Source organism: uncultured Kriegella sp., from assembly GCF_963975415.1.
Taxonomy (GTDB): domain Bacteria; phylum Bacteroidota; class Bacteroidia; order Flavobacteriales; family Flavobacteriaceae; genus Kriegella.
On the sequence record NZ_CAXBGN010000010.1, the window covers coordinates 1 to 57,671 of the forward strand.

Consider the following 57,671-nt stretch of genomic DNA (forward strand, 5'->3'; position numbering starts at 1 on the left):
GGATTTTGAATCCGGCGCGTCTACCAATTCCGCCACCGAGGCATTAAATTTCAAAGCTGGATTTTGAATCCAGCGCGTCTACCAGTTCCGCCACTCGAGCATCATTAAAAATAGGACTGCAAAATTAAAAAAAATGTTGGGATAAACACAAAAAATAAAAACATTTATCCTTTAGCAACACAAATAAATTTTTAAATTTGCACCTCCCTATGAAAAAGGGTCGCCAAATAAGTGTAAAACAATACGTTACCCATGCCCTACCAAGTACCTGAACCCAAAATTTTTGCCTGCACCCAAAGTGCTGAATTGGCAAAAAAAATATCGAAATCTTATGGTACCGATTTGGGCAATGTACTCTTTTCGCGCTATAGTGATGGTGAATTTCAGCCATCTTTTGAAGAATCTGTTCGGGGCACCCGTGTTTTTATAATAGGGTCTACACACCCCAGTTCAGAAAATCTCATGGAAATGTTATTGATGCTCGATGCCGCCAAACGGGCTTCAGCAAGGCACATAACAGCGGTCATGCCTTATTTTGGCTGGGCCCGACAAGATAGAAAAGATAAGCCAAGGGTCCCCATTGCTGCTAAACTTGTAGCTAAAATGTTAGAGGCCGCCGGTGCAACGCGCATTATCACCATGGACTTGCATGCCGATCAAATACAGGGCTTTTTTGAAAAACCTGTCGACCACCTATTTGCTTCTACTTTATTTCTTCCTTATTTAAAAAAATTGAACCTTGACAACCTTACCATTGCATCACCAGATATGGGAGGCTCTAAAAGAGCCTACGCTTATTCTAGGGCATTGCAGTGCGATGTGGTCATCTGTTATAAACAACGGGCAAAGGCCAATGTGATTTCCCATATGGAGCTTATAGGCGATGTTAATGGCAAAAACGTGGTGTTGGTTGACGATATGGTAGATACGGCAGGCACTTTGACCAGGGCAGCAGATTTAATGATGGAACGTGGAGCCAAAAGTGTTCGCGCTATTACAACACATGGGTTGCTTTCGGGGGACGCCTATGATAAAATAGAAAAATCACAATTATTGGAATTGATCATTACAGACTCAATCCCCATAAAAAAAGAAAGTGGCAAAGTTAGGGTGCTAAGTTGTGCAGATCTCTTTGCCGATGTAATGCATAGGGTACACCACAACACTTCGATCGCTTCGAAGTTTTTGATGTAACCAACAACGTCTTCAAAAAGATTGTTCTTATGGAGACCAGATCAACGAATTATTAATTTTTAATATATATAATGAAGTCAATTACAATTAAAGGATCAGAAAGAGAAAGCGTGGGCAAGAAGGCAACGAAAGCCCTACGTAATGCTGGAAAGGTTCCTTGCGTAGTGTACGGAGGGGAAAAACCATTGCATTTCACAGCAGACGAACTAGAGTTCAGAGATTTGGTATACACCCCCAATGCGCACACAGTAGTGATTGAGTTGGATAACGGTGGAACCGTAGACGCCATCATGCAAGACATTCAATTCCACCCCGTAACGGATAGAATTCTACATGTTGATTTCTACCAGTTATTCAAAGACAAGGAGATTACCATGAACATACCTGTCAGATTAGAGGGTAACTCGCCTGGGGTACGTAATGGTGGTCGATTATTGTTTAGAAAGAGAAAGCTTGCCCTTAAGGCTTTACCGGCAAACCTACCCGATTTCTTCGATGTTGATATTTCAAAATTGAAAATCGGCGACAACATTCTTGTTGAATCTTTATTAAATGACGATTTTACCATTCTTCACCCAGATTCAACTGTGGTGGTACAGGTCAAAACACAACGTTCGGCCGTAGCTGTTGACGAAGATGAAGATGAAGAAGGTGCAGAAGGAGAAGAAGCAACTGCCGAAGGAGCAGAAGCAACTGCCGAAGGCGCTGAAAGCTAGTAACAAATTAGTATAGTTTAATACGAAAGCATCCTGATGAATCAACTATCCGGATGCTTTTGTATTTTTACCCTCTTCATACCACTATGCTACACTTCTTAAAATCAATATTCACTATCAACAATGCATTCTTAGCAGAAACAGAAGCTATGAAAAAATTTTTGATCATCGGTCTCGGAAATATTGGCACTGAATATTCGGAAACCCGTCATAACATTGGATTCAAGATTTTAGATGCCTTGGCCAACAAAGAACAATTTTCATTCGAAATTGCCAAGCTTGGTGCCGTGGGCTCATATAAAATAAAAGGACGCAGTGTGCTTTGCTTAAAACCTTCCACCTACATGAACCTCAGTGGAAAAGCCATAAAATATTGGATGGACAAAGAGAAAATTCCTTTGGAAAATATTCTAGTGGTGACCGATGATATTAATTTATCTTTTGGAACGCTTCGCGTAAAAACCAAAGGAAGTGATGGTGGACATAACGGATTAAAAGATACCCAACTATTTTTACAAACGACTTCTTATAATAGGTTCCGTTTCGGGGTAGGCTCTGATTTTGGCAAGGGAAGACAGGTCGATTATGTATTGGGCGAATGGAATGAAGAAGAAAAGGAAAAGTTAGGGGAGCGCCTTTCAAAATCTGCCGAACTTATTAATTCCTTTGTTTTGGGTGGAATCAAAAATACCATGAATGCCTTTAACGGAACATGAGTTTACCCCTTAAAATACTTTAAAGCTAAAAATTCCTGAATCGGAACTATTACCATTTTCGTCTTTAGTGACCACCTTCCAATAATATACGGTCTTTGACGAAACACTTACCTTTTTAGACGAACTTCCAGATGCGAATGTACCGATTAGCGTGGCTGGGGGCGTTTCGGTAGAAAAATATAAATCATAATCTACGATATCACTATCAAGATCAAAGCCCGACCATTCTAGGGTTATCTCATTATTGATATCCTTAAAAACAGATTCGCTTAACTTCGGCGATACTATCTCGGCAGGAAAGGGGGCATATGAAGTTTGTGTGCCGGGGTTGTAAAACATCCATTGTTCACTCGTAGCCGTTTCTTCTACTTTGGTATTTTTCGAAACAACGACCCAAGAGAAGGGCGTTCCCCTTTGTAACGGAAGTGTTTCGGTAAGCAAATGGGTACTCTTGGTCTGTGTTGTTCCGGTACTTAAATTAGTTACGCGAAGTTCGTAGGTTTCCGCATGATCAGCCGCTAACCATGTAAATCGAACGACATTGGCCGATTCACTGGAGGTTTGTACAGGGGCACACTCTGTATTTTTTGCAGGCAAGGACAAAAATACCGCTTCCGGAGACTTCGGAGCATCCTTTTTACAACTAAACAACAGCAAACCGACCAAAATTACCAATAATACCCTCATTGCTTAATAACTTTTAGTGTTCCTTGCACATTCTCCCCCTTAAACTTTATAAAATACATGCCCGCAGGCAAAGCATCGCAATCAAGTGTCATTTCAGCACTATTGACTATATAATCTCCACTTTTTACCAATTGGCCACTGGCTGAATAAATGGCTATTTCTACTTTTTCGACTACCTTACCTAAAAAGATATTCGCAGAAGCTCTAAATGGATTCGGATAAACAAAAGGTTGATCTGAGGTAATAAATCTTTCTTCATAAACACCCTGACATGGCAAATCGCCCGAAACCTTAAGACTATTGGAGCCATTTTGTAAAGGCAAGAATAATTCGCTAGCCCCAGTCTGCATCACTTCTCCATTCAAGTTAATAGTATAGATATCCGCACCTTGTAAATTCAATTGCACGTATTTTCCATCTTGGCTTGTTTTTGAAGTAACTTCCAAAGATTCGGGCTGTGTAACCACAACCTCAAAACAATGTTCAAGATACTTCAAACTACCATCAGTACCATTGATACATGCCATATAGGTACCCGCAGACAAGTTCTCCAGCCTGTAGGCTCGTGAAAAGTCATCTGAAATATTGACCCCATTTCCTGTAACAGTAACCGAATATTCCAAGTCTATTTGAGGAATAATACTCAGCTGACCATCATTGTTGTCCCGGCACGATTCGCTCTGTACGGCAATGGAAAAATTAGTGCTGGGAAACCTGTAAACCGCACATCCGTTGGCATCGACTTCTTGTCCTTCGGCAGTTCCCAAACACGCATCATCACCATCGTCATAAATACCATCTTTATCATCATCAGGCCTAAACTCTCCTTCTACGCAAATATCTAAAGAGAAAGCCGTCAGTGCACCGCCATCGGATTGAACATTATCAGAAACCTCCAAAATCCATTTACCTAAAATCGATTCCCCCTTAAAAGCATCTAATGCCCCCAATGGTTTAACTGTGCCTGTAATTGCCGGATTTCCATCGCATATAAAGTTGTCAGCATCATCATCAAAGGTCGCGTCTATATTTTCTAGGTCTCCACAGCTGCTGGAAACAAGTACCACAGTGGTACCCGACGGTGATGTCAAACTAATGGCGAGATCAGACAGAAAAGTATGATCAACAGCAAGATTCACATTAATATCCGCCAAAGGCAGGTCTTCTAAAAAAGTAATACTAGAAGTTATGGTCGGTTTTCCGATGGGCGTTATCTCGATTGGCAACCCATCACTCTCCTTATTTTTGCAACTAAACTGAACTGTGGTAAAACCAAATGGGGAACCAAAGCTTCCTTCACCACATGCATTTCTTGGTTTTACCCTCCAAAAATATGTGGTTGCATTTTCTAGTTCTGTCGGTCTGTATAAATTTGAAAATACGGTCGCAGATTCGACAATCGTGTTGAATGAGGTGTCCGTAGATATTTCTAAGTCATAAGAGGTATACGAACTATCACTTTCCCATTCCAAGGGCATTCCGGTAGAAGTATCTTCGAGACCGTTAGCTGGGGAAAGTAGCGCTATATTCGGAAAATCGTCATCATAAATACTAACCTCCAAAGCTACTTTTTTAGTTTCACTTGCAGAAGTGGCAAGCACTTCGATAGTATAGTTATTTTCTGACACCGGACCGGTATTGCCGAGAATCAGATCCACCGAGGTATCATTACTTGTAGCAGTTTCAGGGAAAAAAGTAATATCGAGTCCGGGAGGTGGAGAAACAACACTAAAGGTGGCCTCTTCATTAAAGCCCAAAACGGTTTCATAGTTGAACGTGATCACCAAATCATCGGGTTGACATACCTCGTATTCCAGCATGGGGAAATCGAGTAAAATTTCTGATGCGGTAATCGAAAAATTGGCGGCGTTAACCGCAAAAAAGATATTTTCATGTGCCTTGACCATGATACGTGCCTTGGTCGTAGGGTTGTTCGGAACGATTATTTTATGGTCGCCATCATTTGGTACGTCTTCGGCTAAAACAATGGGAAACGTAAGTCCGTCGTCAGTAGAAAGTAATATGTCGACCGTTTGCGCAAGAACCGGTGCTTTATGGGTTTCAGCTACATCCCAAACAATATGTTGTACATCTCCAGCGGTATACGTTTCACTTTCAGCTTGGGAAGTAACGGAAAAAGGACCGGCCCCACCCACCACGACAATGTTCACCACATCTGACACCACTTGTCCGCCTCCGACAGCATTGTCTCGAACGGTTAAAGCAAAGTTCATTTCCCTTCCCACATCCGAAACGGTTTCCCAGTTAGAATTTACAAGTGGCATAGTTTGCGTAAGATTGCCCGACAGTATGCTCGACAGCTTAGGAAAGTATCTTTTTGGGGATAGTGAAGGAGGCAACGATCGAAAGTTCGCCCCACTCGGGTTTGTTGACCCAAAAGTAGCCTGGGTTACCACCCCGTCGTCGATTTGTTCCCATGTATAACTAATGACATCGCCAGAATCGGGGTCTGACGCGCTCCCCTCGAGTACAAACGCAGTAGACCTAGGAATTACAAAATTCCCGATAGGAATTATTGTTGGCGGATTGTTGTCTAAACTCATTATTTCAGCACAACCACTACTTGCCAAATAACTCGAAATCTGCACAATACTATTATGATGAAAATAATCACTACCGTTCGAAGCAACGTTATTCACTCCCGTTATTCCGGCATAACCCATAATCGTAGTACCACTGGCCGGTTCAGCTTGTACCTGCGTGCCTTCTGATTCAAAAGACCACGTATGGTTCGCACCTAACTGATGTCCCATTTCGTGGGCAACAAAATCAAGATCAAAAAGGTCTCCCTCGGGACTGGGACTCGAAGCATAGGCACTACCCTTTTTATCGTCTACACACACAGAACCAACATAACCCGCATTGCCCCCAGGGTCGTCATCATGAAATAAGTGGCCAATATCATAATTCTCTTCCCCAATAATATTTCTGAGTGTATTTTGAACCTCAGAATTGAGGTTGCCATCATAGGGGTCTTTTTCTTCATCGGTAAAGATCACTTCATCAGTGTTGGCCACAAGCTGAAGGGTTACGGCCAAATCTCGTTCAAATACCTGATTTATTCGCGTTACGGTCGCATTAATAGCTGCCAAGGCATCGACAACCTCTCCCCCATGGAACTGTGTATATTCTGCCGAAGCAGACACTGCTAGCCTGAACTTTCTAAGAATCTTGTCATTGACCAACTTTTGTGAGGTGCTTTGCAACTGCTTTGCTGCAATAGACTTTGTATCACAAATAAAATCAATATCTTCAGTGATATTGGCATCTCTATTATATGCTATATATGCATTTTCATCAATTTTTTGCAAAAAAGTGCTAGGCTGCCCATCACCATGCACGACAGTGCTCTGTATTCCCTTGTGTGAAACGCTGAAGCGTATTATGTCATTTTCATTCTTCAGACTACGGCCTTTATATGACTTTATGGATGGATATTTTGCAGCGAGTTCAGGTGCCAACACCTGGGCTTCAGAAACCAAAAAAGGAACAAGTTCTCCCTTTTCATCAGGAAAATAAACCGTTTTAAAAGAATTTTTGGCAGCCGGAAAAGATTCCAGTCCCTTTTTAAATGCACTTTCGTCTAAAGTAAATGCTTTCCCCTTTTTAAGCTCAAAGCGCTTCATCATTTTTCCCTTCACATCATTTTGCAAAGCTTCCTGTTTCCAAAAATTACGCTGTGCTGAGCCGTAAAAGGAAAGAAATAGTATGGTAATTGAAAAAACTAGACGTAGTTTTGTAATCATCAAGGGGTTTTTCACTCAGAATCAAATATAAGTCTTTTTATTATTTTTAGTACGTGGTAACAGTCCAAAGCATTTCCAAATACGACAAAAAACATTCCACGGCCATTACCATTGGCACTTTTGACGGCGTGCATATCGGACATCGAAAAATCTTAGATCGTCTAATCAAAAGCTGTGCCCAAACGGAGCTTAAGCCAACAGTACTTACTTTTTTTCCGCATCCGAGAATGGTGCTGCAAAAAGACACCAACATAAAACTGCTGAATACGGTATCCGAAAAAACCAACATTCTTAAAGAATTTGGTGTCGAACAATTAATCATACACCCCTTCACCCAAGAGTTTTCGCGATTATCGGCAACCGAATTTGTAAGGGATATTCTTGTAAACAGCCTTAAGACAAAGAAAATAATTATTGGCTACGACCATCGTTTTGGCAGAAATCGAACAGCCAACATTAACGACTTAAGGGCTTTTGGAAGCGCGTTGGATTTCGAGGTAGAGGAAATACCTGCTCAAGAAATAAATGATGTTTCGGTAAGTTCCACCAAAATACGTAAAGCACTTGAAACAGGTGATATACTAACCGCCAATAAGTATTTGGGCTATGAATATATGCTCACAGGTATTGTAAAAAAGGGCAAGGGCCTAGGCAAGCAACTCGGGTTCCCTACAGCGAATATTCTCATTGAAGAATCATATAAATTGATTCCGAAAAATGGCGTATATGTCGTAAAGAGCACTCTTAAAAATAACGTGGTCTACGGAATGATGAATATTGGCTTTAACCCTACAATAGCCGGAACCGGAACAGAGAAGAGTATTGAAGTCCATTTTTTGAATTTTGATGAAAATCTCTACGAGACAACCCTAAAGATTGATATTTTGAAGCGTATTCGTGACGAACACAAGTTCGATTCTATCGACGCCCTCAAAATGCAGCTTCAAAAAGATAAAAAAACTTCGCTCGCTTTTATAGGACAATAAATGCTAGACCGGTGGCTTTTTTCGAAAATCGATAATTCCTCCTTGATCATTTTCCGAATATTATTTGGGATTTTAGTGGCATTGGAATGCTATGGGGCTATGCTCACCGGCTGGATTCAACGCACCCTTATCGAACCACGTTTCACCTTTAACTTTATCGGCTTTGAATGGTTACAACCACTACCTGGCAACGGTATGTATATCTACTTTTTTGTTATGGGAACCTTGGGCACCTGCATTGCCTTGGGATACAAGTACCGATTTAGCATCATTGCATTCACCTTGCTGTGGACAGGAGTCTATTTAATGCAAAAAACATCATACAACAATCATTATTACCTGCTAATATTAATTTCGTTTTTTATGTGTTTTTTTCCGGCGAACCGAAGCTGTTCGCTGGATGCAAAAAAAAACACAGCCTTGAAAACCAATACGATGTATGCCTACGTTAAATGGATAATAGTACTTCAACTATTCATCATTTATACCTATGCGGCCATAGCCAAGATGTACGGAGATTGGGTCGATTTCAGAATTATTAAAATACTAATGCAAAGCAAGGCAGATTATTACCTTATCGGTGAAATACTTCAACAGCCTTGGATACATCAAATTATTGGGGCAACGGGTATTTTGTTCGACCTACTAATTATACCTGCCCTTTTATGGCGACCGACACGACGAATTGCCTTTTTCGCATCCATATTTTTCCACGTATTTAATTCCATTGTTTTTCAAATTGGAATTTTCCCCTATTTATCCCTAGCTTTTAGCGTATTCTTTTTTGAAGCTGCAACCATAAGACAGCTTTTCTTTAAAGAAAAGAAATACCACACAGACCAAGAGTTCGACCCACCATCCTATAAAAACATGGTAATCATCTGGGGAGGTATCTATTTTTTGGTTCAGATGGCATTGCCCTTACGCCACTATTTTATTCAAGATGATGTACTATGGACGGAAGAAGGCCACCGCATGAGCTGGCGTATGATGCTGCGTAGTCGAAGTGGTAAAATACAATTCAAGGTCGTAAACCGAAAAAACAATGAATCGACAATTATTGACCTCAATGATTACCTGACCTCAAAACAGAAACGAAAGGTTGGAGCCTACCCCGATTTTATATGGCAATTTGCCCAACAATTAAAAAAAGAATACGCAAAAAAAGACGAAGACATTTCGGTATTCGCCCTAAACGCTAAAGTAAGCATTAACGGTAAACCCTATAGAGCCTTTATCGACCCAAAGGTCGATTTGGCAAACGAAAATTGGCATCATTTCAAACACCATGATTGGATCTTGCCATCTGCCCAACAAAATAAATAGAGCCATGGGCGCAAAGAAATTGACCAACTCACTTTTATATCTAATGGCCATTGGGGCAGGTCTCGTAGTGGCGAACAACTATTACAATCAACCTTTATTAAACCAAATTGCCCATACATTTGAAGTTTCAGAATCAAAAGTAAGTAACATCCCCTTATTTACACAATTAGGTTATGCTTTTGGCTTGTTATTCATCATCCCCTTGGGAGACAAAATCTCGTATAAGAGAATAATAATGATCGATTTTTTGGCCATTGTGCTCTCGCTACTTCTTGCCGCAACCGCTCAATCACTATTAATGCTTACTATAGCAAGTTTTTTCATCGGCTCGTCATCGGTAATACCACAGCTATTTGTTCCTATGGCGGCCTTACTCGCCGATAACAAAAGTGTTGGCCGCGCTATCGGCATTGTCATGAGCGGGCTCTTGATCGGTATTCTTGGCAGTAGGTTTATAAGTGGGTTCATCGGTGAGAATTATGGCTGGCGAAGTATGTATTACCTAGCTTCTGGCCTGATGATCATCTATTGGGCATTGCTAAAAATACAACTGCCCGAGCTCCACCCAGATTTTAAAGGAACGTATGCACAACTCATGAAGTCGATACTTCACTACTTTAAAAAAGAAAGTTCGGTACGATTGGCCGCTTTGAGAGGAGGATTAGGTTTCGCCGGATTTAGCGCATTTTGGACTACCTTGGTCTTCTTGATGGAAGATTCTTTTAACTATGGTAGCACCGTAACCGGATCTTTCGGTATTTTGGGAATCTTCGGCGCTCTGGCCGCTTCAAAAGTCGGAAAAATGAGTGACCACCTGAACAAAAATTTGCTTATTACTATAGCCGCCCTGGTTATGATTCTATCATGGATTATATTTCTATTTTCCGGAAAATCGATTTTTGGGTTGGTCGTAGGGGTACTCTTAGTCGATATGGCGTTACAATCGCTTCATATCACTAATCAGAATATCATTTTCTCCAAAAATCCTGAAGCTCGAAATCGTGTAAATACCATCTACATGGTTGGTTACTTTATCGGCGGAGCCATAGGAACCATTACAGGGGCATTGGCTTGGGAAACCTATAAATGGACGGGGGTTGCCGCCTTGGGGCTTATCTATTCCATATTGGTATTGGCTTTTCATTTACTTTTCAGAAAGCCCGTCGAATAACCCAGGTTGCCATTCAACGACATTCCCGGAGGGTCTAAAATAGATAAAATTCGTACAAATGCACTTATTTTACCATAACAGTACACGAAGTATCCGTTTATAATCGGAAGATTAGTATAAATTTGCACCGTAAAATCAGGAACGCATGTTGCAGCTTCAAACTTTAAGAGATAAAAAAGATACAATTATAACCGCTTTAAAAAAACGGAACATCGATGCCGCCCCAATGGTCGACGAGGTGCTGCTATTGGATGAAAAGCGACGATCTACTCAAACTGAACTAGACAATACCTTGGCTGAAAGCAATAAGCTGTCTAAAGAAATTGGTATGCTCTACAAAACGGGAAAAGCGCAAGAGGCCAATGTTTTAAAGGAAAAAACGAGTACCCTTAAAGAAGAATCCAAACGATTAGGAGATGAATTAAGCGCAGTCGCCGAGCAATTGCAGCAACTGCTCTTTCAAATCCCAAATGTGCCACACAACTCCGTTCCCGCCGGAAATTCCGAAGAAGATAATGAAGAAGTCTTCAAAGAGGGAGATATTCCCGCCTTAACAGAAGGCGCTTTACCGCACTGGGAACTGGCAAAAAAGTACGACATCATCGATTTCGAACTCGGTGTGAAAATTGCGGGAGCAGGTTTTCCTGTTTACAAAGGAAAAGGAGCTAGACTCCAACGCGCCTTAATTTCCTATTTCTTGGATAAAAATACGGAAGCCGGCTATACCGAAATGCAGGTACCCCATATGGTCAACGAAACATCTGGGTATGGCACCGGACAATTACCCGATAAAGAAGGACAAATGTATCATGTAGGTGCAGACGACCTCTATTTAATACCTACGGCAGAAGTGCCCGTTACCAATATTTTTCGAGACGAAATTGTCAATGACCAAGATTTTCCTATTTGCCTGACGGCTTATACACCTTGCTTTAGAAGGGAGGCAGGAAGCTATGGTGCGCATGTACGCGGTTTGAATCGACTACATCAATTTGACAAAGTAGAAATCGTACGTGTCGAACATCCTGAGAAATCGTACGATGCACTTGATGGCATGGTCGAGCACGTCAAAACTATTTTAAAGGAGCTAAAACTTCCGTATCGAATTTTACGCCTTTGCGGTGGAGATCTTGGTTTTACTGCCGCACTAACTTTCGATTTCGAAGTCTTTTCAACGGCCCAAGACCGATGGTTGGAAATAAGTTCGGTTTCCAATTTCGAAGCTTATCAAGCCAATCGCCTTAAACTCCGGTACAAAGATGAAAACGGGAAGTCACAATTAGCCCATACATTAAACGGAAGCTCTTTGGCACTACCTCGGGTTTTAGCCGGAATTTTAGAGAACTACCAAACTGCTGAAGGAATACGAATTCCTGAAGTTCTAGTGCCTTATTGCGGGTTCGACATGATAAAGTAGAAGCAAATTCGTTGAGTAATGCAAATCGACACCATACGCATGGAATTTGACTATTACATTTCCCCTTCGCCAACTTGCTCCGCCGAGGTATATACCACATAGTTTTTGCCCGTGGTGTTAAAAGTGACGGTGATGGGTTTTTCATTTCTTACCAAATCGACATAGTCACTAAATCGATCTATGGGTTGATAACCAACACCTGTATTGATGCTTTCGTTGTAGGTATTCGCAGGTAAAGCACCATCTCTAAAAATAAGATAAAGCCTATAACCATCTGCGCAATACAAATTAATCCTTCCAGAATTTTCTCCGTTTGGGTACAAGAACGCTATGTAGCGCTCACAGTTTTTTCTGAATACCGCCATTTTATTTGAATTTAAGATTATTATTATATAACTAACTTTATAAAAATAATGCTAGCCACTTCACCGTTAATAACCCATTGTATGGCTGGCCAATAATTTTGTATGTATGGAACAAAAAGAGATTTATACCTTTAACCGCTTGTACTACCAAAGCGCTGACCATAATTAATCTACGTATCTTTACAAAAAACTTGATTTGAAGCAACTTCTGTTCATTTTGGTTTTCTGCTCCGTGCAATTGGCATTGGCCCAAGATGATTTCTTGGCCAAACAATATTTTAATGATGGCGACTTTGAAAAAGCAGTGGTTTTTTATGAAAAATTGGTAGAGACAAATCAGCGAAGAAACGATTATGTCGAAGGGCTCATCGCCTGTTATCAACAACTCGAGCGCTATAAAGAAGCCGAAGCTTTTTTATTAGAAGCTATCAAAGGCGATTATGCATACCCTACCCTGCTTATAGAACTGGGCTATAATTTCACTTTGCAAGACCTTCCTGACGAAGCCGAAAAATATTACGATAAAGCAATAGCGAAAATCGATGAAAATCCTAATTTTGGATATGGCGTTGGGTATCGTTTTCAAAAATATGCCTTGCTTGACCAAGCACTAAGCGCATATTCCCGAGCTATGGAACTAAACCCCAAATTAGATTACAATTATCATATGGCCCGTATTTATGGGGAACAGGGCAATATCGATAAAATGTACGAATCGTACCTCAGGTTGATCAGTGAAGGAAAAACATCAAAATCGAATGTATTACGAAATATAGACGCCTTTATTACCGCTGACCCCGAAAACGAAAACAATATCAAATTAAAAAGGGTACTCTTACAACATGCACAGAAAGACCCTAATTTATTATGGAACGAACTTTTAAGTTGGCTCTTCGTACAACAGAAACAATATTCAAGTGCTTTTAGACAAGAAAAAGCGATTTATAAGCGATTGGAAGGCAGTTCAATGCAGCGTATGGAAAGTCTTGGTGATATAGCCTTGAAAGATGGAGAGGTAACGGTCGCAAAATCTATTTTTGAATATATTATAGAAAACACGAACGATGAAGTCACTCAACTAAATGCAGAACTGAACCTTATCGATATCCAAATTTTAGATGCCGACGAGAAGAGTCTCTCTGAGATTCAAAAAAGGTACGACGAATTGATAGACATTCATCGATATAAAGGCAAAACACTACAGCTTCAAATCGCCTATGCCAATTTTCTTACCTTCAAAAGAGATACCCCGAAGGCTGCCATCGATATCTTAAAAAAAAGTCTTGAATTACCACTGAACGAGCGCGGAAAGGCCTTTGTAAAGTTAGCCTTGGGTGATATTCTGGTGTATGACCAAAAATTCAACGAAGCGCTAATCTATTTTTCCCAAGTGCAACAGAAACTAAAAAACGATGTGCTTGGACAAAATGCGCGCTATAAAGTTGCGCAAACAAGTTTTTATAAGGGTGATTTTGATTGGGCACTAACCCAACTCAAAGTACTTCGGAGTTCAACGTCTCAGCTCATCGCAAACGATGCCATGCAACTAAGCCTTTTAATATCGGATAATTCACTAGAAGATTCGACCCAAACTGCCTTAAAAAAATATGCCCGCGCCGACCTTTTGGGCTATCAAAACAAAACCAAGGAGGCCATTGATGTTTTAAACGACATCTTGCAAAACCATAAAGGGGAAAAAATCGAAGACGAAGCCTTGCTAAAGCAAGGTGAGCTTCTGGAGGAAGAGAAAGATTACACCGCTGCCGAATTTAGCTATATCAAGATTACGGAATTTTACAGCAATGGAATTTTGGCGGATGACGCCCATTTTGCATTGGCGGAACTCTACCGTAATATCTTACACGAACCCGAAAAGGCAAAGGCCCAATATGAAAAAATAATTTACAACTATCAAGATAGTTACTATTTTCCTCAGGCCCGAAAAAATTTCAGGATACTGAGAGGAGACAGTATTAATTGACTTTTTAAGAACAAGACTGGCCACGATCAAGTCAAATCAACGCTTTAATTTGAATAAATGTACATCTACAACGTAACCACCAATATTGAAAATGCAGTTCACGACCAATGGCTGCAATGGATGAAGAAAACGCATATACCGGATATGCTGGCCACTGGAAAGTTTCTATCGGCAAAAATGTGTAGGGTTTTGGTAGAAGAAGAAATGGGAGGCATGACCTATTCCGTACAATTTACCACAGCCAATAAAGAAACCTTGCAGAAATATTATGAGCAAGATGCATCGCGGTTGCGTGAAGATGCCCTCAAACATTTCCCTAACCAATTCGTATCGTTTCGTACCGAATTGGAAGTTGTAAGCGAACATTGACCCGTGTGATCTATATTTTTACTTACGGCTCTTTACAAGAGGAAGAAATTCAATCGGCATTGTACGGCCGTAACCTAAAAGGCAAAAGCGATTGTTTATTGGGCTATGCGTTGCTAGAGCAGAAAGTATTCGACCAGTATCCCGTAATCCACCCTTCTTTATCAAAAACTGACATTATTTGCGGTATGGTATACGAAATATCGGAAAAGGAATTACTAATAACAGACGTTTATGAAGGAGACTCCTATAAGCGAATAGAAGTAGCGTTGCAATCCGGCAAAATAGCCTGGGTATATACAAGAACACTACCAATTAATTGATAAAATGTCAGGGCATGTCTAAAAACAAAAGAAAGAAAGGTAAATCGCACTATTTTGAAAAAGGAAACAATTCTAAGAGTAACAGCCCAGTAAAAGCAAAAAAACACTTAGGACAGCATTTTTTAAAAGATCAGGATATCGCGCTTCAAATCGCTGAAACACTTTCGATGGACAACTACGAAAAAGTTATTGAAATCGGCCCTGGTACCGGGGTGCTCACCAAATATCTACTGGCCCGTGATATCGATTTGATTGCTATGGACCTTGATGAGGAATCTATCATTTACTTAAACCATAGTTTCCCGATAGAACATTCTGAAATTCTAAACGGTAAAGGTTCGTTGAAGGTTATCGAAGGAGACTTTCTAAAGTTTGATATCAAAAACCTTCTCGGAGAAGACCAATTTGCCATTACGGGCAACTTTCCGTATAATATATCGACCCAAATCGTTTTTAAAATGTTGGAATACCGCGACCAAATACCCGAATTCTCCGGAATGTTTCAAAAAGAGGTCGCCCAACGCATTTGTGAAAAGGGCAACAATAAAACCTTTGGTATTCTTTCCGTTCTCGTGCAGGCTTTCTACGATGCAACATACCTTTTTACGGTACCTCCAGAAGTTTTTGACCCGCCACCCAAGGTAGAGTCGGGGGTTATACGTTTGGTTCGAAAGAAAAATTTTAAGTTAGATTGCGACGAAAAGCTATTCTTCAGAGTAGTGAAAGCGGCTTTTAATCATCGTAGAAAAACCATTCGTAACAGTTTAAAAACATTTGAGCTTTCAGATAATCTAAAAGAAGATGCTATCTTTGATCTTCGTCCGGAGCAATTGGCGGTAGCCGATTTTACCGAGCTTACGAAGAAAATAGCAAATGACACCATTTAAACTCACAGATGAGCTTTTAGCTGAAATCGAGCAGCTGATCGAAAATCAAAAGAATGCCGATCTCCAGGCTCTTTTGAAAGAGGTGCATTATGCCGATATTGCAGAGATTGCCAACGAACTCGATGAAGAGGAAGCCACTTATCTGATCAAGCTTTTAGATAGCGACAAGACATCTGATATTCTTACCGAAGTCGATGAAGATGTTCGTGAAGCCATTTTAGGCAACCTTTCCTCCAAAGAGATTGCTGAAGAACTGGGCGAACTGGATACCGATGACGCCGCAGATATCATTGGCGAGCTGCCCAAAGAAATCGTTCAAGAGGTCATCTCGGAAATAGAGGACCGGGAACACGCCAAAGATATTGTAGACCTGTTGCGGTATGATGAAAATTCAGCAGGTGGACTCATGGCGAAAGAACTTGTAAAAGTCAATGAGAATTGGAATGTATTGACCTGTGTAAAAGAAATGCGCACACAGGCCGAAAACGTCACCCGAGTGCACTCCATCTATGTAGTCGACAATGAAGAAAGATTGAAAGGTCGATTATCGCTAAAAGATTTGTTGACGACCAGCACAACGACACATATCAAAGATGTCTACATTTCGAATGTAGACTCGGTAAACGTAAACGAAAAGCCCGAAGAAGTTGCCCGTATCATGTCTAAATACGATTTGGAAGCTATCCCTGTCGTCGATGAAATCGGCAGGCTAGTGGGTCGTATCACGATTGACGATATTGTAGATGTTATTCGCGAAGAGGCCGAGAAAGATTATCAGATGGCGGCAGGTATCTCACAAGACGTAGAAGCCGATGATAGTATTTGGGATCTTACCCGTGCCCGTTTGCCTTGGCTATTTTTGGGGCTTGTAGGTGGTGTGGGTGCAGCGGCCATTATGGGCGGTTTTGAAGAAATGATCAGCGAACACGCCATTTTATTTTTCTTTACCCCTTTGATTGCGGCAATGGCCGGTAATGTGGGGGTGCAATCAAGTGCGATTATCGTACAAGGTCTCGCCAACGATGACCTTAAAGGCAGTGTAGGCAATCGATTGATTAAAGAAATGCTCTTGGCCCTGTTGAACGGCGTAATTTTGGCGGCTATTTTACTTTTGTTCACTTGGCTCTGGAAAGGCGAATTCTTAGTCGCATTGGCCATTTCTATTTCATTGATTGCTGTTATTTTAGTAGCTGGCTTTATCGGTACATTTATCCCCTTATTTCTACATAAAAGGGGTATTGACCCTGCAATAGCCACAGGCCCCTTCATTACTACAAGCAATGATATTTTCGGTATCTTGATTTATTTTTGGATTGCCAAAATTGTTTTGGGAATCTAATTTCTCTCTACCATCGATAGAAATTATTCGCTATATTTATCATACTACGTTTCCCCTCAACCTAAAAACCAAGTTATGAAACACATGGGCATTTCGGGAGGTGGAACAAAAATTGCGGGACTATTCGGCGTTGCGGAATCTATCATCTATGATCATGGCTATATTCCCGATGTAATTTCGGGAATTTCGGCTGGGGCTATTTTGGCATTGCCATTGGCCTTAGGTAAACGCCAAGAAATAAAAGACCAGGTACTCAATCTTGAAATGAGGGATTTCTTCAGTACCTCTCCCATCAAGAAAAACGGAAAACTCAATACTTGGAATGCAATTTTTAAGATAATTGGCGGGAAACATTATCTGGGCAAACAGAACAACCTCGAAAAAACAATTGCCAAAGTAATTTCAAGAAGCGAGTTCGAAGCTTATAAATTAGACGCGACCAAAGCAACCTGTATTGTCGGCTCGGTTGATTTCTATACTGGCAAACGCTTTTATATCAACCTTAAGACCGTCTCTTACGAGAATTTCCTAAAGTTCGTCAACGCATCGGCATCCATTCCCATTTTTACCTCCGGGGTTGCCATGAACGGGCCCATTTATGATTTTGAGGGAGAAACCATAGACTTCCCAAAACTGCTTTTATTCGACGGTGGAGTACGCGACCATAGTCCTTCCAACAAAATATTATCGAGCAAGAAAAGTGAATTTCAAATTTCAGAAACTACAAGCATTTTCTCCCGACCTGATAACATCAGAGATGTTTTGACACCTAAAAATTTCGCGCCTCGAAACTTGCTCAATATACTTGAACGATATGTAGAGATTACGAATGCCGAAGTTTCTAAGAATGATGAAGAGCAAGAGCGAAACACCATCAAAAACAAAGCTATTTTCGACCACGGTACTTTTTACTTGCCCCGCATCATGCAAGGCGTCTATGACGTGGATAAGACAAGGCTAAAAACATTATACGAGGAATCAAAAAAGTTGGTTGACGGCACTTGGAATACCAATCACCCAATTGTGTAACTAAAATCAAGGGTCTTTTGGCAATTACACCCATTTCTTAACGCAGCCTTAAAACCGAATGGTATATTTCAAATATGGAGTTGTTTTGCCATGAATCATCTATTCAACATTACTATTCCATCACTACTGAATAAAACATTTCGAACGGGAAAAGTTTAAATAAGCCCACCTCTTTCGCAATTTCACGGATGTTCTTATATTGAAGATCTAAAATGCCGTAAAAAGGCTGAACTACCAATGGAAGAAAAAATGAAGGTTTTACATGTAGACACGAATCACCCACTTTTGATTCAACAATTGAACGATTTGGGTTTTGAAAATGATGAAGATTATACCTCGTCAAAAAAAGAAATAGAGCATAAAATCCATTTGTATGATGGTCTAATCATACGCAGTCGATTTTCGATAGATCAATCTTTTCTTGAAAAAGCCGTTAATCTAAAATTTATCGGACGATTAGGCGCGGGACTGGAAAACATCGATACCCGTTATGCCAAAGAACACGATATTTTTTTGGCCGCTGCCCCCGAAGGTAATCGTAATGCCGTTGCAGAACATACGTTGGGCATGTTGCTTTCTTTATTCAATAAACTGAATAAAGCGGATAAAGAAGTTCGATTCGGAAAATGGGACCGTGAGGGCAATCGTGGTGTCGAATTGGATGGCAAAACAGTGGGTATTGTTGGTTATGGCAATATGGGTAAGGCGTTTGCCAAAAAACTCAGAGGTTTTGATGTTGAGGTCATCTGCTACGATATCAAAGGTGGAGTCGGCGATGAAAATGCCAGACAGGTCGGTATTCTCGAATTACAACAAAAAACCGATGTATTAAGCTTACATGTACCCCAAACGGAAACCACCATTGGAATGATACATCAAACGTTTATCGATGCATTTCACAAACCGTTCTGGCTATTCAATACCGCTCGTGGCAAATGTATCGTGACCGAAGATTTGGTGGCCGCATTGACATCAGGTAAAATTCTCGGTGCAGGACTCGATGTACTGGAGTACGAAAAGGCTTCTTTCGAGAACATGTTTCTCCCCGATAAAACCCCCAACGCCGGTGAGAAGCAAGAGAATAAAATGCCCGAGGCCTTTCACTACCTAGTCGCTTCGGAGAAAGTGATACTCTCCCCACATGTAGCAGGATGGACCGTAGAGAGTAAAGAAAAACTTGCGCAGACCGTTGTAAATAAAATCAAGGCTAAATTTTGCTAACTTTAATAGGTGAAGCAAACCATTCTAATTTTTTCGGCCTTGATCGTTGCTGTGCTTTGTCTTTTTCAGCTAAGCAAATATGCTTTGCTATTTGGCAACACGAATATTGATGCGGTTATTGCTATGATTGCCCTTGTTTTCTTTGCCATAGGGGCATACCTAAACAAAAAAAGCTTTCACCATCAAAAAGTAGTATTAAATGAAGGCAAAATAGACCATAAAAAAATAACCCAATTAGGTATTAGTAAACGGGAGTACGAAGTGTTGTTACAGGTATCGCAAGGATTATCCAACAAGGAAATAGCATTGCGGCTTTCTGTTTCGGAAAGTACCATAAAAACACACGTCTCAAACATTCTATTGAAATTGGATGCCAAAAGACGAACTCAAGCCATTCAAAAGGCAAAAGAGCATCAAATTATTGCTTTATAGCATCTTAATTGTTCGTAAAAAGTCTGATTGGTACTTTAGTATGAGTATTTTTTTGCCTCCGTGTTCTAAATTCGTCGCGAACTCATAATCCTAAGAACGATGAAAAAGACCATATTACGGTATGCACTTTACAGCAGTAGTACTATTTGCGTATTATTCTTATTAAGCTGGTTTCTTGGCAAAGACCTCAACTACGAGATGCAAGAAGTGCTAGGTTATACATCTATGATTATTTCCTTATCGTTTATTTATTTTGGTATTAGATACTTCCGAGATCAAAAAAACGACGGCAAAATAGGCTTGTATAAGGGTTTGTTGATCGGCGTTTTAATAAGTCTTTTGACCGCCCTAGCCTTTGGTATTCTTGACATGGTTTATATCAAATTTATAAATCCCGATTTTTTGGCGGAATATTATGACGCGACCATCGAAAAGATGCAAACAACGCTTCCACCTGACGAACTCAAGTTAGAACTCGCCAAAATGGAGTCGCAAAAAGAATTATTCAGTAGTCCTATAATGAACTTTTTTATAATGTTTTTGACCGTATTCATTATCGGATTTATCATTTCCTTAATTTCAGCCTTTACACTTCAACGTAAAAATTAATACTCATGCAGTACAAAGCCGATTCACCAAAAGATTACATCGCACAACTCCCACAGGAAAGACGAGGAGTGATTTCAAAAATAAGGACAACCATCCTTGAAAACCTGCCTAAAGGATTCGAGGAGCAGATAAGTTATGGAATGCTAGGCTATGTTGTTCCGCATGACATTTATCCCAATGGGTATCATTGCAACCCTAAATTACCATTGCCCTTTATAAACTTGGCCTCTCAAAAGAACTTTGTAGCGCTTTACCATTCGGGCATATATGCCGATACTAAATTATACGATTGGTTTGTCTCCGAATATACCAAACAGTGCAAATACAAACTCGATATGGGTAAAAGTTGTGTGCGTTTTAAAAAGATGGATGATATTCCATACAAACTGATTGCCGAGCTATGTACCAAAATGTCAACCGATGATTGGATAGCATTGTACGAAAGAAACCTAAAAAAGAAATAAACTATGAAGAACAGGGTAACGGGTCTGGGCGGATTTTTTTTCAAAAGCGAAAATCCCAATAAAATAAAGGAATGGTACAAAAACCACTTGGGTCTTGCAACGGACCAATACGGCTGTACTTTTTGGTGGAAAGACAAAGAGAACAATGATTGTTCTACACAATGGAGCCCTATGGAGGAAAAAACCGCCTATTTTAAGCCTAGTCAAAAACCCTTTATGATGAACTTCAGGGTAGAAAATCTTGTTGAACTACTTGACGTTCTAAAAAAGGAAGGAATAACTATAGTCGGTGAAATAGAAGAATATGAATATGGAAAATTTGGTTGGATATTAGATCCAGAAGGAAACAAACTGGAGTTATGGGAGCCTATCGATTCTGCATTTCTCTGATTCCGAAATATTTGCTACATTTAGATTTGAAATAACCAACGAAAAACTGTGATGTCAGAAGATAACAAAGATTTTGAGAATAAGGCTGAAGATGCCTTTGACGGTACCAAAAATAAAGCAAGTGACTTCGCCGATGGAGCAAAAAGAACCGCCAACGAATTCAAAGAAGATGTAAAGCAAACTTTTGACCCCAATAGTCCCGATAGCGGAAAAACAGTGGCCATTATTGCACATATAACCATTATCGGTTGGATAGTGGCCATTATCATGAACAGCCAAAATAAAACCGAGTTCGGAAGTTATTATATTAGACAGACCTTGGGCATATGGCTAATCGCAATTCTTTTAAATTTTATTCCCGTCGTAGGTTGCTTTGCCTCGCTGATTTGTTTAGTCTTGATAATAATTAGCCTAATTGCGGCAGCAAATGGCAAAATGAGTCCAACGGTGGGCGTTGGTGAACTATTCCAAGATTGGTTTAAGAGTCTTTAGGAAATAAAGTCCGATTCAATCTTTTGCTTAAGAGGGTTCGGTATTATTTCACTACTTAATATTGTGCCCCAAATGAAACAATAAGAGTAGCACCAACAAGCACGGGAATATTCAAACTCACCAAAACCATTATCGAAATGGCCACGATAGTGCACCATTTAGTGCTTATGCGGCCTTTTTCATTACATCACTAAGCTAAGCTCCAAATAAAAAATATCCCGGTAGCCCGTACAAAAAAAGTTAATTCCCATTGGCTTCCATAAATTTACGCTCCAATTCGGCTTGAAATTCTTCCATAACAGGTTTCACGGTGCTTTCAGGCAAGTCGGCGATTTTAATATACATCAGTCCGTCAACCGAGTTATTGAACAATGGGTCGACATTAAACGCTACAACTTTTGCGTTTTGTTTAATATATTTTTTAATCAAGACCGGCAAACGAAGGTTGCCCGGTTCTACTTCATCGATTAGTCTATCAAATTTATTGAGGTCGGCCTGAGTTTCATCGAAAACGAACTCTTTATCGGCATCCTTTAGTTTTACTTTAAATTCTTTTTTTGGACTGACATATTGGGCTACATAAGGATCCCAATAGTTACTTTTCATAAATTCAATCATCAACGATTTTGAAAAATTCGAAAATTGATTACTTATACTTACCCCTCCGATTAAATACTTGTGCTCAGGGTGGCGTAGGGTTGTATGCACTATACCTTTCCACAACAAAAACAGTGGCATGGGTTTCTGTTGATATTCCTTTACAATATAGGCCCTGCCCATTTCTATGGACTGCCGCATCATGCCAAAAAGTTCGGGTTCGAATCGAAACAGGTCTTGTAGATAGAATCCATCAATACCATATTTCGCAAAAATTTCTGAGCCAAACCCCATGCGGTAGGCACCCACAATCAACTTTTCTTTATTATCCCACAAAAACATGTGATGATAGTAATTATCGAATTCATCAAGATCGATAGAATTATTGGTTCCTTCTCCAATGGCCCGAAAAGTAACTTCGCGTTGCCTTCCAATTTCCTTGAGTGTAAATGGCATTTCATTGGCCGGGGCCAGAAAAACCTCATAATTCTTACTTTGCAGCAATCTTCTATCCTTCTCAGTCAATTTTTCGATTTCACCTTGAATGACCTCGGTTCGAACTGCCGTTGCAATTTTTCGCGGTGCTTTAGGAATTTTCAAAGAAGATGGAATCTGATCGATAAGTCGCTCTTTTTCATAAGCATTGGAAAGAATATAAGTTTTTCTACGGAGCAGGGCGGTATACTCTTCTAAGGTCTCTTGGTCATCTTGCGTGTTCAAAGATATCGGCTGGCCAATGCGAACCTTAATCGGCCTATTCCTTTGACTATATACTTCCGACGGTATTTTGGCCGTTCGGAATACATCGTTCATTTTTGCCAATCGATAAAAGAGCTTACTGTTCTTCGCATGAAAATAAATAGGAACTACGGGCACTTTGGCCTTACGTATCAATTTCAAGGCAGCTTCCTCCCATGGTTTATCGACAATCAATTTCCCATCTTTGAAAGTGGACACTTCCCCGGCAGGGAAAATCCCTAGGGGATGACCATCTTTCAAATGCTGCAATGCCCGTTTAAATCCTGAGATGCTACTTTTGACATTTTTATGTTTCTCGAACGGATTCACGGGAAAAATATAAGGCTCGATAGGCGCCATTCGCTGCAAAAGAAAATTAGCCATTATCTTGTAATCGGGCCTTTGTTCGGCCATCAACTTCAAAAGAAGAATGCCATCAATGCCGCCTAGGGGATGATTCGAAATGGTAATGTAGGCACCATCTTTTGGCAAACGCTTAAAATCTTCTTCGGGAATCTCAAAATCAATATCAAAATGCTTCAGAATGGCATCGGCATATTCCGTTCCATTGAGGTCTTTTATAGAGTCATAAAATGAATTTATACTCGACAAACGGGTAACCTTCATGAGGCACCAAGCAATAAAGTTACCGAGAAACCCGAACCTATCTACATTAATCGCTTTGGCCACTTCTTTTGCGGTCACTAACCCCATAAATATAGCTTTTTAGTAAAAGCTAAAGATAGAAAAAACACAAGACTGCCCTCCTATTTTAACAAAAGATAAGAGACCTGAACACATTATTTCACTACTAACTGTAAGGTTTCTTTTCCCCTTTGTTCCAGTAACACTTCGTGTCCGTTCTGCAATGAAGCTATGGCATTGGCATCGAAATGACGTATAGTATACAATGACACTCCTTCGTGGCAAACTACTTTAAACCGACTTTTCAGAATATTCAAAAGTTCTTCAAGTCTGCCAAATCGATTATCAACGCAAACAGAAAAGCTAATGGCCGAATTTTGTATAAGATCGACCTTCATTTTATATTCATGGAAAAGCTTGAACAGTTCACTAATACTACTTTCAACAATAAAGGAAAAATCCAAAGACGAGAGTTTCATCAGCACCTGATTTTTCTTTAAAATAAAACAAGGCACTTCAGGTTCAATTCCAACTCCCTTTCCAACCGTTGTCCCGGGATCTTTAGGACTAATAAAAGATTTGACATGAAGTGGAATCTCTTTACGCTGTAAAGGTTGTAAAGTTTTCGGATGAATCACCGAAGCCCCGTAAAAAGCGAGTTCAATGGCCTCTCTATATGATATTTTGTTTAATAACTGGGTCTCCTTAAAATACCTAGGATCTGCATTCAAGACACCGGGAACATCTTTCCAAATAGTCACAGAATCGGCATTAAGGCAATATGCTAAAATGGCAGCGGTATAGTCTGAACCTTCCCGACCCAGGGTTGTAGTAAAATTGTTGTCGTCACTACCCAAAAAGCCTTGGGTGATGTTCAATAGCTTTCGATCTACTTGTTCAAGCACATTTTTCTGTGTCTTTTCCCAATTGACGACGGTATCCCTGTAACTGTCGTTGGTTTTTATTAGATGTCGTACATCCACCCAATTATTCTCAATTCCAATCTCGTTCAAATAAGCGCTAATAATCGTAGTAGAGACCAATTCTCCATAACCTACGACTTGATCATAAACAAAATTGTAATTCGGTGATTTATTCCAGGTCAAAAAACCCTGCACTTCATCGAACAACAATTTAATTCGTTTAAAAATAGGATGCTGATCATTATCAAAAAGATCCGACAAAATAGCGTTGTGATAATCAATTACCTCTAAAACGACCGATCCTAAATTGACCTTATCGTCAAAATAGGCCTTAACAACAGCTTCCATGGCATTAGTTGTCTTGCCCATGGCAGAAACAACGAGCATGGTATTTTCATGACCTGTCAGTTTCAACACACTGACCAAATTTTTTACGCCATCAGCATCTTTTACCGAAGCGCCACCGAATTTAAAAACCTTCATATATTATTTATAAAATTTTGTATCCCTATTTCATCCAATTGCACGACATCCCAATCTCGCATCACTTTAGCTCCTTTACTTTCATAAAAGGAAATAGCCGGTTCATTCCAATCCAACACCTCCCAACAAATGCGCTTCACTCCAAGCTCATGGCCATAACGCACTACTTCGGTCAACAGGGCTGTACCGAGCCCTGAACCACGCATGGCATCTGTAACGATTAAATCCTCTAAATGAATCACGGCACCTTTCCATGTAGAATATCTAGGGTAGACCAAAGCCATTCCGACAAGTTCCTCTTCCGACTCGGCCACAAAGCAATGAAATAACTTTGTTGGCCCATAACCATCACGTATTAAATCTTCTACCGATACCTCTACGGCATTATCCTCTTTTTCAAAAACAGCCAATTCTGTAATAAGTTCCAGTACTCTTGGCATATCATTGGCTACGGCTTCGCGAATTGTAAACTCCATGTTTGTTACAAATAAAACACAAAGTTATAAATTTAAAAAAGGAATTATCTCCACAACTGCCTTAGTTTCACAAAATACCCGATATTTGTGGTCATCTAAACAGTCCGACCATTATGCAGCAAAAACACAAGACCCTTGGCGAGTTTATTATCGAGAATCAATCGGAATTTCAATATTCTTCAGGTGAACTCTCAAAATTGATCAACGCCATTCGGCTAGCTGCCAAGGTGGTAAACCATGAAGTGAACAAAGCCGGACTTGTTGATGTGCTCGGCGCTGCAGGCGATACGAACATTCAAGGAGAAGACCAACAAAAACTTGATGTACTGGCTAATGAAAAATTTATTCAAACACTTAGCAACAGGGAGATTGTTTGTGGTATTGCCTCTGAAGAGGAAGATGATTTCATTAGTATTAACAGCAATGACAAAAAGCATCAAAATAAATACGTAGTGCTTATTGATCCTTTAGATGGTTCATCGAACATCGATGTAAACGTTTCGGTGGGTACGATTTTTTCCATTTATCGCAGGGTCACCCCCATAGGTACCCCAGTTACTTTGGAAGATTTCTTACAGCCTGGCAAAGACCAGGTAGCCGCCGGATATATTGTGTACGGCACCTCTACTATGCTCGTTTACACTACGGGCCACGGCGTAAACGGATTTACCTTAAACCCGGCCATTGGTACATTTTACCTTTCGCACCCCAACATGGAATTCCCTGAAGACGGAAAGATATACTCGGTAAACGAAGGCAATTACATACACTTTCATCAAGGCGTCAAAGGCTATATCAAATATTGTCAACAAGAAGAAGGTGATCGCCCCTACACGTCAAGATACATTGGGTCATTGGTCTCCGATTTTCACAGAAATATGATTAAAGGCGGTATCTATATGTATCCAAAAAGCAGTGTTACCGAACAAGGGAAACTCAGACTTTTATACGAATGTAACCCCATGGCATTTTTAGCCGAACAAGCCAATGGGTTGGCCATAGGTGGCCGAAACAGGGTTTTGGATGTACAGCCTACCGAACTACATCAACGAATTCCGTTTTTTTGTGGAAGTCGAAATATGGTGGCAAAACTTCAAGAATTTCTAGAAAAATACCATTAATAGTTACCAAAAAAGACGCACTATTGCTTTAAAAGGTAGATATAATCATCAAAATCGATACGCCCGCTAAACACTTGAACCGATCTTTTAATGATCTTTTCAGCGCTTTCACCTGAGAACCCAAGTCCAGTCGCATATTTACGAAGCAACGCCATTTCGTCATCATCGATATGGTGGTCGGCAAAAATTATTTTGAACAGATCGTACAAACGCTCAAGTCTTTTCTCCGAATTGACCGGTGGGTCGATAGGAAACTTTTTAGAGGGGTCCATTACTTCTTTATACTCGGCTTCGGTAATATCCAACTTACGGGCAAATTGATCCAATAAGGCCTGCTCTTGCTCGTTTATCGACCCATCTGTCGACGCCAAGGTAGCTATTGCGGCAAAATGCGCCAAATTTCTTCTATGTTCACTATTACCGTATAAATCAACGAAAGACATATATCACAATTTTATTGGGGGCAAATATAATTTTTTTAGAGGTCATATTTTATAATCTCTAAAACTTTGTTCTCTAAGCAAATTTGTATTTTCACAAAGCTATGGAAAAACCCCTTTTAGAATTTACAAATAAAGGCATTTATTGCAGTGCGGCCAAAGTTTATATCGACCCTTGGAAACCTGTGAACAACGCTATTATTACCCACGGTCACGCCGACCATAGCCGTGCGGGCAACAAACGGTATATCACCCATCATCGAAATGTTCCTATTATAACCCATCGCCTTGGTGAAATTAACGTAAATGGAAAGGAGTGGGGAGAGACTTTTACTATAAATGGCGTTCAATTTTCATTGCACCCGGCCGGTCACATCATCGGCTCTTCACAAGTTCGAGTAGCACACAAAGGGGAAGTTTGGGTTTTCTCAGGGGATTACAAAACTGAGAATGATGGCATCTCTACAACATTTGAACCGCTTAAATGTCACACTTTTATTACGGAATGTACTTTCGGCTTGCCAGCTTTTAAATGGACACCTCAAGTTGAGGTCTTTTCCGCCATTAATGAATGGTGGGCGCAAAACCAGTCAGACGGAAAGACATCTATTCTTTTCGGATACAGTTTGGGGAAGGCACAACGGCTATTGAAATATTTAGATACCGATATCGGAAAAATATATACCCACGGGGCTATCGAAAATATGACGGAAGTCTTGCGCCCACTGGTCGATTTTCCCAAAACATCGCGTATCACCCATGAAACGAAGAAAGAAGCGCTTCTTGGAAATATTGTCTTGGCCCCACCGAGTGCCCATGGTAGCACCTGGATTCGAAAAATGGTACCATATGAAACTGCTTCGGCCAGCGGCTGGATGACATTTCGGGGTGCCCGACGAAGACGTGCTGTCGACAAAGGATTTGTGCTCAGCGACCATTGTGATTGGCAGGGGTTGATCAAAAGCATCAAGGCCACAGAAGCCGAAAAAATCATTTGCACCCATGGCTATAGCGATATATTTTCACGCTACCTGCGTGAACAAGGCTATGATGCACGCACCGAAGAAACACAATACGAAGGAGAACTGGCTGAACTAAACGCGGCAAAAGAAGAACCCAAGACAATACCTTGAAAGCCCACACTTCAGAACCAACCCCTAAGCATCGTTCTGTTCACAATCAAATAAGCATGGAGAAATTCTCGACACTTATAAAAACCCTCGATAGCACCAATAAAACTACGGTAAAAGTGGCAGCGCTGGCCGACTATTTAAAAACGGCAAATGGCCCTGATAAGGTTTGGACTATTGCCATTCTTTCGCACAGACGGCCACCGCGACCTGTAAATACGACACTTTTAAGAACCTGGGCTTCCGAATTAGCCAATATTCCGTTGTGGCTGTTTGAAGAAAGCTACCATATTGTTGGCGACTTGGCCGAAACTATTGCGCTGATCGTTCCTTCAACAAAAGCATCTTCTGAAAAAAGTTTGACCCAATTTCTGGAAGAAATGATTGGCTTAAAAAGTAAAACAGACGCCGAAAAGAGGGCCTACCTTTTCGAAAACTGGAACGCGCTTGATTATTATGGCCGTTTTGTCTTTACCAAATTGATTACGGGTTCATTTCGAATTGGGGTCAGCCAAAAATTGATGACCCGCGCCCTGTCAAAAGCGACAGGTTTAGATGAAGATGTACTCGCATACAAGTTAATGGGCAATTGGGACCCCAATACGATTTCATTTCAGAAATTGATTCTGGAAGAAAATAAAAGTGATTATCTGTCAAAACCCTATCCGTTCTATTTGGCCTATGCCTTAGAGGGCGATATCGAAGATTTAGGTGATGTTGCACAATGGTCCGCCGAACATAAATGGGACGGAATTCGCTCCCAGGTTATTCTTAGAAACGACGAATTATTTGTATGGAGCCGTGGAGAGGAATTGGTCACGGACAAATATCCCGAGTTTGAAAAATTTGTAGGTATCGTTCCCAAAGGAACAGTCATCGATGGGGAAATACTACCCTATCCTAAAAAACAAATCGGCACCTTTAATGACCTTCAAAAACGAATTGGAAGAAAAACGGTTTCGAAAGCCCTTTTGGAGAAAGTCCCGGTTATTTTAAAAGCATACGATTTACTTGAATGGAAAGGTGTAGATATTCGAAACAAGCCCTTTTCCGAGCGCAGAAAATTGTTGACCGCTTTATATCGCGAATGTTACCATGTCGAAGGGAACTCAGAAAATAGGATTCCCCTACATCTTTCCGAAACCATGCATTTCACTTCTTGGAACGACTTGGCCAAAGAGCGGGAGCGTTCCCGTGAAGTACGAAGTGAGGGGCTGATGCTAAAACGAAAGGATTCCCCCTATTTAGTGGGAAGAAAAAAAGGGGATTGGTGGAAATGGAAAGTAGACCCGCTCACCATCGATGCCGTACTCACCTACGCCATGCGGGGTCATGGGCGCCGCAGCAATCTATTCACTGATTACACCTTCGCTTTATGGCAAGAAAACAAGGAAGGAAAAAAAGAGCTGGTCACTTTCGCCAAGGCTTATTCGGGGTTGACCGATGCCGAATTTAGAAAGGTAGATGCCTGGATCAAAAAGAATACTCTCGAGCGCTTTGGCCCGGTACGCAGTGTAAAGCCGCATCACGTTTTTGAAATTGCCTTTGAAGGTATTGCATTGTCCAAACGGCATAAAAGTGGGGTTGCAACGCGCTTTCCCAGAATATTAAGGTGGCGACAAGACAAAAAAATCGAGGAAGCAAACACCATACAAGATTTAAAAGAATTAATTCCCTAAAACCATCACAGTTGAAAGTAGTTCAAAAGCGGCCTCGAAATGATGCTATAATCTTAAAAACAATCACCACAAAAAAATTGCACCATTGCCGACCAAATTACTAACTTACATTGGTAACTCATGACCCGAGGCGAACTGTACCATATTGCCGAAAATTGGTTTCAGCAACAAGACTGGAAACCCTTTCCGTTTCAAAAAAAGACGTGGCAGGCTTTTTTACAAGGCAAACACGGGTTATTGAATGCCCCAACAGGAAGCGGCAAAACGTATGCACTATGGTTCCCTATCGTACTCCAATACATCAAAAAAAATCCGGAATACCGCACCAAACACAAAAAGGGATTAAAGGCCATTTGGATTACCCCCTTGCGCGCATTATCCTTAGAAATAAAACAATCGGCCGAACGGATAACCAATGATTTAGGAACACAAATGACAGTTGGCATTCGTACCGGGGACACCAGCACCAAAGAACGGGCACAACAGAAAAAACAGATGCCCGACCTTTTAATCACCACTCCGGAAAGTTTGCAATTGTTACTCGCCACCAAAGGCTATGACCGCATTTTTAAAGACTGTACCGCCATTGTCGTCGATGAATGGCACGAACTATTGGGCACCAAAAGAGGTGTGCAAATGGAGCTGGGGCTTTCCCGATTAAGAAATGTAGCAAAAAACATGCGTATCTGGGGCATTTCGGCCACTATAGGAAATCTCGACCAAGCTCGGCAGGTACTTCTCGGACCCAACACAAAGGCCTTGGATCATTCAGTGATGATAAAGGCCAAACTGAATAAAAAAATTACCGTCAAAAGTATCATTCCAAAAGAAATGGAAACCTTCCCCTGGCGCGGGCATTTGGGTTTACGCTTGCTTGAAGCAGTGGTACCGATCATTAACAATAGCAAAACCACTTTACTTTTCACCAATACGCGTAGTCAATGCGAAATATGGTTTCAAAAAATTCTAGAAAAGCATCCCGAATACGCCGGAGAGATGGCCATGCACCACGGCAGTATCAATAAAGAGACCCGGCTTTGGGTAGAACAGGCCATTCGTAATGAAAGTCTGAAAGCCGTAGTGTGCACCTCCAGTCTTGATTTGGGTGTCGACTTTGCCCCCGTTGAAACGGTAGTTCAAATAGGTGGCCCCAAAGGTGTGGCCCGTTTTCTGCAACGTGCGGGAAGAAGTGGTCACCGACCGGGCAAAGAAAGCGTCATTTATTTTCTTCCGACGCATGCATTGGAATTGGTCGAAGCCTCGGCCCTACAACAGGCAGTAAAACAACGGGCTGTAGAAGACCGTATTCCGTATTTAAATAGTTTCGACGTTTTATTACAATACCTGACCACACTGGCGGTTTCAGACGGATTCTATCCCGATCAAATATTTCCTGAGGTTCAACAAACCTTTTGCTATCAGGCCCTCTCAAAAGACCAATGGCAATGGCTCTTAAATTTTTTGGTTTTGGGCAGCCAGAGCCTTCAGACCTACGACGAATATAAAAAAGTGGAAATCGAGGAAGACGGCAAATTCAAGGTCAACAATAGAGGGGTCGCCATGCGGCATCGCTTTCAAATCGGAACCATTGTAGGCGATGCCAATTTAATTGTTAGGTATCAAAAAGGTGGATACATCGGCTCGGTGGAAGAATCGTTTATTTCAAAAATGACCCAAGGCGATGTTTTCACTTTTGCAGGTCGTAATTTGGAATTTATACGAATCAAAGACATGCAGGTACATGTTCGAAAATCATCTAAAAAAACTAATAAAGTGCCCAGTTGGATGGGCGGGCGCCTGACACTTTCTGCCCAGATGTCTGAACTGCTTCGAAACGAACTATATTCCGCCGGATTGGACAAAAAAAAACAGTCGGCAGAAATAAGGTCACTTTCTTCTTTATTCGAACGTCAGCGCATAGAAAGCATTGTACCTGATCCCCATGAATTTTTAATAGAGACTTTTAAGACACGCGACGGGTACCATCATATCTTTTATCCGTTCGAAGGCCGTTTTGTGCATGAAGCCATGGGCAGTTTGCTAGGCTACCGCATCAGTTTGCTTTCCCCTATTACTTTTTCCCTGGCTTTTAACGACTACGGATTCGAACTGCTTTCCGATAAGGAAATCGACATGCAACAAGTCATAGACAACAATCTTTTTACCAAGGATTATCTTTTCGAGGACCTTCAAAAAAGTTTAAACTCCACTGAAATGGCCCGTAGAAAATTTAGGGATATTGCCGTTATCAGCGGTTTAGTTTTTACGGGATATCCTGATAAAGGCATAAAAATGAAACACCTGCAGAGCAATTCACAACTCTTGTTCGATGTATTCCGCGATTATGAGCCCGAAAACTTGCTCTTTCAACAAGCGTTTACCGAAACCTTTGAGCACCAATTGGAAGAAGGTCGTCTTCGCCTGGCCTTGGAGCGTATTGCTACACAGGAAATTGTTTGGAAGGCCTGCACCGAACCGACCCCCTTTTCATTTCCAATTATTACCGACCGTTTGCGTGAAAAATTGAGCAGTGAAAAATTAGCCGACCGCATTAAACGCATGACCGCCATTTTAACGAAAAGATAATTGTACAACGTTTGTGCCTTTCAGTACCGACCACTGAGACTTTTTACTAATTTTGCAAGGCATGAACACCCAATCTACGCTAATTCGAAATCACACCTTTGTCTTTCATGCTTCGGGAGCTCTCTTTTGGAGTGAAAAATCAATGCTTTTAATTAGTGACGTACATTTGGGCAAAGTGTCCCATTTTCGAAAGTACGGGGCTGCAGTACCCCAAAATGCAATTGCGAGAAACTTTGAGCTTATGGACGAAGCTATCAATTTTTTCAAGCCCGAGCAGCTGGTTTTTATGGGCGACTTGTTTCATTCTTCGCTTAATAATGAATGGAAGTTTTTCGAGCATTGGATGGCCACCGTTATCTCGAAGGTTACTTTAGTTGCCGGCAACCACGACATCATATCTTCCTTAAAATATGAAAATTTGGGTATCGAAGTCGTTTCCGAAATGGTTTTCGATGATTTTTTATTGACGCACCATCCGGAAGATCGCAAAGGTTTTTTTAATTTTTCAGGACACATACACCCCGCTATTCGCCTTCGGGGCACAGGTCGCCAATCGCTTCGATTACCTTGTTTTTTTAAAAGCACAAATCAAATGGTACTGCCAGCTTTCGGTGCTTTTACCGGCAGTCACGTTCTTGAGCCTAAAAACGACAATGAAGTCTATGCCATAAGTGAAGATGCTGTTTTTAAAATAGAACTGAACAAAGGTGGCGGAAAACATCGTTCATAACAGCGCATTTTTTTGTTGTTCCCGTTAATTTCCATCGTTTGAAAAGCCTATCTTATCAAGAATAACTTCACCAACAAACCAACATGAAAAAAACATTTGCTGTCTTGAACCTGCTGTCGGTAATCTTGGTCATCGGAATCAACTATACTTCACAATCTCTGCGCCTGAACGATACGACCATAGGAGAGATCAGTTCAAAATATTCAAACCTTTTTACCCCTGCCAGTTACGCTTTTGCTATTTGGGGACTGATATTCGTAAGTCTTTTGGCCTATGCCATTTTTCAAATTCGACGCACTTTTTTCAGCTCAAAGGAAAATGGTTTTATTAAACAGACCGGCTATTGGTTTGCAAGCGCAAATCTATTGAATGGCGCTTGGGTAATTGCTTTTCTCTATGACTACACGGCCCTATCAGTAATAATCATGCTCGGAATTCTCTTTTCACTCCTAAAAATTATTATCAAAACCAACATGGAACGTTGGGATGCTCCTATAGAGATTATCGCTTTTGTATGGTGGCCCATTTGCCTCTATAGCGGTTGGATTTCGGTAGCTACAATTGCCAACATATCCCTTTACTTGACCAAAATAGGTTGGGACGGCACCTTTCTTTCTGAACAACAATGGACTATTCTTATGATAGTGGTAGCTACGGCCCTAAATATTGCAATGATCTTTTATAGAAATATGCGCGAATTTGCCGCCGTGGGGGTTTGGGCACTATTTGCCATTTTTACACGCCACAAAGGTTCACTTGACACTCTGGCCCATTTGGCTCTTTTTTGCAGCTTTATCTTATTAGCCTTCATTGCCATTCATGGTTATCAAAATCGAGGGACCAACCCCTTATTTAAATGGAGGGAGCGCTTAAAAGAAAGGTAGGTTCGTCTATCAGAAACAACGATAGAACTGACTTTAAACCATACTTTTTATGTCACTGCCCCAAGATGGGTAGGTAAAAATCGTGCTTTGTAAATCGTTTGCGGTCATTCCATGATTTATGGCCATCGCGAACAGATTGATGGTCTCGGCCGCATGGGGCCCTAGAAGATGTGCCCCAACTATTTCATCAGTACGCTCGTTTATCAGAATTTTATAGGAATACAAAGGAGCGTTGATGCGTTTGGCGTTGAACCAATCGGAAGCTGCCCCCCTTTTTACGGTCACATTTTTGTAACGTTCCTTGGCTTCCTCTTCTAAATAGCCAACGGAAGCCAAGTTAGGCAAAGTGAAAACTACGGAAGGAACCACTGGCACATCGACTTTTTTCGAATTGGCTTTCATAATATTTTGGGAAACGACGTAACCCTCGCGGCCCGACAAGGGTGTCAACGGCAAAGAATGGTTCGATACATCACCACAGGCGAACACGTTTTCATTGGAAGTACTTTGCAAGTATGAATTAACTTTAATTCCCTTTTCATCGAAAGCGACCTTTCCTTTTTCAAGTTCCAATTCGGCCAAAGCGGGTACCCGCCCTGCGGTATTAATAATTAATCCGGCTTTAATACGCTCCAATTCCCCCTTCTTTTCATATTTCAAAAGATACTTCTTTTTTGATTTTTTAACCGAAGTAACATCGGACTTAAAAACAAAATCGATCCCTATTTGCTTTGAATAATCGGTCAATTCTGCTACCAAATCAGCATCAAAAGCAGCCAAAGGCCGTTCCCCGCTATCGATTACAGTAACCTTTGTACCCGCCCGGGCCGCCATATGTGCAAATTCCATCCCCACATAACCGGCACCCACAAAAATTATCTTCTTTGGTAATTTTTTTAAATCAAGGAAGTCATCGCTAGTCTTTAATAGCTCGGCACCCTCAAAAGGCAATTCCCGAGGAACTTGACCCGTAGCAATCACAATTTTATCGGCCTTCACCGTTTTCTTTTCCACAGAAAGTGTATTCTTACCCAGAAAATGGGGAGATTTATAATACAGTTTCACTCCTAGTTTCGAAAGTTCTTCTTCTGTTTTGGCCGGAACTTGCTTTGTAAACTCTTTTTTAAATTTTTGTAATTTTTTCCAATTGAGACGTGGTATAGAGACCACGTTCCTTTCTTCAAGATGCCGGGCCATTTCTAAAATTTCCGTCCCCGCCAAAAGCACTTTTTTCGGATCACAGCCCCTATTGGCACAGGTACCCCCAAATTCGCGATTATCGGCCATAGCGACTGTAAGTCCACTTGCGACACACGCTTCCGCAACGGTCTGACCCGCAATTCCGCTACCAATAACAAATACATCGAATTCTTCTATTTTCATCATTTTTGCTTTCTAAAATTCATATGGCCTAAACCCACAATATCCGAATTTTCAAGGCCAAAAATTAACCCATATTCTAAAAATATGAACGCTGTCAGTTAAGCACATATTCCTATCTTTGCAATTCAAAAATTGAAAAAGCCCTCATAGCAAAGGGTTAATTCGACCATACGATTTGATCAGTTCAATAGAAACACGATCAAACCATAGGGTTTCATTAAAATTTAAACGGTTGACCCCAGCTACGATTCAACAACTGTTCGAACAGTCTCCACAAACACGGAAACTGCGGAATGCTATTGCCCAAAATACCGCTCTCGATAAAAGCTTCGTGTTAAAAGGACTCACCGGTTCCTCATTGTCCTTTGTGTTATCGGATGTCTTTTTGAATTCGGAATTTCCTTTTTTACTAATTTTCGATAATAAGGAAGAAGCGGCCTACTATTTAAACGATCTCGAACAGATGATTGGGGAAAAAGACGTGCTCTTCTACCCCGGAAGCTACCGTCGACCGTATCAAATCGAGGAGACCGACAATGCCAATGTATTGTTGCGTGCAGAAGTATTGAACCGCATCAATTCCCGGAAGAAACCCGCAGTTATTGTCACCTATCCTGATGCACTTTTTGAAAAGGTCGTTACCCGAAAAGAGCTTGATAAGAATACGCTCAAAATAAAGTTGGACGATTCCATTTCACTCGATTTTCTAAACGAGGTGCTTTTTGAGTATCGGTTCAAGCGAGTCGATTTTGTTACCGAGCCCGGGGAATTTTCGGTTCGAGGAGGTATTGTCGATGTATTCTCATTCTCGCACGACGAGCCCTACCGCCTTGAATTTTTTGGCGACGAAGTCGATAGCATCCGTACTTTTGATGTAGAAACACAACTTTCTACAAACAAAGTCACTAAAATTACCATCATACCCAATGTAGAGAACAAGTTTTCAAACGAGTCCCGAGAAAGCTTCCTTAAATACATCCCGGAAAAAACAGTGGTGTTCGGAAAAAATACCGACTTGATCTATGACCGGCTAGATTCATTCTTTCAAAAAGCCGAGGAGGCATTTGGTAAGCTTTCATCAGAAATAAAACATGCCGAGCCCGAAGCGCTTTTTGTAAATTCAAAACTACTTCGAAGTCAGTTGCAGCAGTTTTCAGTAATTGAAGTAGGCGGGGCTTCAACCACCCTAAACTCTCTGAATGGCGACCAAAATGTGGCCACAAGAGACAGCCGCAGTGACATTATCGAATTCCGTACAAAGCCCCAACCAGCCTTCAACAAAAAATTCGACTTGTTGATTGACAACCTCAACAGTAACCACAAAGAAGGCTATTCAAATTATATATGCTGCGCATCGGAACAACAGGCGAAACGGTTTCATGATATTTTTGACGAAGTTGGGCACGACGTACATTATAAAACCTTGGTTTTCCCATTGTATCAGGGATTCGTTTCCGAAGACCTTAAGCTCGTCTGTTACACGGATCACCAAATTTTTGAGCGCTATCATAAATTCCACCTTAAAAACGGATACGCCAAAAAACAGGCCATTACACTCAAAGACCTCAACAAACTTGAAATTGGTGACTATGTAACCCATATCGATCACGGTATCGGAAAATTCGGGGGACTTCAAAAAATAGATGTCGAGGGCAAAAAACAGGAAGCCATTAAATTGATGTATGGCGAACGTGATATTCTATATGTCAGTATTCACTCGCTACATAAGATTTCGAAATTCAACGGAAAAGACGGTGCCCCTCCCAAAATTTATAAATTGGGTTCCGCTGCATGGAAGAAATTAAAGCAAAAAACAAAAACCAGGGTTAAGAAAATAGCGTTCGACCTTATAAAGGTTTATGCCAAGCGACGCTTACAAAAAGGGTTTCAGTACGACCCCGATAGTTACCTGCAATACGAATTGGAAGCTTCTTTTATTTATGAAGACACCCCCGATCAGACCAAGGCCACAGAAGATATTAAAAAAGATATGCAGAGTGAACGCCCCATGGACCGGCTGGTCTGTGGTGATGTAGGCTTTGGAAAGACCGAAGTTGCGATTCGAGCGGCATTCAAGGCCGTCGACAACGGCAAGCAAGTTGCCGTTCTCGTACCTACCACGATTTTAGCCTTTCAGCACCAACGTACTTTTGCCGAGCGACTTAGCGATATGCCGGTAACGGTCGATTACCTGAACCGTTTTCGAACACCCAAGGAGAAAAAGGAAACACTCGAAAATTTAGCGGCAGGTAAGGTCGATATTATTATTGGTACCCACCAGCTGGTCAATAAAAATGTGCAGTTCAAAGATTTGGGGTTATTGATTGTCGACGAGGAACAGAAATTTGGGGTTTCAGTCAAAGACAAGCTTAAATCGATAAAGCAAAATGTCGATGTTTTGACGCTTACCGCCACGCCCATACCCAGAACCTTACAATTTAGTTTAATGGCGGCCCGCGACCTATCGGTCATTAATACCCCACCACCAAACCGATACCCTATCGAAAGTGAAGTCATTCGTTTTTCCGAAGAAACCATTCGCGATGCGGTACAATACGAAATTCAACGGGGCGGACAGGTATTTTTTATACATAACCGAATCGAAAACATCAAAGAAGTAGCTGGTATGCTACAACGGTTGGTGCCCGATGCCAAAATAGGAATTGGCCACGGTCAAATGGACGGCAAAAAACTAGAAGCCCTAATGCTGGGCTTTATCAATGGCGAATTTGACGTCTTGGTTTCCACGACTATTGTAGAGAGTGGGCTTGACGTTACCAACGCGAATACCATTTTCATCAATAACGCGAACAACTTCGGGTTAAGCGACCTTCATCAAATGCGGGGCCGCGTAGGTCGAAGCAACAAAAAGGCGTTCTGTTATTTTATTACCCCCCCTTTTCATATGATGACCAGCGAGGCACAAAAACGAATTCAGGCACTTGAGCAGTTTACCGAACTAGGCAGTGGTTTCAACATTGCCATGAAAGACCTTGAAATTCGGGGTGCGGGTGATTTACTAGGGGGCGAACAAAGCGGTTTTATCAATGAAATAGGTTTCGACGCCTACCAGAAAATTTTGGCGGAAGCCATTGACGAACTTAAAGAAAATGAGTTTAAGGAACTGTACGAAGAAGTCGAAGGCCCTCACGAGAAGGTCTTTGTAAAAGAAACACAAATCGATTCAGACTTTGAGCTGCTCTTCCCCGACGATTATATTAATAATATCACGGAGCGCCTAAATCGCTATACCGAACTGAACCAAGTTAAAGACGAAGCGGGACTGCAGAAATTCGAGGCCGAACTAATCGACCGTTTTGGAGAGCTGCCCTCGCAGGTCGAAGACCTCATGAATTCCGTACGCATTAAATGGATTGCCAATGGCATCGGGTTGGAAAAAGTAGTTATGAAAAAAGGAAAGCTCATTGGCTATTTCATCTCAGACCAACAATCGGCTTTCTACCAAAGCCCCGGTTTTATGAAAGTAATGCGGTTTGTTCAAAGCCAACCACAACTTTGTAAGGTAAAGGAAAAGCAAACTCGTAACGGACTGCGATTATTATTGGTATTTGAGCGCATCACTTCTGTTGACAAGGCACTTAAGGCCATGGCTCCTTTTGAGCAACAAATGGCCACAGTTTCGTAGCTCATAATTCACTTTCGAACCACAGCATAGTTTTACTTTGTTTTTTTGTATATTTTTAGAAAGGTGATTCTTCAATCACTTTATAAATAATTCGACCATGGGGCTCACCAGAATAAAATCGATTTTCCTAGTATCCTTAATTTTAGTTTTTTTCACTTTCTGTACTGGACCCGTATCAAAACCCCGTGTTTTGATTTCTACCGATATCGGGGGAAGTGACCCCGATGACTTTCAGTCTATGGTGCATCTTTTATTGTATGCGGACACTTTAGATATTGTTGGCTTGATATCTTCTCCACCCCACGAAGGTAGGAAAGCACATATTTTAGAAGCTATCGACGCGTATGGGCAAGATTATCCAAAATTAAAAAAACGGTCTCCAAACTATCCATCGCCAGATTATCTCAGATCCATTACTTCGCAGGGAGCTATTGACCCTCAGAAATCCGACAACCCTGATACAAATCTTAGCGAAGGGGCACAATACATCATCGACGAAGCTAAAAAAGGCGATTCAAGACCGCTTTACATTCTGGTGTGGGGTTCGATAACCGATGTCGCCCAGGCACTACAGGCCGCGCCCGAAATAAAATCAAAAATACGGGTGTATTTTATTGGGTCTTGGAACACCAAACAAGATCCACTCGCTCGAGACTACGTGTATAACGAACATCCCGACCTCTGGTTTATAGAAAGTAATTCGACGTTTCGTGGTATGTATATGGGCGGATATCAAGAAAAGGATTATGGAAACGAAAGCTTTGTATGGTCTAACGTAAAAGATAAGGGGGCTTTGGGAAATCTTTTCTACCAACAGAAAAAAGATATTAAAATGGGTGACACGCCCTCAGTGCTCTACATGCTCAACGGCGACCCCGAAAACCCCGAATCGGAAAGCTGGGGAGGACGCTTTCAAAGAACCGACCATGGCCCTAATTACTTTACAGACCTGCAACAACCCGAATACCAAGAAAACGACAGGCCCGGAGCAAAAACCGTAAACCGATGGCGCCGGGAGTATCTCGACGATTGGAAAAAAAGGCAAAGTGTTCTTTTAAAGTAACTTTCCTTCATTTTCCATGATGGCTCACCCCTACCAAATTTAGTAGCTACGGCATACGACCATAGGTTTTATGAATGGCTTTGTCTATATTTAGCTAAACCTAAGAACCTATATGAAATCAAATCACAACCCACGTAGACAATTCGTAAAACAAAGTAGCCTCGGAGCTTTAGGCCTTACCTTATTGCCCTCGATATATGGCCAAGTAGCCCCAAGTGATCGTTTGAGGGTCGCCCACATTGGCCTGGGAGGCATGGGTAACAATCATATGAAGTGGTTTGCCGGTCTGCCTGAAGTCGATGTAGTAGCCCTTTGTGATGTCGATGAACAGCATCTGGCATCTACCCTAAAAACACTGAAAACGCTGCAACCTGGTAAAAAAGTGGACGGTTATGGCGATTTCAGACACATTCTAGACCGAAGCGATATCGACGCCATTACCTGTGCGACCCCCGACCACTGGCACGCCCAGATTGCAACGTTGGCCTTTCAAGCCGGTAAAGATGTCTATGGTGAAAAACCCCTGTCATATGATGTAAGGGAAGGGCAATTGATGCTTAAAAACCAAGAGAAGCACAACCGTATTTTTCAATTAGGCACACAGATACACGCGACAGATAACTACCACCGTGTTGTTGAAATCATTCAAGCCGGTGCCATTGGCAAGGTTCATACCGTTCGTTTATGGAAAAACGATGGATCACCCGATTTGGGCCACCCCAAAAGTGTGGCGGTACCAAAAGGGCTGAACTGGGACATGTGGCTCGGACCAGCGCCCTATGTAGATTATATACCTGAGCGCTGCCATTTTACTTATCGCTACTTTTTGGACTATTCGGGAGGAATGTTTGCCGATTTTTGGTGCCATATCGCCGATGTGGCCTTTTGGGCGCTCAAACCCAAGGGCTTAAAGAGCATAGCAGCCCGAGGGGAAGCAGCTGCGGGAATTTCCGACACCCCGAAATGGATCGATATCGATTATGAATTCGAGGATTTGAACTTGCACTGGTCAACAACACCACCAAACGTTCCCGGAGCCCAAGAAATGGGTATCGGAGCTTATTTTGAAGGGGACAAAGGTACCTTGATCTGTGATTACAACAACCGCAAAATTACCATCAATGGGGAGACGGTCACTGATATTCCGGAAGTACCAAAAAGTATTCCCCGTTCCCCGGGACACCAGCAGAATTTTGTCGATGCCGTAAAGTCTAGAACCGTGCCCGAATCAAATCTGGCCTATGCCCGAGAAATGACCCTGCCGATGCATTTAGGGCTAATTTCATGGCGATTGGGAAGAAAACTCCAATGGAACCCCGATAAAGAAAAATTTATTGGCGATTCAGAGGCCAATGCCCTATTGTCGCGCAAGGCTCGAAAAAAATGGCGATTGGTATAAAAAAGTAATTCTTTTTCTAAGTTATAATAATCCCCCTTATGAAAAAACAACTGATCTGGGTCTCGTACACAATACTCCTACTAATACTAACGGGTGCGTGCGCCCAAGTAGACACTACAAAAAATGAACAAGAAAAAGCGATTATCGCTCTAATTGCCGAATATGCCCAGGTCAGGGAAACCAAAGATACCGTAGCATTAAAACAGCTATTAACCACCGAAGTCGACCAATTGGTTTCGACCGGGGAATGGCGTCGTGGTAAAAAAGGAGCATTGGAGGGCATGATGCGCAGTTCTAACAGCAACCCGGGAGGCAGAACCCTAGCCGTTGAACATATTCGCTTTCTGAACGACCACACGGCCATCGCCGATGCGCGTTACGAAATACAAAATTCCGATGGTAATGTTCGAAAAATGTGGAGCACTTTTATTGTGATTTCTGAGGAAGGTCGTTGGAAAATCACTGCCATTCGTAATATGTTACCAAAGCGTTAGGCGCAGCCGATTTTCTGAATTTTTAAGAGGTTTTGCTCCGCTATAGAATTGGGGTTAAAAATGGCATAATATCCCCCAGGGGCTTTGAATATCCATAGTGACATCTTAAATTTGAGCAAACCGAGACTAGCATCGTTCCAACAAGGGGCAAAAAATGCATCGCCTATGAATTTTGAACCAAACCACTTATTGGAAGCAAAAACCCGGAGTGACCTCATCGCAATTGCGAAAAAAAATAACATTCCGATACACAAGACCTTAAAAAAGATAAGTTACGAGGAAGAACTGGCCGGCTTACAGGCCGAATTGGTAAACCTCCAAAATTGGATCGTACAGCAAAAATTAAGGGTTGCCGTGCTATTTGAAGGAAGGGATGCATCAGGAAAAGGAGGTTCGATAAAACGGTTTAAAGAACACTTGAACCCCCGAACATCAAAAGTCGTTGCACTCACAAAACCTACCGACGTAGAACTGGGCCAATGGTATTTCAGACGCTATATAAAGGTATTGCCCAATGCCGGTGAAATCGCTTTTTTCGATAGAAGCTGGTACAATAGAGCGGTTGTAGAACCTGTGATGGGCTTTTGTTCCAAAGAACAATATAAAAAATTCATAGTGCAAGTTCCCGAATACGAACATTTGCTTTATGAGGATAACTTAAAACTGATCAAATTTTGGTTTTCCATATCGAAAAAGGAGCAAAAAAAGCGGTTTGAAGACCGGCTGAACAATCCTTTGAAAAGGTGGAAATACAGCCCAGTGGATATGAGAGGGCAGGAATTATGGGACAGCTACACGCACCATAAAGAAGAGATGTTCAGTAAGACACATACCAATTTTAGCCCGTGGGTAATCGTAAAAGCAAATGATAAAAAACAGGCCCGACTTGAAAGCATGCGGTACGTACTATCGCAGTTCGATTATAAAAACAAGGGGGAATCAAAAGTTTCCCTATTGCCCGATCCGAATATCGTAATGCGTTACCACAGAAGTATTGTTCAGATCGACAAATAAAGAATATATTGAACCCAACTAGCCTCACGATATTGTTAAGTGATTATTTATGAGCAAACCGAAATTAAACAAAAAGGAAGTCGCCCTGCTCAACTCAAAGCTTGGCCTTCATGCGCTTTTAAAAAACAAAAAAGTCGACCTTCTTAAATCATTGGGTGAGGTAGAATACAATCTCGAACTACAAAAAAGGCAAGAAGAGCTGATAAAACTGCAGGCCTGGGCCATTGCGAACGATGAAAAAATCGTCATTATTTGTGAAGGTCGCGATGCCGCCGGAAAGGGCGGGGCAATACGAAGGTTCACACAGTACATCAATCCGAGACATTATAGAATCGTTGCCCTGAACGTTCCTACCGACGACGAAAGAAAACAATGGTTTTTTCAAAGATACATCAACCAATTACCCAAACCGGGCGAAATCGTATTTTTTGATAGAAGTTGGTACAACCGCGCCGTGGTAGAACCTGTAAATAATTTCTGTACCGAAAGTGAGTATGAGATTTTTATGTCGCAGGTAAACGATTTTGAAAAAATGATCATTCAATCGGGCACACACCTTATCAAACTCTATTTTTCCATCTCAAAAGAAGAACAGGCAAAACGTTTTAAGGATATCAAAAAAGATCCTTTAAAACGTTGGAAAATGACGGCCGTTGACGAGCGGGCACAAGATCTGTGGGACGAATATAGTAAGTATAAAGAGCAAATGTTCGAAAAAACGAACGCGGGTCTCGCACCGTGGACCATTATCAGCGCCGATAAAAAACCAAGCGCCCGATTGAAGGCCATTTCACATGTTCTTAAAACGATTCCTTATCATAAAACACGAGATGAACCGGAGTAGTAAACCACTGTAAAATTAATGCCATTTAAATTATTTCCGATAATTCATACAAAGCCTTTTTCTTTACTGAGGCTTTCTTGTTTTTCAAAAGAATTTCAACATGCTTTTTTAAGTTTTTAAGCCCATTATGACGTAACAATAGTATTTGTGTGGGCTCCTCCCTTAGCCAAAGAGAGGTGTCCTGACGTTGATACCTCAGGGCGGAGGGTTTACTATTTAATACTTAAATCGGATTTTAGTGAATTAAACTCCCCGACCTTGCCACAGCAAGCCTACACCTCTTTAAACAAAGATGAGAGTCTCCAAAACTACCCATTGTGCCATGAATCTAAATCAGGGCGAGATCCTCCTTATTAACAGCAATCTGTGCCTCCCTAAAACCAAATCGTTTAAAAAAATACAAGAATAATTCTTAATTTAATCCGCACTAACTCTTCCCTATTTTAGACTAACAAAAATGCATAGCACAAACCCCAAGGTAGACGATTATTTTACAACGGTCACACAATGGCGGCAAGAGCTGGAACAACTAAGAGCTATTCTTCTCGACTGCCAGCTTACCGAAGAATTAAAATGGCGCTCGCCATGTTATACGTTTCAGAAGCGAAACATTGCCATTCTAGGCGGTTTTAAAGATTACTGTGCCCTGAGCTTTTTTAAAGGTGCCTTATTACAAGACGTCCATGGCCTATTGGTGGCTCCTGGAGAGAATTCGCAGTCCAGTAGATTGTTCAAATTTACCGATGTTGACGAAATAGTCAAGATGGCTTCGCAAATAAAAGCCTATATTTATGAGGCCATCGAGGTAGAAAAAGCAGGTTTAAAAGTAGCTTTTAAACGGAGTACAAATCTTGTATTTCCTGAAGAACTCCAACAACAACTTAAGGCATCCCCCGATTTGAAATCGGCCTTTGAAGCCTTAACACTTGGGCGGCAAAGAGGTTATAATCTTTATTTTTCCGCGCCTAAACAATCGAAAACCAGAACAGCAAGGATTGAAAAATATCGGCAACGAATTCTAGATGGAAATGGCATCAACGATTGCCTTTGTAGCCGATCTAAAAAAATGCCACAATGTGACGGTTCTCACAAATATATTTAGCCCTTATTTTAATACGATTATCTTATATTCGCATGTATTCAAAGTTCGAATGCGTAATTTATTCCGAACGTAATTCCATTGCTTCCTCGCATAAAAAAGAATAGTAAGTAACGAAAAAAATACACCATGAAAATAAACGACGCCTTCCATTTTAATCTTTATCAGGCCGATGTCAAACGCTATGACACGATGCAATACCGGCGCTGTGGTAACAGTGGCATACTTTTGCCCCTATTATCATTGGGACTCTGGCATAATTTCGGTCATACCGATGACCTGACCGTCGGTCGTAGTCTGTTGCGCTGCGCATTTGACAACGGAATTACCCATTTTGATTTGGCCAATAATTATGGACCACCATTTGGTGCCGCGGAAGAAAATTTCGGTCGTATTTTTCAAAAGGATTTTAAACCGTATCGCGATGAGCTCATCATCTCTAGCAAAGCGGGTTGGGATATGTGGCCCGGACCCTACGGTAATTTCGGCTCACGTAAATATTTGATAGCTTCCGCAAATCAAAGCTTGAAACGAATGGGACTCGAATACGTGGATATTTTTTACCATCACAGGCCAGACCCCGACACCCCTTTGGAAGAAACCATGGGAGCGTTGCATCATCTGGTTCAATCGGGAAAAGCCTTGTATGCCGGTATTTCCCAGTACCCCGCAGAATTGACGGCCAAAGCCGCCAAGATCATGAAAGACTTGGGAACGCCACTATTGATTCACCAGCCCCGATATAATATGTTCGATCGTTGGGTCGAAGATGGCCTATTGGAAGAATTGGAAAACCAAGGAATGGGATCTATAGCATTCTCGCCACTTGAACAAGGTATTCTGACCAACAAATACTTAAAAGGTATTCCTGAGGATAGTCGCGCGAGCAAAGACGGTCGCTATTTACAAAAAGACCAAATAACACCCGAAGTTCTTGAGAAAGTCAGTAGCCTTAACAAAATAGCCGAAAAACGGGGGCAAAGTCTTGCGCAAATGGCCATCGCCTGGTTGTTGAAAGACAACCGTATTTCAACGGTGCTTGTCGGCGTTAGTCGTGAAGCGCAATTGCTGGATAATTTAAAGGCATTGAAAAACCTTGATTTCAGTGAAGCAGAGCTTACCGAGATACAAGGGATATTGGGATAAAAGGAAAGTTGATGTCTGTTTTATTTAAAGTAAGAGCTCTTCTAGGGTTGACCCTAATTTGCTTCGCACCAATGGTAGTCATTGGTCAATCCAACGATTTTACGGCCGAGACCGAAACGCTCTTAAACCGTTTGAATTTTGACGATATTCGGCCAAAAAGGACCGAAGATGGTTCCGATAACTTGGAGATTAAGAGCCATGAACTCCTGAAATACTACAAGAAGCGAAGTACGGTAAAACATCCCCTCAAAGAGGATTCGGCTAATAATAGCCTTTCTGAAAAGGACAAAAAATGGGCAAACGATGCCCTAAAACATATATTTGTCGGGCAACCGGCATACCCCTCCCATTTTTGTGGTGATGATATCGACTGGAATTCAAGACCTGTGCCCGATAACGAATGGGTATGGCAACTGAACCGCATGTATTTCTGGAATGCTATGGGAAAGGTATATGCCAAAACAAGCGATGAGCGTTATGCTGAGGAATGGTGCACTCAGTTGGTCGACTGGACAAAGAAAAATCCACGAGACGAGGCTCATAAATATGCCTGGCGATCTATTGAAGCAGGAATTCGGGGGCGTAGCTGGGCAGGCCTGTTCCACCAATTTATTCAATCGGAACATTTTACTCCCGAAGTATTGGTAGCTTTTATGAACAGCTGCTACGAACATGCCGAATTCTTGATGACCACCTATAGCTCTGGAAGCAATTGGGCACTTATGGAAGCCGAGGGAATGGCTTTTATTGCATTTACATTTCCTGAATTTAAAAATTCGGAGAAATGGAAAACCGAGGCAATTCGTCGGCTCAATAACGAAATGAAGCAACAGGTAAATCCCGATGGTCACCAACGCGAACTCGCCATGGGCTATCATATAGGAAGCATCGGATGGTTTTACAGAACCTATGAATTGGCCAAATTAAATAATCTGGAAAGTGCATTTCCGACAGCCTATACCGATGGTCTAGAAAGAATGTGTGAAGTACCGATGAAGTTGGGGCTTCCCGATGGAACCAATGCCCAGTTCGGTGATGCTTGGGCAGGGGAGCCCGGGCAATACGCAGCGAAATTCAAGGAATGGTCTGAGCGTTTTAACCGAAAAGATTTTCTCTTTCTTGCCACAGAAGGAAGAGTGGGAACGGCACCCGAAAAGACGGCCTACGCCCTAAAAGAAAGCGGCTTATATTCGTTTAGAAGTGCGTGGCACAAGAATGCTGTAAGTATGGTATTAAAATGTGGTCCTGATGGAGGCGGACATTCCCAGCCCGACAATGGAACCTTTACCCTTTATGCCGGTGGCCGGACGTTGATGCCCGATTCTGGAAGTTACATTTACAGTGGAAATCCCGAGGGCAGAAAGTGGTTCCGACAGACCAAAGCACACCAAACACTGACCCTAAATGGTGCAAATACACAATACAATCCGAAATTGGTGCTGTGGCAACCCGGCGAAAACCTTGATATTCTAGTTGTTGAAAATGCGGGATATGATCAGCTCGCACATCGACGCTCCGTATTTTTCGTAGACAAAAGATACTTTGTCATTGTAGACGAAGCCATAGGAATTGCCACAGGTGATATAGATTTACACTTTCAACTCGCTCCTGGTAATGCCGTATTCGACCACAAACGATTTTCCGTCAGCTCTGACTTTAAAGAAGGATGGAATGTACTCGTTCGCACACAACAACAAAAAGGGTTGGAACTCTCGGAAGAAGAAGGTTGGGTATCGTTTGAATACACTAAAAAGGAACCCCGACCAGCCTTTCGCTATCGATTAAAAAAGACGCAAGCTCAACAACCGATACGCTTTACAACCTTGATCATGCCGTATGAAAAAGAAATACCTAACATCAAGGTAATGACCGCCGACGACACAAAAACAGGCGGAAGCCAATTTCGGATTATCGTAAAAGAAAAGGGTGAAAAACGTATTTTAAAATACAGTTTATAAACTGCAATATACTCCCAAAAAGAGGTTAAACATTACTAAATTGAATTGTTGACAAGAATTTGGCGCAACTATAGAAATGAATTCGCATCTATTAGGTAATAGTTAAAAAATAAATAGATGAAAAACAAAACCTACCTAATAGCTTTGTTAATTACCAGTCTCATATTTTCTTGCTCTTCAGATGATAATTTAGAGTATCAAAATGATTTTGAAAACAGCGAAAAAGCATGGGTCGATTTTAAAGACACATCAAACAATTCATATAAATATGTAGTTCTCGGCGGTTCTGTTTTTACAACATATGGATGGGAAACCACCATAACAGTGTCTAATGGAGTAGTAATTGAACGAGATTTCAGATACACATCCGGGGCAGAGGAATTTATCCCCGTAGATCAATTGGAATGGACTGAAAATGAGAATGAAATTAATAGTCCCGAACACCAATATACCAGTGCTTCCCCTGCATTGACCCTAGATGAAATATATGAAAAGGCCGAAAAGGAATGGCTAATAAAAAGGGGAAATGCTACCACATACTTTGAGGCAAAAAACAATGGGTTAATCTCTTTTTCCGGCTATGTTAAAAAAGACTGTATGGACGATTGCTTTATTGGTATTACAGTTCATAGCATAGAGGCTTTATAAAAGTTGAATCAGGTGGTGTCTCTCTTTATAAAAAAGGGGGGGGTATCTTGACGGTGAAACATCATGACGGAGGGCTAACACAATACCCAAAGAATATTTCACAATAAAATAAACCCCTTTCCCACTGCATTCTGTTTCACGGAATTCATTCCATTCTTTTAAAACAGGGAGGGGGAGCGCATAGGTTATGCAACTGTACTAAAATTTAGAATGAGCTATGGCTCCTCCCTTTGATAAAGGGAGGTGGGTTTACCGCAAATTAAAGACGAGGGTTCTTTTTTAGGTCAGAAATTCGAGCCGTATTAAAAAACTCCCCGACTCCCGACCATAGCGTCGGCACCCACCCCTCTTTTCAGGAAAGAGGGGAGCCCCTAAACTAAACCTTTATCAAAAATTTAAATCAAGGTAGCTCCTCCCTTTGCCAAAGGGAGGTGTCCTGACCGGAGCGTCAGGACGGAGGGTTTATTTTATATCAAGGATAAGTAAAAACTCGGCCAAAAACCTTCGCAAATTTCCAATTCCAAAATTCCAATGGGTTTTGTTATCTTTCAAGAGTGGTTTAAATTTTTATTATTTCCTGCCACGAACATAACACCTTACAAAAACCAACATCAAAAAAATGAAACGTATTCTTTATGCTTCCTTAGTATCAACACTTATTTTCTCTCTTTGTCTCAAAGCCCAGCCCCGCCAAGAACTGGTCGAGGTTATTGTCACCCCTAACCATGCCGACTGGACCTACAATATTGGCGATCAGGCCGAATTTTCGATTTCAGTCTACAAACACAATGTGCCCTTAGAAGATATCGAAGTGAACTATACCGTTCAGCCCGACCCAGGATATCGTTCCACTACTATTTGGGACGAGGGAACGCTTTCCCTCAAAAGCAAACCGGTCAAAATAAAAGCTAAAAAATTTAACGAACCGGGTTTTTTACGTTGTACGGCGACCGTAAAAGTCGAGGGCAAAGAATATTCCTCATATACAACCGTCGGTTTTGCCCCCGATAAAATCAAACCCACGACCACTTTGCCTAAAGATTTTGAATCTTTTTGGAACATGGGTAAGGCAGAGTTGGCACAAGTGCCGATGAATCCGGTACTGACCTTAATGCCCGAGCGATGCACAAACAAAGTCGATGTTTACCATGTAAAATTGGATAATGTAAAAGGAAAAATCTATGGTATTCTAGCTAAGCCCAAGGCTGCAGGAAAATATCCCGCCATTTTGCATGTGCCCGGTGCGGGCATACGTCCCTATTACGGCGATGTTGAAGAAGCCGCGGAAGGTTTTATCTCCTTTACCATAGGTATACACGGTATTCCTGTAAATCTTGACCAAGGTGTTTATGATGATTTAAGGGCGGGACCCTTAAGCAATTACCAAGTCTTTAATTTAGATGATAAAGAAAATGCCTATTACCGACGTGTCTACCTCGGCTGTGTCAGGGCGGTTGACTTTATCGAAAGTGTCGAAGGTTTCAATGGGGAAGACATTGCCGTTACCGGAGGTAGCCAAGGAGGTGCACTTTCGATTGTAACCGCCGGATTAGACGACCGCATCGACTATTTAGCAGCATTTTACCCCGCACTTTCCGATATGACGGGATTTTTACATGGCCGCGCCGGGGGTTGGCCACAGATTTTTGTCGATGAATTCACTAACAAACCTGAGAAAATTGAAAATTCAAAATATTTTGACGTGGTCAACTTCGCACGATTTGTCAAAGTACCGGGGTGGTATAGCTGGGGTTATAATGACAATGTTTGTCCGCCTGCCTCTACCTATTCTGCCTATAACGTGTTACCGGCCCAAAAAGAGCTACATCTTTTTCAAAAAACCCAACATTGGACCTACCCCGAACAGCATGAACTAAAAAACGAGTGGTTATTTTCAAAACTGAGGGAATAGTTATGATTGGCAAATAGACTGCCAATCGCACAAAGGTATAGCAGAAAAATTAGGCGATGAGCGAAAAAATAAACCTTAGGGAAGCCATGTCGATAGGTATTGGCGGTATGGTAGGCGGCGGTATTTTCGCTGTACTTGGCCTCGCCGTTTCCTTGGCACAGGGTGGTACGCCAGTGGCATTTTTATTCGCAGGTCTGTTAGCTTTGATTACATCTTACAGCTATGTAAAATTATCGCTGACTTACCCCGATCGTGGCGGCACCGTTAAATTCATTAATCAGGGCTTTGGCAAAACGATATTCAGTGGCGGCCTAAATAATGTCCTGTGGGTAAGTTACATCATCATGTTGGGACTTTACGCTTCCGCCTTCGGTTCGTATGCCCCCAATTTATTTGAGTTGACTTCCAACAATACCCTGGACAGCCATATTTATTCGAGTGCTATTGTGGTTTTCGCAACGGGTATCAACTATTACAGTATTAAAGTGGTCGGTAAAATAGAATCGTACGCCGTAATTATAAAGTTGATTATTCTTTTGGGGTTTGTTTGCATCGGAATTTATGGCTTACTCGATACCCCAAACTTAGCCCAATTGTCTTTTAAAAATTGGGAAAGTCCCATTAACCTTTTAACCGGAGGTATGGTGATTTTTGTTGCATATGAAGGGTTCGAGCTCATTGCTAATTCGGCACCTGATATTGAAAATCCCGAAAAGAATATCCCCAAAGCATTTTACTATTCGGTCATTTTCGTCATCCTTTTATACATCATAATTGCTGTGGTCACAGTAGGCTCCTTACCGTTTAAGGAAATAGCAACAGCCGAAGACTATGTATTGGCCGAAGCTGCCAAGCCCATGCTGGGGCAGGTCGGGTTTTCCATCATCACTGTTGCCGCCTTGATATCAACTTTTTCTGCAATAAATGCTTCATTGTATGGCGGTAGCAGAGTGAGTTATGAAATTGCCGAAGATGATGAACTGCCCCATGAATTGACCAGTCAGTTGTGGAACCAGCCCATAGGTTTGTTCATTACTGCCGTACTCACCCTCATACTGGTCAATACCCTGAAGCTTGAAAGTATTTCAACGGCCGGAAGTGTTGGCTTTTTGTTGATTTTTGCCATAGTCAATTACTCTGGATTTAAATTAGCGGAAGAAATCAACGGAAATAAAATAATCACATTGACAGGTTTCATATTATGCCTATTGGCAACTATAGCCTTAATCGTTCAACAGTATTCGGACAATAAGCTTGGGGTAATCGTTGCGATTTCGATTATCTTGATTTGTTTTTTGACCGAACTGATTTATAAAAAAACGGAGAAACGTAACCAAAAGAATTAGAGCAACAAAATGTTTCCTTTGAAATTCAGAAGACGCACTTAAAAGATATATTATGCAAAGCAAAGCATGCCACTTATTGACTACGTTATTAATCATCTTTAGTGGATGTAAAGAAAATAAGCCTTCGCTTTATGTCGAAAACGGTATTCTTAATGAAGTCGTCAAAACACGAATTGATTCCACCTTAAAGACATTTGTCGATTCAGGAAATATTGCCGGAGTCTCGGCTCTGATTTTTGAAAAAGATAAAGAGGTGTATTACAATGCCTTCGGATTTGCCGATCGAGATGCCCAAAAACCTATGGATCGCAATACAATTGTACAAATTTATTCTATGACAAAGCCCATTACGGGAACAGCATTGATGACCTTATACGATGCGGGAAAGTTCGAGCTAGACGACCCAGTATCAAAGTATGCCCCGGAATTAGCCGATATTAAAGTCTTTGCTGGTGAAGATACCCAAGGCCAGCCGATTCTCGAAACACCACGCCGCCCGATGACCATTCGTGACCTTACACGTCACACAGCCGGTTTCGGAAGAAATAGCGACATCCCGGGGCTAGGTAAGCTGATATCGGAGGCCGATGCCCTAAACCGTGAAAACACTTTGGCAGAAATGGCCGAAAAAATGGGAAACACTCCTCTCTATTTTCATCCTGGAGAGCGTTGGGAATATGGCCCATCTGTCGACGTACAGGCTTTTTTGGTCGAACGTATTTCTGGCCAACCCTTCGCCGATTATGTAAAAGAACATGTTTTGAGCCCGTTAGAAATGAACGAGACTCGCTACTTTGTACCCGAAGAAGACCAAGACCGCTTTTCGGCAATGTACCTTCGAAAGGGCGAAGGTAACTTGATGCAGTTGCCCGACGAACAAGCTAAATCGAATTACTTGAACCATTGGCCATTAACCCGTGGTGGATCAGGACTAACCTCGACCCTTGATAACTATATGACATTTGCGCGTATGCTGGTACACAATGGCACCTTCGATTCCGTAACCATTCTCAAACCGGAAACAGTCCGATTGATGGCTACCAATCAGCTGGCCGATAGCGTAAAAGAACGGTCTTTTTTACCCAGTAAGGGTCAAGTAGGTTTCGGAATCGATTTTGCCGTGCGCCTAAATCCTCCCCAGTCAGCCGAAGAAAATAATGGGGTGGTCGGTGAGTTTTTCTGGGATGGTGCCGCTAGCACCCTTTTTTGGGTTGATCCCATAAACGACCTTACCGCTGTGCTGTTTGTTCAGTTATTTCCTTATGATCAAATAGGGCTTCATAAAAACTTTAGAGATGCCGTTTACGGCCCTTTCGAACTAACCAATTAGACCGAAATAATATATCTTGACTCCATTTTACAAGGTATAGCCGTTAAATCTATTACTTTTGGTGTGATTTTTGGATGTTCTAAACCATGAGAAATACTTTTTTTGCATTCCTGTTTTTGACCACCTTTCTTGTGTCTTCCCAGCACAACATTTCAGGTACTTTTGCTCCGGCAAAAGACTATACTTGGCTACTTGCCTACCGCTTAACACCTAGTGGAGAAGCTTATGTAGCTGATACGGCTATTGATAAAGGGAAGTTCACATTGAAGATTCCCGAAAACTCTAGACCGGGCACCTATCGATTGGTATATGCTGTTCCCAAGGAAGAATTTTTCTTCGATGTCATTTACAATGGCAAAGAGGATATACAACTTGACTTCAATGCCGATCAAGGCGTTCGGTTTCTTGAATCGGAAGAAAACATTCACTTTGCCACCTATTTCAATGAAATCAACCAATTGGAACTACAAATCGTTAATTTTTATTCCCAAGAGAAAACAGACGTGCCAGAATTTGAGGCTATTCTTAAAAAAATGAGCGCGACCCAACAATCGTTCGAAAGCAAAACTGAAGGACTGCTTTGCAACGTTTTTATCAAAGCCAACCGCCCCTTTATTCCAGATTCATATGTTTCCGTTTTTGACTATGTACGGCTTAAAAAAGACAACTATTTCAAGTACCTAGATATAAACAAGACATTGTTACAAGCTTCAGCTTTCTTAACTGACAAATTGACCAATTATGTATTTACCGCACTTCCTTTAAAGGAAATGACCCAAGCCCAAATGGAAAAAGCGATGGAAGATAACGTACGTACGCTAGACGGATATTTGTCGGAAGTAGGTAACTCTTATAAGTTTCATGTATTTCACACCCTCTGGAATCAAGCGACCGCCAATAATTTCAACCTTCTTTCCGATTATATTTATTCCGACTATTTAAAACTACACGCAAACACTGCAGAACAACAACAAGTTATAAATGAAATCGATGCGAACAATCGGCTTCGTATCGGAGCTGTTGCCCCAGACATAATATGGAAAGAAAGTAACTCGGTTAAGAAATTAAGCACCCTATCAGGAGCCAAAAATTATGTGCTGATTTTTTGGAGCAGTACCTGCTCCCATTGCTTGAAAGAGCTACCACAATTGCACAAAGCCTTAAGTCATAAATCAAGCGTTAAAGTAGTTGCCATAGGTTTGGAGGATGACGATAGTACTTGGAAAACAGAATCGGCCAAATTGGAAAATTTCGAACATGCAATTTCACTTGGAAAATGGGAAAGCGAATACGCCAAAACTTATGCCATCGACCACACCCCGACATACTTTATACTCGACAACAATAAAAAAATCTTGGCAAAGCCCGAAAGCGATAAAGATGTGATATCGTTCTTAGAGGCAAACGAGGACTAGGCTACAATGTCTTCAGATCCTTAATTGTTTTAAAGGCAATATCGACCTGATCGTCATCGACCAAAATCGTAAATTCATTTGTAGTCGAAATCACTTCATAAAGTACAATGCCTTCCCACGCCAAACGCTGAAAAATAAAATAGTAAATGCCAGGTACCGATACATTCTCAGCAGGAAGCTTTACAGTGATCGATGATAGATCTTCAGCTTTTTGGGTACATTTTTCACTTTTAAAAAAGGTCTCCACCGTATCGTCCATGACATTACTGATGACAATATTAATCTCATTGACCCCTCTAGAGGAAGTGTAAAAAATATCTTGATTGTCATTGATGGCTTCCAAAAGTTTGGCCTGTTGCCCCAGAATCGAGTCAGAAGCAAGAAATGTATAATCGGTCAATGACGATCGAACCGTAATCTCACCAATATTTTTAAGTACTTTAATAATTTTGTGCGTCGCCCGAAACTCCAAATCATCTGAAAGTCGCTTTAAAGCCATGACAATTGCGCCATTGCGAATTTCCTTTCCAAGTTCCCCTTCGATTTCTGGCTTGACAATTCTTGATAACGATGTAAGGTTGATGATACCCTGTGCCAAAGCACTTTGTAAAAAAGGTTTTTTCTTGATATAGTGCTCAACAACCGAGGAAATGGTTTTCATTTAAAAATCAATTTGCTACAAAAATAACATATTGTTATAAATAAAACAAATTGTGCAAAATTAAATTATTGTAAAGCCTGAGTTTAAAAATGATAAAAGGCCCCTTCGAGATGCTCGATCTTAAAAATCTTATTGTTTTTTAAAATGGTAATGATATCAAAACGAACCTCGATGTTCAGGTTTCGTTCGGTGACATAGTTATCGGCACCGCTTACCAGCAACTTTATTTTCTTTTTGGTTACCGTGTCGGCTATACTAATAATTTGGTCGTTGCTGCGGGCACGCACCTCTACTATTGCCAAGATATCGTCTTTCTGGGCAATGATATCGATTTCCGTTTTCAAGAACCGGTAATTCCGGTAGTTGATGGTATATCCTTTCTCGATCAGATACGCCACAGCAAGGTCTTCCCCTTCCTTTCCAAACTCGTTGTGTTTTCCCATAAAACAAATTGAAAATAGTGTATTTCGTCGAAAATATTGACACTTCAACGTCTAAATTGTGAGTAAGGTTGTAAATTCCTCCATAGAATAACGAAAATACTGGAATCACAATACTATCCAAAGAGTTTAAGCGTTAAGAATTTGCCCCTAAGCACATGAACGTTCTTAAAGCCTAAAATAACTATGGAATACTTCGTTAATTGTAATTCTTCTACATTAGCGCCGTACACTATTCCCTTGGATTCGACCAAGGCGGCGCACCTCTATAGAAGACTCGGTTTTAGTGCCTCAGTGGCTACTATTGAACAGGCTGTTGGACAAACGGCCAGCACCTTAGTGGATAGTATAATTAATGAGGCGCTTAACATGCCCCCATTACCGGCTCCATCATGGGCAGATTGGACCAATGCCGATTACCCCGAAGACGATCAGCTACGTAATCAAATTAGAAATGCCCAGTTGGCAGAATGGCGATTAACCTATTCGAACGCTCTGCTGGAAAACAATTTAAGAGAGCGATTAAGTTTTTTTTGGAGCAACCATTTTGTTACAGAAATAGACATCTACGACTGTAATCCTTTTCTATACTATTATATTGATTGCCTGCAACGAAATGCCATCCACAATTTCAAAACCTTTGTTAGCGAAATTGGTCTGACGAGTGCAATGCTTTACTATCTAGATGGTGTTTATAACAACGGAAATAATCCCAACGAAAATTACGCCCGGGAACTCTATGAACTTTTTACATTAGGAGAGGGCAATGGTTATACCGAAGAAGATATTATAGAAACGGCAAAAGCACTGACGGGCTACGTAGAGCGTGGCGAGGTAGGCTGTACGCCAGTGACTTTTAATCCCGAACGTTTCGACGCTGGCAGCAAGACCATCTTGGGACAGACCGGAAATTGGGGGTATGATGACGTTATCGATATTCTTTTTCAACAACGAACTAACGAGATAGCAGAATTCATATGTAGAAAGTTTTACGAATTCTTTGTACACCCCGACTCTAAGGATGAAACCGGCAACGGACAAACTATTATAGCAGGGATGGCGGCTACATTTGTAGCTTCCGATTTTGAAATAGCCCCGGTTTTATCACAACTATTTAAAAGCCAGCATTTTTTTGATGACAACGCCATTGGTGTTATTATCAAAAGTCCGTATGACATGTACTTTAACTTTTTTAAGGAAACCAGTTTCGCTTACGATGACCTTAATATTGAAGAGGTAAATAATTACACCAGACTTCTAGGACAAACACTCTTCGACCCTTTTGATGTCGCTGGTTGGCAACGTGATCGCTCTTGGATAAATACCAATTTCATGATTGGTCGTTGGTTGACCATTGAGACAATTATCGAAGGTTTCTATCAAAGTGACAATGAACAGTTCAGGTCATTTGCCCTATCCATTACAGGAAATGACGGTACCGATAGTAACAACCCCGATATAATAGCCAGACAAATCATTGACTATATGCTACCCAAAGGGTTGCTGGGCGAACCGGAATATGACAAAGCCTTCGCTATTTTCAGAAGCGATGTAGACGATACT

50 protein-coding genes (1 of these 50 running past the window's edge) are annotated in these 57,671 nt (G+C 41.4%); 40 read left to right on the forward strand and 10 right to left on the reverse strand.

The window, feature by feature from the left end:
• Positions 1 to 252 precede the first annotated feature (252 nt).
• The 3 genes from AACZ88_RS18325 (at position 253) to pth (ending at position 2,626) form a co-directional block, all read left to right on the forward strand.
• On the forward strand, positions 253 to 1,194 hold the full coding sequence (locus AACZ88_RS18325) for a ribose-phosphate pyrophosphokinase (protein ID WP_339713428.1): 942 nt from the start codon (positions 253 to 255) through the stop codon (positions 1,192 to 1,194).
• A 71-nt stretch (positions 1,195 to 1,265) separates the two neighbouring features.
• Positions 1,266 to 1,910: a 50S ribosomal protein L25/general stress protein Ctc gene (locus tag AACZ88_RS18330; RefSeq protein ID WP_339713430.1), complete on the forward strand. Its 645-nt coding sequence runs from the start codon at positions 1,266 to 1,268 to the stop codon at positions 1,908 to 1,910.
• 86 nt (positions 1,911 to 1,996) lie between these two features.
• Entirely contained in the window at positions 1,997 to 2,626 is a 630-nt protein-coding gene (gene pth / locus AACZ88_RS18335) for an aminoacyl-tRNA hydrolase (RefSeq protein WP_339713432.1), read from the forward strand.
• Positions 2,627 to 2,635: 9 nt separating this feature from the next.
• On the opposite strand, the gene AACZ88_RS18340 is transcribed toward pth, so the two are convergent.
• The gene (locus tag AACZ88_RS18340; RefSeq protein ID WP_339713435.1) at positions 2,636 to 3,313 is read right to left on the reverse strand and encodes a hypothetical protein; all 678 of its coding nucleotides are present in this window, start codon (positions 3,311 to 3,313) and stop codon (positions 2,636 to 2,638) included.
• A complete protein-coding gene (locus AACZ88_RS18345; protein ID WP_339713438.1) occupies positions 3,310 to 7,080 on the reverse strand; it encodes a reprolysin-like metallopeptidase in 3,771 nt (1,256 codons plus the stop codon). The genes AACZ88_RS18340 and AACZ88_RS18345 overlap by 4 nt, the downstream gene beginning before the upstream one ends.
• A gap of 53 nt (positions 7,081 to 7,133) precedes the next feature.
• Between AACZ88_RS18345 and AACZ88_RS18350 the strand changes: the two genes are divergently transcribed.
• From AACZ88_RS18350 to serS, 4 genes are all read left to right on the forward strand, one after another.
• The gene (locus AACZ88_RS18350) at positions 7,134 to 8,066 is read left to right on the forward strand and encodes a bifunctional riboflavin kinase/FAD synthetase (RefSeq protein WP_339713441.1); all 933 of its coding nucleotides are present in this window, start codon (positions 7,134 to 7,136) and stop codon (positions 8,064 to 8,066) included.
• Positions 8,067 to 9,392, forward strand: a complete 1,326-nt coding sequence (locus AACZ88_RS18355; protein WP_339713444.1) for an HTTM domain-containing protein — start codon at positions 8,067 to 8,069, stop codon at positions 9,390 to 9,392.
• 4 nt (positions 9,393 to 9,396) lie between these two features.
• A complete protein-coding gene (locus AACZ88_RS18360) occupies positions 9,397 to 10,563 on the forward strand; it encodes an MFS transporter (RefSeq protein ID WP_339713447.1) in 1,167 nt (388 codons plus the stop codon).
• Positions 10,564 to 10,708: 145 nt separating this feature from the next.
• A complete protein-coding gene (serS, locus tag AACZ88_RS18365) occupies positions 10,709 to 11,980 on the forward strand; it encodes a serine--tRNA ligase (protein ID WP_339713450.1) in 1,272 nt (423 codons plus the stop codon).
• A gap of 53 nt (positions 11,981 to 12,033) precedes the next feature.
• Here the strand turns inward: serS and AACZ88_RS18370 are convergent, their stop codons facing one another.
• Complete coding sequence (locus tag AACZ88_RS18370) at positions 12,034 to 12,345, reverse strand: hypothetical protein (protein WP_339713453.1); 312 nt, start codon at positions 12,343 to 12,345, stop codon at positions 12,034 to 12,036.
• Positions 12,346 to 12,541: 196 nt separating this feature from the next.
• On the opposite strand from AACZ88_RS18370, the gene AACZ88_RS18375 reads away from it, so the two are divergent.
• From AACZ88_RS18375 to AACZ88_RS18430, 12 genes are all read left to right on the forward strand, one after another.
• Entirely contained in the window at positions 12,542 to 14,326 is a 1,785-nt protein-coding gene (locus AACZ88_RS18375) for a tetratricopeptide repeat protein (protein WP_339713456.1), read from the forward strand.
• A gap of 57 nt (positions 14,327 to 14,383) precedes the next feature.
• Positions 14,384 to 14,695, forward strand: a complete 312-nt coding sequence (locus AACZ88_RS18380; RefSeq protein ID WP_339713458.1) for a DUF4286 family protein — start codon at positions 14,384 to 14,386, stop codon at positions 14,693 to 14,695.
• Positions 14,696 to 14,700: 5 nt separating this feature from the next.
• The gene (locus AACZ88_RS18385; protein WP_339713460.1) at positions 14,701 to 15,015 is read left to right on the forward strand and encodes a gamma-glutamylcyclotransferase family protein; all 315 of its coding nucleotides are present in this window, start codon (positions 14,701 to 14,703) and stop codon (positions 15,013 to 15,015) included.
• A gap of 14 nt (positions 15,016 to 15,029) precedes the next feature.
• The gene (rsmA, locus tag AACZ88_RS18390; protein ID WP_339713462.1) at positions 15,030 to 15,902 is read left to right on the forward strand and encodes a 16S rRNA (adenine(1518)-N(6)/adenine(1519)-N(6))-dimethyltransferase RsmA; all 873 of its coding nucleotides are present in this window, start codon (positions 15,030 to 15,032) and stop codon (positions 15,900 to 15,902) included.
• The gene (mgtE, locus tag AACZ88_RS18395; RefSeq protein ID WP_339713465.1) at positions 15,889 to 17,241 is read left to right on the forward strand and encodes a magnesium transporter; all 1,353 of its coding nucleotides are present in this window, start codon (positions 15,889 to 15,891) and stop codon (positions 17,239 to 17,241) included. Before rsmA ends, mgtE begins: the two co-directional genes overlap by 14 nt.
• Before the next feature lie 75 nt (positions 17,242 to 17,316).
• Positions 17,317 to 18,270, forward strand: coding sequence for a patatin-like phospholipase family protein (locus AACZ88_RS18400; protein WP_339713467.1), 954 nt, complete (start codon positions 17,317 to 17,319; stop codon positions 18,268 to 18,270).
• Positions 18,271 to 18,519: 249 nt separating this feature from the next.
• Positions 18,520 to 19,491 (forward strand): 2-hydroxyacid dehydrogenase, encoded by a 972-nt coding sequence (locus tag AACZ88_RS18405; protein WP_339713873.1) that lies wholly within the window; start codon positions 18,520 to 18,522, stop codon positions 19,489 to 19,491.
• Positions 19,492 to 19,500: 9 nt separating this feature from the next.
• Positions 19,501 to 19,923: a response regulator transcription factor gene (locus AACZ88_RS18410; RefSeq protein WP_339713470.1), complete on the forward strand. Its 423-nt coding sequence runs from the start codon at positions 19,501 to 19,503 to the stop codon at positions 19,921 to 19,923.
• Between the two features lie 99 nt (positions 19,924 to 20,022).
• A complete protein-coding gene (locus AACZ88_RS18415; protein ID WP_339713472.1) occupies positions 20,023 to 20,532 on the forward strand; it encodes a DUF4199 domain-containing protein in 510 nt (169 codons plus the stop codon).
• Positions 20,533 to 20,537: 5 nt separating this feature from the next.
• Entirely contained in the window at positions 20,538 to 20,996 is a 459-nt protein-coding gene (locus tag AACZ88_RS18420) for a DUF1801 domain-containing protein (protein WP_339713475.1), read from the forward strand.
• 3 nt (positions 20,997 to 20,999) lie between these two features.
• Positions 21,000 to 21,386 carry a VOC family protein gene (locus tag AACZ88_RS18425; RefSeq protein WP_339713477.1) on the forward strand — a complete coding sequence of 129 codons (387 nt, stop codon included), beginning with the start codon at positions 21,000 to 21,002 and terminating at the stop codon, positions 21,384 to 21,386.
• A 51-nt stretch (positions 21,387 to 21,437) separates the two neighbouring features.
• On the forward strand, positions 21,438 to 21,878 hold the full coding sequence (locus AACZ88_RS18430) for a YtxH domain-containing protein (protein WP_339713480.1): 441 nt from the start codon (positions 21,438 to 21,440) through the stop codon (positions 21,876 to 21,878).
• 240 nt (positions 21,879 to 22,118) lie between these two features.
• Here AACZ88_RS18430 and AACZ88_RS18435 read toward each other — a convergent pair whose 3' ends face one another.
• The 3 genes from AACZ88_RS18435 to AACZ88_RS18445 form a co-directional block, all read right to left on the reverse strand.
• Positions 22,119 to 23,927 (reverse strand): lysophospholipid acyltransferase family protein, encoded by a 1,809-nt coding sequence (locus AACZ88_RS18435; protein WP_339713482.1) that lies wholly within the window; start codon positions 23,925 to 23,927, stop codon positions 22,119 to 22,121.
• Positions 23,928 to 24,013: 86 nt separating this feature from the next.
• Positions 24,014 to 25,264, reverse strand: a complete 1,251-nt coding sequence (locus AACZ88_RS18440) for an aspartate kinase (protein WP_339713485.1) — start codon at positions 25,262 to 25,264, stop codon at positions 24,014 to 24,016.
• The gene (locus tag AACZ88_RS18445; protein WP_339713487.1) at positions 25,261 to 25,740 is read right to left on the reverse strand and encodes a GNAT family N-acetyltransferase; all 480 of its coding nucleotides are present in this window, start codon (positions 25,738 to 25,740) and stop codon (positions 25,261 to 25,263) included. The genes AACZ88_RS18440 and AACZ88_RS18445 overlap by 4 nt, the downstream gene beginning before the upstream one ends.
• Before the next feature lie 113 nt (positions 25,741 to 25,853).
• Here AACZ88_RS18445 and fbp point away from each other — a divergent pair, with 113 nt between their 5' ends.
• Complete coding sequence (gene fbp, locus AACZ88_RS18450) at positions 25,854 to 26,861, forward strand: class 1 fructose-bisphosphatase (RefSeq protein ID WP_339713490.1); 1,008 nt, start codon at positions 25,854 to 25,856, stop codon at positions 26,859 to 26,861.
• Positions 26,862 to 26,881: 20 nt separating this feature from the next.
• Here fbp and AACZ88_RS18455 read toward each other — a convergent pair whose 3' ends face one another.
• The gene (locus AACZ88_RS18455) at positions 26,882 to 27,304 is read right to left on the reverse strand and encodes a TerB family tellurite resistance protein (RefSeq protein ID WP_339713493.1); all 423 of its coding nucleotides are present in this window, start codon (positions 27,302 to 27,304) and stop codon (positions 26,882 to 26,884) included.
• Between the two features lie 101 nt (positions 27,305 to 27,405).
• Here AACZ88_RS18455 and AACZ88_RS18460 point away from each other — a divergent pair, with 101 nt between their 5' ends.
• The 5 genes from AACZ88_RS18460 to AACZ88_RS18480 all read left to right on the forward strand — a co-directional run bounded on the left by AACZ88_RS18460 (position 27,406) and on the right by AACZ88_RS18480 (position 34,310).
• On the forward strand, positions 27,406 to 28,434 hold the full coding sequence (locus AACZ88_RS18460) for a ligase-associated DNA damage response exonuclease (protein WP_339713495.1): 1,029 nt from the start codon (positions 27,406 to 27,408) through the stop codon (positions 28,432 to 28,434).
• A 56-nt stretch (positions 28,435 to 28,490) separates the two neighbouring features.
• The gene (locus tag AACZ88_RS18465) at positions 28,491 to 30,110 is read left to right on the forward strand and encodes an ATP-dependent DNA ligase (protein WP_339713497.1); all 1,620 of its coding nucleotides are present in this window, start codon (positions 28,491 to 28,493) and stop codon (positions 30,108 to 30,110) included.
• 120 nt (positions 30,111 to 30,230) lie between these two features.
• Positions 30,231 to 32,696, forward strand: a complete 2,466-nt coding sequence (locus AACZ88_RS18470) for a ligase-associated DNA damage response DEXH box helicase (protein WP_339713500.1) — start codon at positions 30,231 to 30,233, stop codon at positions 32,694 to 32,696.
• Between the two features lie 61 nt (positions 32,697 to 32,757).
• Entirely contained in the window at positions 32,758 to 33,426 is a 669-nt protein-coding gene (gene pdeM / locus AACZ88_RS18475) for a ligase-associated DNA damage response endonuclease PdeM (protein WP_339713501.1), read from the forward strand.
• Between the two features lie 83 nt (positions 33,427 to 33,509).
• On the forward strand, positions 33,510 to 34,310 hold the full coding sequence (locus tag AACZ88_RS18480) for a tryptophan-rich sensory protein (RefSeq protein ID WP_339713502.1): 801 nt from the start codon (positions 33,510 to 33,512) through the stop codon (positions 34,308 to 34,310).
• 33 nt (positions 34,311 to 34,343) lie between these two features.
• Here the strand turns inward: AACZ88_RS18480 and AACZ88_RS18485 are convergent, their stop codons facing one another.
• Positions 34,344 to 35,696, reverse strand: coding sequence for an NAD(P)/FAD-dependent oxidoreductase (locus AACZ88_RS18485; RefSeq protein WP_339713504.1), 1,353 nt, complete (start codon positions 35,694 to 35,696; stop codon positions 34,344 to 34,346).
• A 229-nt stretch (positions 35,697 to 35,925) separates the two neighbouring features.
• Between AACZ88_RS18485 and mfd the strand changes: the two genes are divergently transcribed.
• From mfd to AACZ88_RS18555, 14 genes are all read left to right on the forward strand, one after another.
• Complete coding sequence (mfd, locus tag AACZ88_RS18490) at positions 35,926 to 39,339, forward strand: transcription-repair coupling factor (RefSeq protein WP_339713506.1); 3,414 nt, start codon at positions 35,926 to 35,928, stop codon at positions 39,337 to 39,339.
• A gap of 190 nt (positions 39,340 to 39,529) precedes the next feature.
• Complete coding sequence (locus AACZ88_RS18495; RefSeq protein ID WP_339713508.1) at positions 39,530 to 40,402, forward strand: DUF1593 domain-containing protein; 873 nt, start codon at positions 39,530 to 39,532, stop codon at positions 40,400 to 40,402.
• 112 nt (positions 40,403 to 40,514) lie between these two features.
• Positions 40,515 to 41,801 carry a Gfo/Idh/MocA family oxidoreductase gene (locus tag AACZ88_RS18500; RefSeq protein ID WP_339713510.1) on the forward strand — a complete coding sequence of 429 codons (1,287 nt, stop codon included), beginning with the start codon at positions 40,515 to 40,517 and terminating at the stop codon, positions 41,799 to 41,801.
• Positions 41,802 to 41,839: 38 nt separating this feature from the next.
• Entirely contained in the window at positions 41,840 to 42,295 is a 456-nt protein-coding gene (locus tag AACZ88_RS18505) for an SgcJ/EcaC family oxidoreductase (protein ID WP_339713513.1), read from the forward strand.
• 165 nt (positions 42,296 to 42,460) lie between these two features.
• Complete coding sequence (ppk2, locus tag AACZ88_RS18510) at positions 42,461 to 43,309, forward strand: polyphosphate kinase 2 (protein WP_339713516.1); 849 nt, start codon at positions 42,461 to 42,463, stop codon at positions 43,307 to 43,309.
• A gap of 49 nt (positions 43,310 to 43,358) precedes the next feature.
• A complete protein-coding gene (ppk2, locus tag AACZ88_RS18515; RefSeq protein ID WP_339713519.1) occupies positions 43,359 to 44,153 on the forward strand; it encodes a polyphosphate kinase 2 in 795 nt (264 codons plus the stop codon).
• Between the two features lie 457 nt (positions 44,154 to 44,610).
• Positions 44,611 to 45,255, forward strand: a complete 645-nt coding sequence (locus tag AACZ88_RS18520; RefSeq protein WP_339713521.1) for a DUF1801 domain-containing protein — start codon at positions 44,611 to 44,613, stop codon at positions 45,253 to 45,255.
• Positions 45,256 to 45,381: 126 nt separating this feature from the next.
• A complete protein-coding gene (gene mgrA, locus AACZ88_RS18525) occupies positions 45,382 to 46,398 on the forward strand; it encodes an L-glyceraldehyde 3-phosphate reductase (protein ID WP_339713523.1) in 1,017 nt (338 codons plus the stop codon).
• 11 nt (positions 46,399 to 46,409) lie between these two features.
• Positions 46,410 to 48,356 carry an alginate lyase family protein gene (locus AACZ88_RS18530; protein WP_339713526.1) on the forward strand — a complete coding sequence of 649 codons (1,947 nt, stop codon included), beginning with the start codon at positions 46,410 to 46,412 and terminating at the stop codon, positions 48,354 to 48,356.
• A gap of 117 nt (positions 48,357 to 48,473) precedes the next feature.
• Positions 48,474 to 49,004, forward strand: coding sequence for a hypothetical protein (locus AACZ88_RS18535; RefSeq protein ID WP_339713529.1), 531 nt, complete (start codon positions 48,474 to 48,476; stop codon positions 49,002 to 49,004).
• Between the two features lie 619 nt (positions 49,005 to 49,623).
• Positions 49,624 to 50,916 (forward strand): acetylxylan esterase, encoded by a 1,293-nt coding sequence (locus AACZ88_RS18540; protein ID WP_339713532.1) that lies wholly within the window; start codon positions 49,624 to 49,626, stop codon positions 50,914 to 50,916.
• 56 nt (positions 50,917 to 50,972) lie between these two features.
• Entirely contained in the window at positions 50,973 to 52,262 is a 1,290-nt protein-coding gene (locus AACZ88_RS18545) for an APC family permease (RefSeq protein ID WP_339713534.1), read from the forward strand.
• A 52-nt stretch (positions 52,263 to 52,314) separates the two neighbouring features.
• Positions 52,315 to 53,592, forward strand: coding sequence for a serine hydrolase domain-containing protein (locus AACZ88_RS18550; RefSeq protein WP_339713536.1), 1,278 nt, complete (start codon positions 52,315 to 52,317; stop codon positions 53,590 to 53,592).
• Between the two features lie 86 nt (positions 53,593 to 53,678).
• Entirely contained in the window at positions 53,679 to 55,007 is a 1,329-nt protein-coding gene (locus AACZ88_RS18555) for a thioredoxin family protein (RefSeq protein ID WP_339713539.1), read from the forward strand.
• A 1-nt stretch (position 55,008) separates the two neighbouring features.
• Here the strand turns inward: AACZ88_RS18555 and AACZ88_RS18560 are convergent, their stop codons facing one another.
• Entirely contained in the window at positions 55,009 to 55,668 is a 660-nt protein-coding gene (locus tag AACZ88_RS18560; RefSeq protein ID WP_339713542.1) for an aspartate kinase, read from the reverse strand.
• Between the two features lie 83 nt (positions 55,669 to 55,751).
• Positions 55,752 to 56,111 carry a YraN family protein gene (locus AACZ88_RS18565; protein ID WP_339713545.1) on the reverse strand — a complete coding sequence of 120 codons (360 nt, stop codon included), beginning with the start codon at positions 56,109 to 56,111 and terminating at the stop codon, positions 55,752 to 55,754.
• 183 nt (positions 56,112 to 56,294) lie between these two features.
• Between AACZ88_RS18565 and AACZ88_RS18570 the strand changes: the two genes are divergently transcribed.
• Positions 56,295 to 57,671, forward strand: partial view of a DUF1800 domain-containing protein gene (locus AACZ88_RS18570; protein ID WP_339713547.1) — the 5' portion only. The gene runs 117 nt beyond the window's last position; only the first 1,377 of its 1,494 coding nucleotides appear in the window; its start codon is at positions 56,295 to 56,297; the stop codon falls past the right edge of the window.

Excerpts from the sequence above, each read along its gene's own strand:
- AACZ88_RS18465 (WP_339713497.1), top strand. The coding sequence starts at position 28,491 with ATGGAGAAATTCTCGACACTTATAAAAACCCTCGATAGCACCAATAAA.
- AACZ88_RS18435 (WP_339713482.1), bottom strand. The coding sequence starts at position 23,927 with ATGGGGTTAGTGACCGCAAAAGAAGTGGCCAAAGCGATTAATGTAGAT.
- AACZ88_RS18425 (WP_339713477.1), top strand. The coding sequence starts at position 21,000 with ATGAAGAACAGGGTAACGGGTCTGGGCGGATTTTTTTTCAAAAGCGAA.
- AACZ88_RS18360 (WP_339713447.1), top strand. The coding sequence starts at position 9,397 with ATGGGCGCAAAGAAATTGACCAACTCACTTTTATATCTAATGGCCATT.
- mgtE (WP_339713465.1), top strand. The coding sequence starts at position 15,889 with ATGACACCATTTAAACTCACAGATGAGCTTTTAGCTGAAATCGAGCAG.
- AACZ88_RS18470 (WP_339713500.1), top strand. The coding sequence starts at position 30,231 with ATGACCCGAGGCGAACTGTACCATATTGCCGAAAATTGGTTTCAGCAA.
- rsmA (WP_339713462.1), top strand. The coding sequence starts at position 15,030 with ATGTCTAAAAACAAAAGAAAGAAAGGTAAATCGCACTATTTTGAAAAA.
- AACZ88_RS18345 (WP_339713438.1), bottom strand. The coding sequence starts at position 7,080 with ATGATTACAAAACTACGTCTAGTTTTTTCAATTACCATACTATTTCTT.
- AACZ88_RS18330 (WP_339713430.1), top strand. The coding sequence starts at position 1,266 with ATGAAGTCAATTACAATTAAAGGATCAGAAAGAGAAAGCGTGGGCAAG.
- serS (WP_339713450.1), top strand. The coding sequence starts at position 10,709 with ATGTTGCAGCTTCAAACTTTAAGAGATAAAAAAGATACAATTATAACC.
- AACZ88_RS18500 (WP_339713510.1), top strand. The coding sequence starts at position 40,515 with ATGAAATCAAATCACAACCCACGTAGACAATTCGTAAAACAAAGTAGC.
- AACZ88_RS18340 (WP_339713435.1), bottom strand. The coding sequence starts at position 3,313 with ATGAGGGTATTATTGGTAATTTTGGTCGGTTTGCTGTTGTTTAGTTGT.
- AACZ88_RS18480 (WP_339713502.1), top strand. The coding sequence starts at position 33,510 with ATGAAAAAAACATTTGCTGTCTTGAACCTGCTGTCGGTAATCTTGGTC.
- AACZ88_RS18460 (WP_339713495.1), top strand. The coding sequence starts at position 27,406 with ATGGAAAAACCCCTTTTAGAATTTACAAATAAAGGCATTTATTGCAGT.
- AACZ88_RS18445 (WP_339713487.1), bottom strand. The coding sequence starts at position 25,740 with ATGGAGTTTACAATTCGCGAAGCCGTAGCCAATGATATGCCAAGAGTA.
- AACZ88_RS18415 (WP_339713472.1), top strand. The coding sequence starts at position 20,023 with ATGAAAAAGACCATATTACGGTATGCACTTTACAGCAGTAGTACTATT.
- AACZ88_RS18455 (WP_339713493.1), bottom strand. The coding sequence starts at position 27,304 with ATGTCTTTCGTTGATTTATACGGTAATAGTGAACATAGAAGAAATTTG.
- AACZ88_RS18420 (WP_339713475.1), top strand. The coding sequence starts at position 20,538 with ATGCAGTACAAAGCCGATTCACCAAAAGATTACATCGCACAACTCCCA.
- AACZ88_RS18325 (WP_339713428.1), top strand. The coding sequence starts at position 253 with ATGCCCTACCAAGTACCTGAACCCAAAATTTTTGCCTGCACCCAAAGT.
- AACZ88_RS18400 (WP_339713467.1), top strand. The coding sequence starts at position 17,317 with ATGAAACACATGGGCATTTCGGGAGGTGGAACAAAAATTGCGGGACTA.
- AACZ88_RS18555 (WP_339713539.1), top strand. The coding sequence starts at position 53,679 with ATGAGAAATACTTTTTTTGCATTCCTGTTTTTGACCACCTTTCTTGTG.
- pth (WP_339713432.1), top strand. The coding sequence starts at position 1,997 with ATGCTACACTTCTTAAAATCAATATTCACTATCAACAATGCATTCTTA.
- ppk2 (WP_339713516.1), top strand. The coding sequence starts at position 42,461 with ATGAATTTTGAACCAAACCACTTATTGGAAGCAAAAACCCGGAGTGAC.
- pdeM (WP_339713501.1), top strand. The coding sequence starts at position 32,758 with ATGAACACCCAATCTACGCTAATTCGAAATCACACCTTTGTCTTTCAT.
- AACZ88_RS18370 (WP_339713453.1), bottom strand. The coding sequence starts at position 12,345 with ATGGCGGTATTCAGAAAAAACTGTGAGCGCTACATAGCGTTCTTGTAC.
- AACZ88_RS18505 (WP_339713513.1), top strand. The coding sequence starts at position 41,840 with ATGAAAAAACAACTGATCTGGGTCTCGTACACAATACTCCTACTAATA.
- AACZ88_RS18485 (WP_339713504.1), bottom strand. The coding sequence starts at position 35,696 with ATGATGAAAATAGAAGAATTCGATGTATTTGTTATTGGTAGCGGAATT.
- AACZ88_RS18530 (WP_339713526.1), top strand. The coding sequence starts at position 46,410 with ATGTCTGTTTTATTTAAAGTAAGAGCTCTTCTAGGGTTGACCCTAATT.
- ppk2 (WP_339713519.1), top strand. The coding sequence starts at position 43,359 with ATGAGCAAACCGAAATTAAACAAAAAGGAAGTCGCCCTGCTCAACTCA.
- AACZ88_RS18405 (WP_339713873.1), top strand. The coding sequence starts at position 18,520 with ATGAAGGTTTTACATGTAGACACGAATCACCCACTTTTGATTCAACAA.
- AACZ88_RS18560 (WP_339713542.1), bottom strand. The coding sequence starts at position 55,668 with ATGAAAACCATTTCCTCGGTTGTTGAGCACTATATCAAGAAAAAACCT.
- AACZ88_RS18535 (WP_339713529.1), top strand. The coding sequence starts at position 48,474 with ATGAAAAACAAAACCTACCTAATAGCTTTGTTAATTACCAGTCTCATA.
- AACZ88_RS18355 (WP_339713444.1), top strand. The coding sequence starts at position 8,067 with ATGCTAGACCGGTGGCTTTTTTCGAAAATCGATAATTCCTCCTTGATC.
- AACZ88_RS18565 (WP_339713545.1), bottom strand. The coding sequence starts at position 56,111 with ATGGGAAAACACAACGAGTTTGGAAAGGAAGGGGAAGACCTTGCTGTG.
- AACZ88_RS18545 (WP_339713534.1), top strand. The coding sequence starts at position 50,973 with ATGAGCGAAAAAATAAACCTTAGGGAAGCCATGTCGATAGGTATTGGC.
- AACZ88_RS18440 (WP_339713485.1), bottom strand. The coding sequence starts at position 25,264 with ATGAAGGTTTTTAAATTCGGTGGCGCTTCGGTAAAAGATGCTGATGGC.
- fbp (WP_339713490.1), top strand. The coding sequence starts at position 25,854 with ATGCAGCAAAAACACAAGACCCTTGGCGAGTTTATTATCGAGAATCAA.
- AACZ88_RS18380 (WP_339713458.1), top strand. The coding sequence starts at position 14,384 with ATGTACATCTACAACGTAACCACCAATATTGAAAATGCAGTTCACGAC.
- AACZ88_RS18520 (WP_339713521.1), top strand. The coding sequence starts at position 44,611 with ATGCATAGCACAAACCCCAAGGTAGACGATTATTTTACAACGGTCACA.
- AACZ88_RS18430 (WP_339713480.1), top strand. The coding sequence starts at position 21,438 with ATGTCAGAAGATAACAAAGATTTTGAGAATAAGGCTGAAGATGCCTTT.
- AACZ88_RS18550 (WP_339713536.1), top strand. The coding sequence starts at position 52,315 with ATGCAAAGCAAAGCATGCCACTTATTGACTACGTTATTAATCATCTTT.
- mgrA (WP_339713523.1), top strand. The coding sequence starts at position 45,382 with ATGAAAATAAACGACGCCTTCCATTTTAATCTTTATCAGGCCGATGTC.
- AACZ88_RS18540 (WP_339713532.1), top strand. The coding sequence starts at position 49,624 with ATGAAACGTATTCTTTATGCTTCCTTAGTATCAACACTTATTTTCTCT.